Annotated in this window: 47 protein-coding genes, 1 tRNA gene, 3 pseudogenes and 1 riboswitch (2 of these 52 only partly in view); of the genes and pseudogenes, 23 read left to right on the top strand and 28 right to left on the bottom strand. The window is 62.0% G+C overall.

All coding sequences use genetic code 11. The annotated features are described in order from the left end of the window. The 6 genes and pseudogenes from AB5Y94_RS20370 to AB5Y94_RS20345 all read left to right on the top strand — a co-directional run. A protein-coding gene (locus AB5Y94_RS20370) for a lipocalin-like domain-containing protein (RefSeq protein ID WP_368206433.1) crosses the window boundary here: on the top strand, positions 1–898 show its 3' portion. It extends 155 nt beyond the left edge of the window; only the last 898 of its 1,053 coding nucleotides appear in the window; its start codon lies off the left edge, out of view; the stop codon is at positions 896–898. A 189-nt stretch (positions 899–1,087) separates the two neighbouring features. Further along, positions 1,088–1,228 (top strand): annotated as a pseudogene (locus AB5Y94_RS20365) (IS630 family transposase); the annotation flags it as partial. 347 nt (positions 1,229–1,575) lie between these two features. Then, the gene (locus tag AB5Y94_RS20360) at positions 1,576–3,081 is read left to right on the top strand and encodes a hypothetical protein (RefSeq protein WP_368206432.1); all 1,506 of its coding nucleotides are present in this window, start codon (positions 1,576–1,578) and stop codon (positions 3,079–3,081) included. 158 nt (positions 3,082–3,239) lie between these two features. Further along, positions 3,240–3,920, top strand: a pseudogene (locus AB5Y94_RS20355) (lipocalin family protein); the annotation flags it as partial. 1,054 nt (positions 3,921–4,974) lie between these two features. Next, positions 4,975–5,907, top strand: a complete 933-nt coding sequence (locus AB5Y94_RS20350; protein WP_126882626.1) for a Kiwa anti-phage protein KwaB-like domain-containing protein — start codon at positions 4,975–4,977, stop codon at positions 5,905–5,907. Between the two features lie 227 nt (positions 5,908–6,134). Beyond that, positions 6,135–6,383: a hypothetical protein gene (locus tag AB5Y94_RS20345; RefSeq protein WP_329268441.1), complete on the top strand. Its 249-nt coding sequence runs from the start codon at positions 6,135–6,137 to the stop codon at positions 6,381–6,383. Positions 6,384–6,497: 114 nt separating this feature from the next. Here the strand turns inward: AB5Y94_RS20345 and AB5Y94_RS20340 are convergent. The 6 genes and pseudogenes from AB5Y94_RS20340 to AB5Y94_RS20315 all read right to left on the bottom strand — a co-directional run. Next, positions 6,498–6,915 (bottom strand): annotated as a pseudogene (locus AB5Y94_RS20340) (alpha/beta fold hydrolase); the annotation flags it as partial. A gap of 129 nt (positions 6,916–7,044) precedes the next feature. Continuing rightward, positions 7,045–9,837 carry an FAD-binding and (Fe-S)-binding domain-containing protein gene (locus AB5Y94_RS20335; RefSeq protein ID WP_368206431.1) on the bottom strand — a complete coding sequence of 931 codons (2,793 nt, stop codon included), beginning with the start codon at positions 9,835–9,837 and terminating at the stop codon, positions 7,045–7,047. Continuing rightward, entirely contained in the window at positions 9,837–10,481 is a 645-nt protein-coding gene (locus AB5Y94_RS20330; RefSeq protein WP_368206430.1) for a lactate utilization protein C, read from the bottom strand. Before AB5Y94_RS20330 ends, AB5Y94_RS20335 begins: the two co-directional genes overlap by 1 nt. A gap of 1 nt (position 10,482) precedes the next feature. Further along, entirely contained in the window at positions 10,483–11,919 is a 1,437-nt protein-coding gene (locus AB5Y94_RS20325) for a LutB/LldF family L-lactate oxidation iron-sulfur protein (protein ID WP_368206429.1), read from the bottom strand. Continuing rightward, positions 11,912–12,703 (bottom strand): (Fe-S)-binding protein, encoded by a 792-nt coding sequence (locus tag AB5Y94_RS20320; RefSeq protein WP_368206701.1) that lies wholly within the window; start codon positions 12,701–12,703, stop codon positions 11,912–11,914. Before AB5Y94_RS20320 ends, AB5Y94_RS20325 begins: the two co-directional genes overlap by 8 nt. A gap of 13 nt (positions 12,704–12,716) precedes the next feature. Next, a complete protein-coding gene (locus AB5Y94_RS20315; protein WP_368206428.1) occupies positions 12,717–14,414 on the bottom strand; it encodes an L-lactate permease in 1,698 nt (565 codons plus the stop codon). Between the two features lie 60 nt (positions 14,415–14,474). On the opposite strand from AB5Y94_RS20315, the gene AB5Y94_RS20310 reads away from it, so the two are divergent. Continuing rightward, positions 14,475–15,452, top strand: a complete 978-nt coding sequence (locus AB5Y94_RS20310) for a LysR family transcriptional regulator (RefSeq protein ID WP_080689290.1) — start codon at positions 14,475–14,477, stop codon at positions 15,450–15,452. Between the two features lie 133 nt (positions 15,453–15,585). Here AB5Y94_RS20310 and AB5Y94_RS20305 read toward each other — a convergent pair whose 3' ends face one another. Continuing rightward, complete coding sequence (locus tag AB5Y94_RS20305) at positions 15,586–16,368, bottom strand: alpha/beta fold hydrolase (protein ID WP_065018009.1); 783 nt, start codon at positions 16,366–16,368, stop codon at positions 15,586–15,588. Between the two features lie 106 nt (positions 16,369–16,474). Here AB5Y94_RS20305 and AB5Y94_RS20300 point away from each other — a divergent pair, with 106 nt between their 5' ends. Genes AB5Y94_RS20300 through AB5Y94_RS20290 form a run of 3 tightly spaced genes read left to right on the top strand, consistent with a single transcriptional unit; the run spans position 16,475 to position 17,707 of the window. Next, positions 16,475–16,831, top strand: a complete 357-nt coding sequence (locus AB5Y94_RS20300; protein ID WP_016351046.1) for an MmcQ/YjbR family DNA-binding protein — start codon at positions 16,475–16,477, stop codon at positions 16,829–16,831. Continuing rightward, entirely contained in the window at positions 16,828–17,316 is a 489-nt protein-coding gene (locus tag AB5Y94_RS20295) for a GNAT family N-acetyltransferase (protein WP_368206427.1), read from the top strand. The genes AB5Y94_RS20300 and AB5Y94_RS20295 overlap by 4 nt, the downstream gene beginning before the upstream one ends. 55 nt (positions 17,317–17,371) lie before the next feature. Beyond that, entirely contained in the window at positions 17,372–17,707 is a 336-nt protein-coding gene (locus tag AB5Y94_RS20290; protein WP_005302076.1) for a DUF3802 family protein, read from the top strand. Between the two features lie 337 nt (positions 17,708–18,044). Here AB5Y94_RS20290 and msrA read toward each other — a convergent pair whose 3' ends face one another. Beyond that, positions 18,045–18,677 (bottom strand): peptide-methionine (S)-S-oxide reductase MsrA, encoded by a 633-nt coding sequence (gene msrA / locus AB5Y94_RS20285; RefSeq protein WP_368206426.1) that lies wholly within the window; start codon positions 18,675–18,677, stop codon positions 18,045–18,047. Positions 18,678–18,936: 259 nt separating this feature from the next. On the opposite strand from msrA, the gene argA reads away from it, so the two are divergent. Both argA and lysC read left to right on the top strand, forming a co-directional pair. Next, complete coding sequence (gene argA, locus AB5Y94_RS20280) at positions 18,937–20,265, top strand: amino-acid N-acetyltransferase (protein WP_010633683.1); 1,329 nt, start codon at positions 18,937–18,939, stop codon at positions 20,263–20,265. Between the two features lie 107 nt (positions 20,266–20,372). Continuing rightward, a riboswitch (Lysine riboswitch) is annotated at positions 20,373–20,597 on the top strand. An 89-nt stretch (positions 20,598–20,686) separates the two neighbouring features. Beyond that, entirely contained in the window at positions 20,687–22,039 is a 1,353-nt protein-coding gene (gene lysC / locus AB5Y94_RS20275; protein ID WP_005302086.1) for a lysine-sensitive aspartokinase 3, read from the top strand. Positions 22,040–22,128: 89 nt separating this feature from the next. On the opposite strand, the gene AB5Y94_RS20270 is transcribed toward lysC, so the two are convergent. Beyond that, positions 22,129–23,217, bottom strand: a complete 1,089-nt coding sequence (locus AB5Y94_RS20270) for a hypothetical protein (protein WP_368206425.1) — start codon at positions 23,215–23,217, stop codon at positions 22,129–22,131. A 254-nt stretch (positions 23,218–23,471) separates the two neighbouring features. On the opposite strand from AB5Y94_RS20270, the gene AB5Y94_RS20265 reads away from it, so the two are divergent. After that, complete coding sequence (locus tag AB5Y94_RS20265) at positions 23,472–25,733, top strand: sulfatase-like hydrolase/transferase (protein ID WP_368206424.1); 2,262 nt, start codon at positions 23,472–23,474, stop codon at positions 25,731–25,733. A gap of 88 nt (positions 25,734–25,821) precedes the next feature. Here the strand turns inward: AB5Y94_RS20265 and AB5Y94_RS20260 are convergent, their stop codons facing one another. The 3 genes from AB5Y94_RS20260 to AB5Y94_RS20250 all read right to left on the bottom strand — a co-directional run bounded on the left by AB5Y94_RS20260 (position 25,822) and on the right by AB5Y94_RS20250 (position 28,257). After that, positions 25,822–26,835 (bottom strand): S66 peptidase family protein, encoded by a 1,014-nt coding sequence (locus AB5Y94_RS20260; protein ID WP_368206423.1) that lies wholly within the window; start codon positions 26,833–26,835, stop codon positions 25,822–25,824. Positions 26,836–27,010: 175 nt separating this feature from the next. Next, positions 27,011–27,772 carry an ABC transporter substrate-binding protein gene (locus AB5Y94_RS20255; protein ID WP_258117151.1) on the bottom strand — a complete coding sequence of 254 codons (762 nt, stop codon included), beginning with the start codon at positions 27,770–27,772 and terminating at the stop codon, positions 27,011–27,013. Between the two features lie 167 nt (positions 27,773–27,939). Beyond that, a complete protein-coding gene (locus AB5Y94_RS20250) occupies positions 27,940–28,257 on the bottom strand; it encodes a heavy metal-binding domain-containing protein (RefSeq protein WP_005302101.1) in 318 nt (105 codons plus the stop codon). Positions 28,258–28,692: 435 nt separating this feature from the next. On the opposite strand from AB5Y94_RS20250, the gene AB5Y94_RS20245 reads away from it, so the two are divergent. From AB5Y94_RS20245 to AB5Y94_RS20235, 3 genes are read left to right on the top strand one after another with little or no spacing between them, the layout of a single operon-like run. Continuing rightward, entirely contained in the window at positions 28,693–29,811 is a 1,119-nt protein-coding gene (locus tag AB5Y94_RS20245) for a hypothetical protein (RefSeq protein WP_368206422.1), read from the top strand. Between the two features lie 24 nt (positions 29,812–29,835). Continuing rightward, complete coding sequence (locus tag AB5Y94_RS20240) at positions 29,836–30,915, top strand: HBL/NHE enterotoxin family protein (protein ID WP_005302109.1); 1,080 nt, start codon at positions 29,836–29,838, stop codon at positions 30,913–30,915. A 45-nt stretch (positions 30,916–30,960) separates the two neighbouring features. Next, positions 30,961–31,761 (top strand): hypothetical protein, encoded by an 801-nt coding sequence (locus AB5Y94_RS20235; RefSeq protein WP_017764244.1) that lies wholly within the window; start codon positions 30,961–30,963, stop codon positions 31,759–31,761. A gap of 91 nt (positions 31,762–31,852) precedes the next feature. Here AB5Y94_RS20235 and AB5Y94_RS20230 read toward each other — a convergent pair whose 3' ends face one another. Further along, entirely contained in the window at positions 31,853–33,145 is a 1,293-nt protein-coding gene (locus AB5Y94_RS20230; RefSeq protein WP_010633673.1) for an NAD(P)/FAD-dependent oxidoreductase, read from the bottom strand. 78 nt (positions 33,146–33,223) lie between these two features. After that, on the bottom strand, positions 33,224–33,763 hold the full coding sequence (gene ycfP, locus AB5Y94_RS20225; RefSeq protein WP_005302119.1) for an alpha/beta hydrolase YcfP: 540 nt from the start codon (positions 33,761–33,763) through the stop codon (positions 33,224–33,226). A 469-nt stretch (positions 33,764–34,232) separates the two neighbouring features. Between ycfP and AB5Y94_RS20220 the strand changes: the two genes are divergently transcribed. Continuing rightward, entirely contained in the window at positions 34,233–35,648 is a 1,416-nt protein-coding gene (locus AB5Y94_RS20220) for a nucleobase:cation symporter-2 family protein (RefSeq protein WP_368206421.1), read from the top strand. Between the two features lie 52 nt (positions 35,649–35,700). On the opposite strand, the gene AB5Y94_RS20215 is transcribed toward AB5Y94_RS20220, so the two are convergent. From AB5Y94_RS20215 to AB5Y94_RS20205, 3 genes are all read right to left on the bottom strand, one after another. After that, positions 35,701–37,509: a M3 family oligoendopeptidase gene (locus AB5Y94_RS20215; protein ID WP_368206420.1), complete on the bottom strand. Its 1,809-nt coding sequence runs from the start codon at positions 37,507–37,509 to the stop codon at positions 35,701–35,703. 92 nt (positions 37,510–37,601) lie between these two features. Beyond that, positions 37,602–39,380, bottom strand: coding sequence for a M3 family oligoendopeptidase (locus tag AB5Y94_RS20210; RefSeq protein WP_368206419.1), 1,779 nt, complete (start codon positions 39,378–39,380; stop codon positions 37,602–37,604). A gap of 181 nt (positions 39,381–39,561) precedes the next feature. Next, the gene (locus AB5Y94_RS20205) at positions 39,562–40,479 is read right to left on the bottom strand and encodes a DUF808 domain-containing protein (protein ID WP_017786777.1); all 918 of its coding nucleotides are present in this window, start codon (positions 40,477–40,479) and stop codon (positions 39,562–39,564) included. A 204-nt stretch (positions 40,480–40,683) separates the two neighbouring features. Here AB5Y94_RS20205 and AB5Y94_RS20200 point away from each other — a divergent pair, with 204 nt between their 5' ends. Beyond that, the gene (locus AB5Y94_RS20200) at positions 40,684–41,286 is read left to right on the top strand and encodes a DUF924 family protein (RefSeq protein WP_329268378.1); all 603 of its coding nucleotides are present in this window, start codon (positions 40,684–40,686) and stop codon (positions 41,284–41,286) included. A gap of 49 nt (positions 41,287–41,335) precedes the next feature. Here the strand turns inward: AB5Y94_RS20200 and AB5Y94_RS20195 are convergent, their stop codons facing one another. From AB5Y94_RS20195 to hinT, 10 genes are all read right to left on the bottom strand, one after another. Then, entirely contained in the window at positions 41,336–42,955 is a 1,620-nt protein-coding gene (locus tag AB5Y94_RS20195; RefSeq protein ID WP_017784064.1) for a methyl-accepting chemotaxis protein, read from the bottom strand. A 307-nt stretch (positions 42,956–43,262) separates the two neighbouring features. After that, complete coding sequence (gene secF / locus AB5Y94_RS20190) at positions 43,263–44,177, bottom strand: protein translocase subunit SecF (RefSeq protein WP_005302136.1); 915 nt, start codon at positions 44,175–44,177, stop codon at positions 43,263–43,265. A gap of 112 nt (positions 44,178–44,289) precedes the next feature. Continuing rightward, a complete protein-coding gene (gene secD / locus AB5Y94_RS20185) occupies positions 44,290–46,092 on the bottom strand; it encodes a protein translocase subunit SecD (protein WP_368206418.1) in 1,803 nt (600 codons plus the stop codon). A 147-nt stretch (positions 46,093–46,239) separates the two neighbouring features. Beyond that, positions 46,240–46,746 (bottom strand): hypothetical protein, encoded by a 507-nt coding sequence (locus AB5Y94_RS20180; protein WP_368206417.1) that lies wholly within the window; start codon positions 46,744–46,746, stop codon positions 46,240–46,242. A gap of 67 nt (positions 46,747–46,813) precedes the next feature. Further along, positions 46,814–47,671 (bottom strand): DUF6279 family lipoprotein, encoded by an 858-nt coding sequence (locus tag AB5Y94_RS20175; RefSeq protein WP_017764232.1) that lies wholly within the window; start codon positions 47,669–47,671, stop codon positions 46,814–46,816. Positions 47,672–47,733: 62 nt separating this feature from the next. Further along, the gene (locus tag AB5Y94_RS20170) at positions 47,734–48,588 is read right to left on the bottom strand and encodes a phosphotransferase (RefSeq protein WP_368206416.1); all 855 of its coding nucleotides are present in this window, start codon (positions 48,586–48,588) and stop codon (positions 47,734–47,736) included. Then, positions 48,578–49,174, bottom strand: coding sequence for a penicillin-binding protein activator LpoB (lpoB, locus tag AB5Y94_RS20165; protein ID WP_005302153.1), 597 nt, complete (start codon positions 49,172–49,174; stop codon positions 48,578–48,580). Before lpoB ends, AB5Y94_RS20170 begins: the two co-directional genes overlap by 11 nt. After that, entirely contained in the window at positions 49,174–49,572 is a 399-nt protein-coding gene (locus tag AB5Y94_RS20160; protein WP_017764229.1) for a YcfL family protein, read from the bottom strand. Before AB5Y94_RS20160 ends, lpoB begins: the two co-directional genes overlap by 1 nt. 68 nt (positions 49,573–49,640) lie before the next feature. Then, positions 49,641–51,074 carry a COG3014 family protein gene (locus tag AB5Y94_RS20155; RefSeq protein WP_368206415.1) on the bottom strand — a complete coding sequence of 478 codons (1,434 nt, stop codon included), beginning with the start codon at positions 51,072–51,074 and terminating at the stop codon, positions 49,641–49,643. Continuing rightward, a complete protein-coding gene (gene hinT, locus AB5Y94_RS20150) occupies positions 51,074–51,424 on the bottom strand; it encodes a purine nucleoside phosphoramidase (protein WP_010633658.1) in 351 nt (116 codons plus the stop codon). Before hinT ends, AB5Y94_RS20155 begins: the two co-directional genes overlap by 1 nt. Before the next feature lie 262 nt (positions 51,425–51,686). On the opposite strand from hinT, the gene AB5Y94_RS20145 reads away from it, so the two are divergent. Then, positions 51,687–53,687: a methyl-accepting chemotaxis protein gene (locus AB5Y94_RS20145; RefSeq protein ID WP_026141251.1), complete on the top strand. Its 2,001-nt coding sequence runs from the start codon at positions 51,687–51,689 to the stop codon at positions 53,685–53,687. Positions 53,688–53,763: 76 nt separating this feature from the next. On the opposite strand, the gene AB5Y94_RS20140 is transcribed toward AB5Y94_RS20145, so the two are convergent. Further along, on the bottom strand, positions 53,764–54,648 hold the full coding sequence (locus AB5Y94_RS20140; protein WP_054544684.1) for a 6-carboxytetrahydropterin synthase: 885 nt from the start codon (positions 54,646–54,648) through the stop codon (positions 53,764–53,766). Positions 54,649–54,727: 79 nt separating this feature from the next. Here AB5Y94_RS20140 and AB5Y94_RS20135 point away from each other — a divergent pair, with 79 nt between their 5' ends. The 4 genes from AB5Y94_RS20135 to AB5Y94_RS20120 form a co-directional block, all read left to right on the top strand. After that, a complete protein-coding gene (locus tag AB5Y94_RS20135; protein ID WP_368206414.1) occupies positions 54,728–56,071 on the top strand; it encodes a dihydroorotase in 1,344 nt (447 codons plus the stop codon). A 226-nt stretch (positions 56,072–56,297) separates the two neighbouring features. Beyond that, a tRNA-Pro gene (locus tag AB5Y94_RS20130) sits at positions 56,298–56,374 on the top strand. 138 nt (positions 56,375–56,512) lie between these two features. Continuing rightward, positions 56,513–56,989 carry a hypothetical protein gene (locus tag AB5Y94_RS20125; protein ID WP_368206700.1) on the top strand — a complete coding sequence of 159 codons (477 nt, stop codon included), beginning with the start codon at positions 56,513–56,515 and terminating at the stop codon, positions 56,987–56,989. 205 nt (positions 56,990–57,194) lie between these two features. Further along, positions 57,195–57,671: the start of a dicarboxylate/amino acid:cation symporter gene (locus tag AB5Y94_RS20120; RefSeq protein ID WP_368206413.1), read on the top strand. 783 nt of this gene lie beyond the right edge of the window; 477 of the gene's 1,260 nt are visible here — the first part of the coding sequence; it begins with the start codon at positions 57,195–57,197; the stop codon falls past the right edge of the window.

The following is a 57,671-nucleotide window of genomic DNA, read 5'->3' as shown; positions in this document are numbered from 1 at the left end:
GTGGTATCTCACCGGCAACCTGAAAGACGAGCAGGGGCGCGGCTACGGCATGCAGTGGACCCTGTTTCGCCAAGGCATCGAGCAGGAGATAACATCCGACAACCCCTGGCTCACCCCCCAGCTCTGGCTGGCCCAGTTCGCCATCACGGATGTGAGCAAAGGCAGCCACCAGCAGGACGAGCGCACCAGCCGCCAGGGGCCAGGGCTCGCCGGTGCCAGCGGCGGCCAGTATTGGCTCAAAGAGTGGGTGCTGGCTTCTCAAGGGGAATCACTTTTTCCCGCCACCCTCAAGGTGCAGAGCAAGGCGGGGGATCTTGATTTGAAAGTAAGCGCCGCCAAGCCGGCGGTGCTGCAGGGCAAAGCGGGTTACAGCGAGAAGAGCCCGGGCAACGCCTCCTTCTACTACTCCTACCCGCGCCTGACCATCAGCGGCACCCTGACCCTGGATGGCGAGACCCACAACGTCAGCGGAGAGGGCTGGTTTGATCACGAGTGGAGCAGCTCGGTATTGGCCGAGTGGCAATCGGGCTGGGACTGGTTTTCGCTGCAATTTGACGATGGCCGCGAGCTGATGCTGTTTCGCCTGCGCACCAAGGCAGGGCGCGCCAATTCCGAAAACAAGCCAGAAAACCGCTACGGCATCCTGATTGAGCGGGACGGCAGCAGCCGGGTGCTGAGCCCAGATCACATCCGCCTTACCCCCGGCAAGACCTGGCGCGGCCCCAAGGGGCAAGCCTACCCCATCGAGTGGCAACTGGCAGCCGCCGATTTGAACCTGATGATCCGTGCCCGCCAAGCCAATCAGGCCATGACGGGGCGCTTTGACTACTGGGAAGGGGCGGTGTCCGTCTCGGGAGATGCCAAGGGCGTCGGCTATCTGGAGATGACTGGCTACTAAGCTGGCGACGTTGCCGACACCTGCGCCCGGCTAAATAACCGTTCAGAACAGTAGATCACTTGTCTGGGGAAGAAGGGTGCCCGGCGTCGTTTGTGCGATCTGATCAATTGCCAAACCAACCAAACGACAAACGAGCCGAGCCCGACATGATGCTATCACTCCCCCAACCGAGCTGAGCGACGCCGGACCATCTGTTTGATACACAGGGCCAAAGACAAGGAACACTACCGGCGACTCAGCGCCATCTTGCTACTAGCCGATGGGCACAGTATTTCGGCTGTTTCTCGACTCACCGCAGCAGCCCGTTCATCACTCTATCGCTTGGTGAACTGATACACCCTGTGCGGGCTGGAAGGCCTTGAAAATTAGGATCAGCTATTTAGTTTTCATTGGCGGTGAATTCGTGGAATTCGAATCGCCTGTGCACCAAGGTTACGCGGTCACCCTTGATGAAATCCAAGGGGAACTCTATATTTCGCACATTGACTTACAAGGAAATCATTAACTTACGAGCACGGAGGGCTTTTTTAGTAAGTCGTACAGAAGAAACTTGGATTGACTCATTTTTTGTCAAAAAAGACCATTTATGGAAATGAAATGGCCATATCAATCCTTCCTTGCCGATGCAATATCTTTACAACGACCGGCAAAACATGGAAGAACGAGGAGGAAACTGAATGTCTTTATCACCCGCTTTTTTAGGACGGATCCATCGCCTGTACACAGGGTTGACGAATGTCGCCCATTCATCGAAACCGGCAGACGTGGTGCTCTTCATCACGCTGGCCTGCTTCATGGGCGTACTGCAGGGCTGTTACGGAAGTAACGAAAGTGACGCAAGTGACAACGCTCCGACTGCGCAACTGACGGCAATGGAATCGCCTAACGTGCCCGGCCGAATGGAACTCGATGGAACTCTTTCCGTTGCAAGCGGTGAGAGAAAACTGGTTTCTCACACCTACACGGTAAAAAACCTGGATACGGACGAAACCGTCTATGGGCCGGTTACCATTCAGGACTGGCTGGACCAGGGGCCGCTCAAAATTCATCCCTACGCCGATACCGCCTCAACCAACGGTGTCAAGGACGTTTCGGGGAACTACCAGGCGACGCTGACCGTCACGGATGATGCAGGCCAGACGCACACCGCAATGAAAAATTTCGCCCTGGGCGGAACGGTTGCGTACGCTATCGACACCTGCGATGCAACCTGTTCCATGGCATCCGGCAATTCAAGCCAGGTGATGTGCACCCTGAACACCAGCTGCAATCAAGCGATTCTCTGGACCAACATCATCACCCAGGCAAGCGCCCTCAACAGCGCCGTAGACGAGAATACGACCCTGTGGATACAGGCTATCGGTGCCGCAGGAGGTAACGGCACTAACAATTCATTTGGCGGAGGGTCGGGAGCCGGCGGCAAAGGAGGCTTTGCCCAGACGGTCACCACCGGCACCGAGTATGCAAATATTTTCGGAAACGCGATTTTCTACTACTACCTGGGGCAAGCGGGAAGTCACGATAGCAGCGGAGGGGCCGGTGGTGCCTCCACGATCGTGGCAAGCGTTGAGCCGGACGGTGCCCTGCCACACAGCGAGATTGTTCTGATCGGCGGTGGTGGCGGCGGTGGCGGCGAGGGTAGCTCTATCTTCAGCGGTTCCATGCAAGGCGGCGGTGGTGGCAACGGTGGCTTCGCGTATTCAAGCCAGGTTGGCAAGTCGGCAACCGGCGTAGGCACAGACGCGTTTTTTGATGGTTTGGATAATTCAGTGAACGGTCTGGGCGGTGGCGGAACTGGCTGTGCGGAGGGGGTGGCCTGCGGCGGCGGCGGTTATCACGCTGGATATCAGGGTTTCGGCGGCGCGTCGGGAGGGTCAGGCTCCGAAGGTTCAAAGGGCTGGATCAATGGTGGACCCGATCTGGCGGTCAATGCCGGGAAAGGTGGTGAGGGCGGTAACCCGGCCAGCTGCGGCGGTGGCGGCGGTGGCGGTGGCTACGGCGGCGGCGGCAGTGGAACCATAGATGGCATGTACTCTAAGGACGCTTACCGATGCTACGGGGGGGGTGGAGGCGGCAGTTATGCGATGCCTTCAACCACGACGGACAGCAACGCCCCGACTTCCTATGCCGGAAATTCCGGAAACGGTGAAGTCCTTTTCATCTTCAACATCGATCCCTCATAGAACGAGCCTGATACGTGCGGGGAAGCTCCCTCTCGGATGAGAGGGAGCTTCCCCTACCCTTTCCCTTTGTCAAACGCGCGACAGTTCTCCCGGTTTCGAACGCATCACATCATGCCCGGCATTGCTCTCTTCCATTTCTCCACCCAGTTTTCCCACAAAGCGGCGGCGAGTATTGGCTCAAAAAGTGGGTGCTGGCCTCTCAAAGGGAATCGCTTTTTCCTGCCACCCTCAAGGTGCAGAGCAAGGCAGGGGATCTTGATTTGCAGGTGAGCGCCGCCAAGCCGGTGGTGCTGCAGGGCAAACAGGGCTACAGCGAGAAGAGCCCGGGCAACGCCTCCTTCTACTACTCCTACCCGCGCCTGACCATCAGCGGCACGCTGACCCTGGATGGGGAGACCCGCAACGTCAGCGGTGAGGGCTGGTTTGATCATGAGTGGAGCAGCTCGGTATTGGCCCAGTGGCAATCGGGCTGGGACTGGTTTTCGCTGCAATTTGAAGATGGCCGCGAGCTGATGCTGTTTCGCCTGCGCACCAAGGCTGACCGCGCCAATCCAGAAAACAAGCCGGAGAACCGCTACGGCATCCTGATTGAACGGGACGGCAGCAGCCGGGTGCTGGGTCCTGCGCAGATCCGCCTCACCCCCGGCAAAACCTGGCGCGGCCCCAAAGGGCAACCCTACCCCGTCGAGTGGCAGCTGGCAGCCGGCGATATGAGGCTCACCATCCGAGCCCGCCAGCCCGATCAGGCCATGACGGGGCGCTTTGACTACTGGGAGGGGGCGGTGTCCGTTTCGGGAGATGCCAAGGGCGTTGGCTATCTGGAGATGACCGGCTACTGAGCCCCCTCGACAAACGTGGCCGGTCTGCTCGATGACCCGAAACCCATAGCCCTTATAACAGGGCATAACCGTGATATTGCCCAGCCATTTCTGTCACTTGGCGCCAGTCGTCAAGGATGCCTTATCTGTTTATTTATTGAACTCCCCTTACCCACTCAACCCGCTGCCAACTTGGTTCAAGTCTGATCCTCGTCAAAAAACCTTTCAAAATCCGAGCGATAACTAACTTTTTGCTCACTTTAATTGGTCGGTGTTTGATACCTTACTCATCCGGCCCTCACAGTCCCAAAAGCAGCCGAGGTCAGCCCATGATTTACCCATTTTCAATCTGGTTAAAAGCAGCACTCGGGGAGCTGTAACCCCGTGCGGTAGCTATCTTTTTTAAAGAAATATATACACAAATAAACTAGGTTTATAAATAGCCTATATATTATCCACATATTGTAACTAACGTGATAATACTATGGAACTAAGACTAATCCCTGCAAGTATAATATTCACTGGTTCATATTTACCTTTGAGCATGATTCTTTTATCTCAAGATTTTAAATATGATATGATGAAAACCAACTTTTGTTCGCAACCCATCACTCAGATTAGCAAGTGTGAAATCCCATTTTCTAACCCAACTTTATCAATCGGTTTTTTCCTCATTTGTTTAATTTGCTTTATCATAACGGTTATCACGTTAAAGATTAAAACTCCATCACAAAAAATTCTAATTAAAGAAGTAAAACACATACCAACTGATCTAATGAACTATGTATTACCGTACATCGTCTCTTTCATGAGCATTCAATATTCAGAGACAAGTAAGTTTATTGGATTTCTTATATTCCTTATCTGGCTTTTCTGGTTATCATACAAGTCAGGCCAAATAATACTCAACCCAATACTGATTGCACTTGGATGGAAGCTATACGAAGTAAAATACAGCTTCATAGGTAGTTCTAACGACTTAGTAGGTAAGGCCCTGGGGTGTGTAGAATTTGAAACAAATAAGATCAGTGAAATAGAAACAATTCAAGACATAATTATCAAAAAGGTATAGCCCGTGGCAAATATTAATGATTTTCATAGTTTTGACATTCAAAACTCTCAAGTCAATTTATGGGTTTTCAAAAAATCAACTACTGGACAGCCCCCTCAAATAAAACTCAGTAGTTACTGGGTTAGTTTAAGCGACAATGTTATCACCAAATTAAAAGATACAGCTATTATTTGTCGCCAGGCCATCACTGAAACTATAGAATATAGCTTGCTGGCTCAAAACAATGAGGGCAGCGCTTTACGAATTCCGACTATCGAAACACATGCGGATATAATTATCTCAGAGTCGTTAGATCAAACACCAGCAAAGCAAGTTACAAACATTAAAAAAATGCAAAATGCAGCTTTTTATGCAGTAAAGTTTTCTTGTCCGACTGGCAATCTCTACTGTGTAAAGAAATCTGATGACAGCTGGAAAACAAAGAAACGCAGTGGAGCAATTAACACCCTTTTCAGGTCTAATATTTTAGAAATTGATGATTCGCCAACTTTTAACTTGGCAAAAAACTTTGACTTTTTCATTTGTAACGACCATCTCTTTATCTCTAATAAACGTCATTTTGAGTCTATAGTTAATTACAAGGCTGCGCATACAGCTGATTTTTCAGACCTACTTTCAGAGTCGACATTTAGTGATATTTTCACTAGCGTGGATATATTAAGAACATACGTCGGAAATAATGCTATTCAACTTCGCCGGGCATCTGCAATTCGACAAAAACAAAACTATTTAGACCCTGTTTTTATGGATAATCTAAGGGCTGAATATTCAAACTTCGGATTGAACATAAATATTGATAGTAACGGCAAAATTACACCGACTATCGAAACATGCCCCGATATATTTAAAGCCTTACTCGACCACAGATTAAAATCTCACTTTTCAGGTAGAATTTACGATGTCCAGAGCACGGAAAGCATAACTACATCTCCCTAGAAAAGTAATCGTTATTAAATTGATAAGTTATTACTGATGACAAGTGAAATTTCAACATTTTTGTAAGTATATGATAAAGGCATCATAAACCAATTACTGTCATCATTGGAATGATGTATACATTGGCTAACATCTAGCTTAGAAACAGTGTATACCCACCTATTTATTATCAAAGACTGAACAATCACTTACCCATTTATATATCACATAACAACATTTGGAAAAATATGTCCACTACTACATTTTTTGAAGATGATTTTTATCCTGCTAATGACGACGGCCGAGCAGATAAATCCAAACCACAAACAAGTCTAGAACTATTTCGTACAAATTACTTTGGTGACGATCAAATATTTCTAAGAATAGAACTCCAAGAAGGTCATAAAAATACAATTCATTTAACTAAACAACAAGCCAAAGAATTGGCTGAAGCATTATTGAATGTAGTTTCATATATTGGTTATGATAATCGATAGTTAGATAAAAAAACAAATAGCACCTTGATTTTTTATCATAAAATAAGTCCCCAGTACAATTCACACCTTTGGGGACTTATTTAGTCTGCCCCCCCAAGAAATCATAGAAATGGATTATTTCTTCACACCAAGCGATTGAATAAACGCCAGCGTACGACGATTAAACAGCTCCGGCTGCTCCACATTGCAGACATGGCCACACTGTTCAATAACCGCCAGCGAGGAGCTGGCATCGCGGGCCACCTGTTCGCGCACCGGTGCCAGAAACATATGATCCTCCTCCCCCATCACATAGAGGGTGGGAATGGGCAGGGAGCGTTCGCGAAAATAACGCATCAGCGGGTTGACCTCGGTGGCGAGGCGGAACCAGCGTTTGAACTCTTTCTGGCAGAGCTTGCGGGCCTCGCGCACAAAGAGGTTGCGCGACTCCTGATGGTGCTGGCGCGGCATGATGATGAAGGCACACAGCCGATAGAGCCACATACTAGGGCAGGATATGCTGGCCGAGTCGGCCCAGCTGCATCAGCACCCGCGGTAACTGCTCACCGGCAGGGGCTTGACGCACACAATTATGACGCGCAGCAACTCCTTGGAGTAACGCCCCAGGCGTTTAACGTCTCCAACAACGGCAGGATTTTTTTATCCTGCCGTTGTTGTTTTCTTATTTCGCCGCCTGATCGACCAGATAGAGGATGCTGTGATAGGGAATGCCAGCGTGCTGGCTGAGCCCCATTTCACAGGTGCGGCTGTTGCTGAATCCCTGACGGCAATCCCTGGGCACTTGAGCAGGCAGGCTGGCGAGCGCGACGGCGTTGAGCTCCGGGGTCATCAGCCCCTTGTCGCCGGCAAAGCCGCAGCACTGGATATGCTCTGGCACGATCACCTCGCGGGCACAGGCGCGGGCCACCGCCAGCATGGTCTCCCCCAGCCCCATGCGCCGGCTGCTGCAGGTGATATGGAGCATGACGGTCTCGTCGATGGGGGTCAGCTCAAGATGGGGTAGCAGGTGTTCCAGCACAAAGGCGGAGGGCTCGAACACCCGCAGCCCCTTGCCGAGTGCCCCCGAGAGCAGTCGCTGCACGCAGGGGCTGGTGTCGAGCAGCACGGGCCAGCGCCCCTGTTCGCTTGCCTGCCACAACTCCTCAGCCAGCTCACTGCGCTTGGCGGCAGCCACCTCGACCATCCCCTTGCTGTCATAGGGCATGCCGCAGCAGAGCCCCTCAATGCCTTGCGGCACTATCACCCGGCAGCCCGCCTTCTTGAGCAGAGATAACACCACGTCCGGCAGTGACGGAGCTTCCTCCTGCTGGCCGAATACCCGGCTGGCACACGACGGCAGATAAACCAGGGCGCGCTCACCGGATCCGTCATGGCTCCCCTCCCCTGGCGACCATTGGTAGCGACTTGGCCCCGGCAGGGTCGGCAGCCAGGCGGGTGTGCGCTGGCCGCTCAGATGGCGAACCCCGTTCACCAATCCTGCCAGAGCCTTGTCTCCCAACAGCTTACCGGCAATCCTTTTGAGGCCGAGGGCCCCGCGGGCCGTGCGGGTGACACCGGCGAAGTGATCGGCGCTCCAGCGGGCGATGGGCACGAAGCGCCGGTACTTGTCAGCGCGCAACTTCTTGATCAGGCTGCCAGTGTTGATTCCCACCGGACAGCGATCGGCGCAGAGCCCGGTGGCGGCGCAGGTGTCGATACCCTGATAGTCAAACAGGCGGGCCAGCTGGTTGGAGGGCTCATCGGCACGATTGCGGCGGGCCAGTTCGCGATAGAGCACGATGCGCTGACGCGGCGAGAGGGACAGGGTGCGCGAGGGGCAGACCGCCTCACAAAAGCCGCATTCGATGCACGGATCCACGATGGCATCGCTCGCCGGCATGGGCTTGAGGTGGGCCAGGTGAGCCTTGGGGTCATCGTTGATGATGACGCCGGGATTGAGCAGGCCGTCGGGGTCGAGCAGCGCCTTGATGCGGCGCATCAGCGCCATCCCCTCCGGCCCCCATTCCAGCTCCACATAGGGGGCCATGTTGCGGCCGGTGCCGTGTTCGGCCTTGAGCGACCCGCCAAAGCGCACGGCGACCAGCTCGGCCACTGCATCCATAAATGCGCCGTAGCGGGCCACCTGCGCCGGATCGTCAAATCCCTGGGTAAAGACGAAGTGCAGGTTCCCCTCCAGCGCATGGCCGAAGATGATGGCCTCACCGTATTCGAAGCGATCGAACAGTTGCTGCAGCCCCGCCACCCCCTCCGCCAGACGCTCGATGGGAAAGGCGACATCCTCGATGATGACGGTGGTGCCGGTGGTGCGCACCGCCCCCACCGCCGGGAAGAGCCCCTTGCGAATGGCCCAGAGCCCGGCACTGTCGCCGGTAAAGGGCACAGAGGCGACCTGGGCGAATTCGGCGGCCATGGCCGTCACCTGCTCGCAGCGATCGACCAGCGCCTCTTTCGATTCCCCATGCACCTCGACAAGCAGGGCGCAGGCAGCCAGATCCAGCGTCTTGATAAAGTCCGGCAGGCCGGGCTTGCCCGCCACCGAGCGAAGGGAGCGTCCATCCATCAGCTCCACCGCCGCCACCGGCGCACTTTTCAGGCGCGAGGTGGCCAGACACGCCTGCTCGGCGTCCCGGAACACCAGCAGGGCCGAGGCCTTGTGGGAGTATTCGGGCACGGTATCGAGCACCACCTCGGCGATAAAGCCGAGGGTCCCCTCCGAACCGATCATCAGGTGGGTGAGGATATCGACGGGGTCCTCATGGTCGAGCAGGGCATTGATGGCGTAGCCGGTGGTGTTCTTGAGCCGGTACTTGTGGCGAATTTTGGCGGCAAGCTCAGCGTTCGCCAGCACCTCGGCGCGCAGGTCGGCGAGCCCAGCAAGCAGCTCCGGGCGCCTGGCCGCAAAGGCGGCGCGGCTGTGGGGATCGCCACTCTCCAGCACGGTGCCATCGGCCAGCAGCAGGGTCATGGCGTGCAGAGTGTGATAGCTGTTGTGGGCGGTGCCGCAGCACATGCCGCTCGCGTTGTTGGCGGCGATGCCACCCAGCTTGCAGGCATTGATGGAGGCGGGATCCGGCCCAATCTTGCGGCCCAAGGGGGCCAGATAGCGGTTGGCATCGGCGCCGATCACCCCGGGTTGCAGGGCGATGCGCTCGCCCTCGTCCAGAATGCGATGGCCGCGCCAGCTGTCGGTCAGGGTGATGAGCACCGAATCACTCAGGGCCTGGCCCGAGAGGCTGGTGCCGGCGGCGCGAAAGGTGCACGGCAGGTTCAATTCGCGGCACACCGCCAGCACGAAGCGCACCTCATCGAGGGAGTCGAGGCGCACGATGCGCTCGGGCACCAGCCGGTAGAAGCTGGCGTCCGTGCCGTGGGCGAGGCGCAAATCCGGATCGCTCACCAGCCGCTCCGGCGGAATGCGCTCAAGCACGGCGGCATCAAATTCATTCCAGCGCATCAGCAATCCTCCACCAGCACCACCAAGAGGCGACTCGGGCCGTGGGCGCCGTAGGCCAGAGTCTGCTGGATGTCGGCGGTCTTGGAGGGGCCGGAGACCAGCAACAGATTGGTGGGCATGGCCTGCTGCCAGCGCCCGGCCTCCACCAGCCCCGCCAGGTTGTCGGCGATGGTGGAGGCCGCCAGCAGGGCGATATGGCAGGGTGGCACCAGGGATAGGGTGCGCGGCTCACCGCTATCCGGCAGCAACACCAGCGTCCCGGTATCGGCGATGGCCCCCGCGCAGTGGGTGATGCCAGCCTGACAGACGTCAAACAGCTCGTCTTTCCAGCCGGCGAACTCCCCCGCCGGGGTCAACACAGAGCGCCCGGCGTTGGCGGCCGCGACCGCCGCCTGCCAGCGGCCGCCCTGGCCACAGGCCAGATGCGTCACTCCCTCTTCATCCAGCCAGGCGGCCAGATCCTGGGCCAGGGTCGCCTCCTTGACGGTGAGGATCTCGGCGTGGCTGGCGGTGATCATGCCAAGAAAGCGCTCACGCCGCGCGTTGTCATCTTCCCCGCGCCAGGGCTGCCAGCCATGGGGGGCGTGGGCAATGGGGGTGGCGGCGCCGCACAGGCGGCTTAATATGGCCTCTTTGCTCGACATCTCAGGACTCCTTCTTCTTCTGGCGCAGCAGGGCGTGCAGGCTCTGGGGGGCGGGTTTGGGAGCTTCGCGGCACTGGGTCCAGGGGCCCAGATGTTTGGGCATCAGCCCCCGCAGGCGACCGGCCACACCGGTCGCGGCGTGATAGAGGCGCGGGTGGGTGGCGGCAAAGGCAAAGCCCTGCATGGCGAGGGTCTCGAGCCGGCTCCTGGCCGCCCCCTGCCCCGCCAGCGGTTCGTGACCGGGCTGTGCGTCGTGCTTGGCCTCCCGGCGCAGGCGCAGCAACATGTCGGGAATGGGGATGCGCACCGGGCACACCTCGCCGCAGGCACCGCACAGGCTGGAGGCGGTCACCAGATCGCTCGTGCTTTCCAGCCCCAGCAGATGGGGGGAGATGATTTTGCCGATGGGGCCCGGGTAGATGGTGCCGTAGGCGTGGCCGCCGATGCGGGTGTAGACCGGGCAGTGGTTCATGCAGGCGCCGCAGCGGATGCACTGCAAGGTCTTGCGCAGCTCTTCGTCCCGGTAAGCCTGGCTGCGGCCGTTGTCGAGCAGCACCAGGTGCACCTCGTCCGGGCCGTCCAGCTCCCCTGCCCGGCGCGGGCCGCTGATGACGTTGAAATAGGTGGTGATGGCCTGGCCGGTGGCCGAGCGGGTCAGGGCGCTGTAAAGGGGCGGCACGTCGCTTAAAAATTCCACCACCTTCTCGATGCCGGTGATGGCCACGTGCACTTTCGGCACAGTAGTGCACATGCGCCCGTTGCCCTCGTTCTCGACGAGACACAGGCTGCCGGTTTCGGCCACCGCGAAGTTGACGCCGGAGAGCCCCATGCCGGCGCGGCGAAACTCTTCGCGCAGGGCCCGCCGCCCGGTCTGGATCAGCTCGTCCACGTCAGTGGTGGGGGTGAAATCCGCCAGATTGCCGGCGAAGGTGTCGCTCACCTCCTGCTTGTTCTTGTGGATGGCGGGCATGATGATGTGGGACGGGGTGTCGCCGTCGAGCTGGACGATAAACTCCCCCATGTCGCTCTCAAGGCAGCGGATGCCGTGGCGCGCCATCTCGTGGTTGAAGCCCACCTCCTCGCTCACCATGGACTTGCCTTTGACGATGCTGCTCACCCCATGTTGCTGGGCGATGCCGAGGATGATGGCGTTGGCCTCGGCCGGCGTCTGGGCCCAGTGCACCCGGATGCCGTTACGCTCGCAGTTGGCCTCAAGCTGTTCCAGCAGCGCCGGCAGGCGCGAGAGACAGCGCTGGCGGATCTGCTCCGCCGCATCGCGCACCGCCGCTTCTTCCTGCGGATCGGCGAAGGCGTCCCGCCGCTTGCCGCGCAGGTAATCCATGGCGCCGCGAAAGTTCTGGCGCAGCACGGGGTCGGCCAGGGCCGCCTCGGCCTGGGGATGGAAGCGGCGCGGCGAATACTTGGCGTGATCACTCATGATTAGCCCCCTGTTTTTGCGCTTGTAAGCCCTGAGCCACCGGCTCGCTATGGGCGAGCAGGAAGCTGGCCAGATGGGTGGCGGGAAGCCGCTTGCCCTGATAGGCCAGGGATCCCTTGATGTTCAAGAGGCACCCCCAGTCGGCGCTCACCAGGGTGTCCGCGCCGGTGGCCAGCAGGTGGCGAGTCTTGTCCTCCACCATGGCCTGGCTGATGTGGGGGTAGCGCACCGAGAAGGTGCCGCCAAAGCCGCAGCACTCGCTCTCGTAGGCCTGCTCATGCAAGGTGACCCCATCGAGTTGCCCCAGCAGGCTGCTGGCCGTGGTGTGCACCTGCATCTCGCGCCGGGCCGAGCAGGAGGTGTGCATGACGATGCTCGCCTTCCCCACTGCGCGCCAGCGCACCCGGCAGACCCGGGCCAGAAACTCGGTGAGCTCGAACACCCGCTCGCAAAACGCCGCCACCTCGGAGCTGTCCGGGAAGAGGCGAGCATAGTGGTGGTGCATCATGCCGCCGCAGGAGCCCGACAGCACCACCACGGGCCAGGGCTCGGGGAATAGCGCCATCTGGCTTTTCGCCACCTGGCGCGCCTCCTCCTCGTGACCCGAGGTGTAGGCCGGCTGACCGCAGCAGGTCTGCTTCTCGACAAAGTGCACCCTTATCCCTTCCCGCTCGATCAGGGCGATGGCATCGAGCCCCGCCACCGGGTCGAACAGGTCCACCAGACAGGTGGCGTAGAGATAGACATCGGCCGGCTTGGCCGGATAGACCCGCATTACCTTCATCACTTGCTCTCCTTTACTTGAGCTGCAGCAGTGCGTCCGAGATGTGGAAGCTGTACATGAGCGCCAGCCCGATAAGGCCGGTGGCCAGCAGGTAGTAGAGGGTCGGCAGCGCGGTCTTGCGCAGCGTCGCCCCCTCACGGCCGAGCAGCCCCACAGTGGCCGAGGCCGCCACCACGTTGTGAATGGCGATCATGTTGCCGGCCGCCGCGCCCACGGCCTGCAGCGCCAGCATGGCGGCGGTGGAGACCCCCAGGGTCTGCGCCACCTCGAACTGGAACTGGCTGAACATCATGTTCGACACCGTGTTGGAGCCGGCGATAAAGGCCCCCAGCGCGCCTATGGTGGCACTCAGGGCCGGGAAGAACTCCCCGACGAGCCCCGCAGCAAAATTCGCCGTGGTCACCGGCATGCTGGCGAGATCCGCCCCGTTGACGCCGGAGTTGATGAAGATGCGCACCATGGGCACGGTGAAGATCAGCACAAAGCCGGCGCCAATCAGGGTGCGGCTCGACTCGCTCACGGCGCGGCCGAGAGGGGCCAGGGCGCGGGCCTGAATGAGGGTGGCGAGCAGGGCGCAGAGCACCAGCAGGCCCCCCGGCAGGTAGAGCGGTTCAATGGAGGCGCTGATTCCCTTCTCCCCCAAGAGGTCTGTGAAGGCGAGGCTCACCGACAACAGGCTGGCCTTGAACTCCGGGCTCACCCGGCTCGCCACCAGCAAGAGGGCCAGCGCCACATAGGGGAGCCAGGCCAGCAGCAGGGACATGGGGCGGCCGACGGCCTCTTTGAGATCGAGCTTGAGAGATCCCAGCCACTCGGCGGGCCACTCGTTCTCGGGGGCGAAATCCCAGCTGGTCTTGGGCACCAGAAAACTGTGGCGCGCCGCCGTTACCACCAGGGCCAGCCCCACCAGGCCGCCGATAAGGGACGGGAACTCGGGGCCAAGCAGCATGCCGGTGAGGGCATAGGGCACGGTGAAGGCGAGCCCGGCGAAAATCGCAAACGGCAGGATGGAGAGCCCCTCGGTCCAGCTGCGATTGCGGCCGAAGAAGCGGGTCAGCATCATCACCATCAGCACCGGCATCAGGGTGCCGACGGCGGCGTGAATGAGGGCCACGTTGGTGGTCACCTGTTGCAGGTAGATGTCCCAGCTGCTGCCGCCGGCGCTCAGGGTGTGGCCGATGGCCTGGTTATCCAGCCCCTTGTTGATGCCCACCAGGATGGGGGTGCCCACCGCGCCGAACGACACCGGGGTGGACTGGATCATCATGCCGAGCAGCACGGCGGCCAGCGCCGGAAAGCCGATGGCCACCAGCAGCGGGGCGGCGATGGCGGCGGGGGTGCCAAAGCCCGAGGCCCCTTCGATAAAGGCGCCGAAACACCAGGCGATGATGATGGCCTGGATGCGCCGGTCCGGCGAGATGTTGGTAAAGCCGCTGCGAATGGCGCTGATGGCGCCGGTGTGCTTGAGGGTGTTGAGCATCAGGATGGCGCCGAACACGATCCAGAGCACGGTCACCGTGATGATGAGCCCTTGCAGGCTGGAGGCGAGCACCCGGGTCGGGCTCATCTGCCAGCCCCAGAGGGCGATGAATACGGTCAGGATAAAGGCGATGGGCATGGCGCGCTTGGCGGGCCAATTAAGGCCGACCAGCAGCACGGCGGCCACCACGATCGGCGAGAAGGCCACCAGGGCCAACAGGGTGTCTGTCATCATTGCGTCCTTGTCCGAGCGGTGCAGAGGCGCACCTTGTTGTTGTTTTGTTAAGCGGACGTGACCTTACCCTGTTCTTTTTTCGCGATATATGGAAATAATGAACAACATTCGTTCCAAAAATCGATAAATATGGCCAGTACCGACGACCTCATTCTCTTCGCCCAGGTGGTGGAAGCAGGCTCCTTCAGCAAGGTGGCCGAGCAAAATTCCCTGACAAATTCAGTGGTTAGCAAACGGATCGGGCGCCTGGAGGAAGAGCTTGGGGTGCAGCTGCTCTATCGCACCACCCGCCGGCTCACCCTGAGCGAGGCGGGCAAGGAGCTCTATCAGGGTGCCAAAAATGTGAAGGCCGCCGCACTGGACGCCTTCGATGCGGTGGCGGGATTTGGTGAAAAGGTGAGCGGTCATGTGCGGATGTCGGTGCCCACCATCTCCGGCGAGCTGCTGCTGGCCGACGCCGTGGCCGATTTTTGCCAGCAACACCCGGGGCTCACGGTGGAGATGTCGCTGGACAACCGCTTCGTCAACCTGGTGGAAGAGGGGTTCGACTTGGTCATTCGCACCGGCTATCTGGATGATTCGAGCCTGATTGCCCGCCACATCCTCGACTCCCAGTGGGTGATCTGCGCCGCCCCCGCCTACGTGCGCCGCTTCGGGGCGCCGCGCGAGCCGTCGGATTTGCTCACCCACAACTGCCTGCGCTACGCCTATCAGAGCACGGGGGCCTCGGAGTGGGCCTTCAAGGGGGAAGAGGGCAACTATCTGCTGTCGGTGTCGGGCAGTTTTTGCACCGACAACGCGGGGGCCCTGCGCAAGGCGGCGCTGGGGGGGCGCGGCATCGTCTATGTGCCGCGCTGCCTGGTCTATCACGATCTGATGAATGGCGAGCTGGTGGATCTCTTCCCCGATCAGGTAGGCAAGAAGCTCGGCATCTACGCGGTCTACCCCTTTACCCGCCAGCCGCCACGCAAGATCCGGCTGCTCATCGAGCACATCCGCCAGCGCTACCTCGATATCGCCCACTACTTCGGCTAGCGGGGATGGCGGTCATCCTAGGTCCAAACGGGGGGCTTTTGTACCCGAGCGGCCGCGTTACCTAACATGGCCTCCCCTTCAGCGCGCTGGCTCAAGCCAACAAGACCGCCTCAAGCAGGCGGTTGGCGCCGGCTCAGCCGGGTTGGGCAGTGAGGAAGGCCAGCGACTGGCGGTTGAAGTGCTCGGGCCGCTCCACGTTGCAGACATGGCCGCAGCCGTCGATGATCTCGAGCCGGCTGTAAGGGTCGCGCGCCACCTGCTCGCGCACCGGCGCCAGGAACATGTGATCCTCCTCCCCCATCACATAGAGGGTGGGAATGGGCAGGGCCCGCTCACGGAAGTAGCGCATCAGGGGGTTCACCTCGGTGGCGAGGCGAAACCAGCGCTTGAACTCTTGTTGGCACAATTTGCGCGCCTCGCGCACGAACAGGTTGCGTGACTCCTGATGGTGCTGGCGCGGCATGATGATGAAGGCAAACAGCCGGTAGAGCCACATGTAGGGCAGGATGTGCTGGCCGAGGCGACCGAGCTGCACCAGCACCCGCGAGCGGATGTCGAGGCGCAGGATGGCGCCGCCCAGCACCATGCTCTTGACCCGCTCGGGGCAGAGCTCCGCCAGATGGCGAATGAGGATGGTGCCAAGGGAGATGCCGACAAAGTGGGCGCGGCGAATGTTGAGGTGATCGAGCAGTTGCAAGATATCCTCGGTCACCGCCCGAAAGCTGTAGTGGCCCTTGATCACCTGCTGCAGCTTGTGGGACTGGCCATGACCGCGCAAGTCCAGCAGCAGCACGTTGAAGTGCTCGCGATAGGCGCGCAGCTGCTTGAACCAGATCGAGGAGCTGCCGCCCGCCCCGTGCACGAAGACTACCCAATCCCGCTCGGGACCCAGCTCGAAGGTCTTGTGATACAGCATCTTGCGACTCCCTCATCGACGGCATTGGGGTATAGTAGGCGCGCATCTTAGCAGATTTTTTCACCCGACTAATACGTTTGCACCGCAAGCAGCCAGGAGCATGACCATGGAGTTGACCCGTTTGAGATCCTTTCTGCTGACCCTGCCGGGCGCTCAGGAGGATACCCCCTTCGGCCCTGAGATCCTGGTCTATCGCATCGCCGGCAAGATGTTTGCCCTGCTGGACTGGCAGGCCGAGCCGCTGCGGCTGAACCTCAAGTGCGAACCCGAGCTGGCCCTGCTGCTGCGCGAACTGCACCCCGAGGTCAAACCGGGCTGGCACATGAACAAGCAGCACTGGAACACGGTCACCTTCAGCGACGGCCTGGCCGACGATCTCTGGCAGGGCTGGGTGCATCACTCCTACGAGCGGGTGGTGGCCGGTCTGCCCAAGGCCAAGCGCCCGCAGGCACCCCAGCGATGAGCCCCGCCATGGCGGCAGCGCCCAGGCTCGTCCGGCTGAACGAGCAGCACATCCCCGCCCTTTGCACTCTGTTCGAGCAGTCGGTGCGAAGGATAGGCCCGCAGCACTACAGCCCGGAGCAGGTGGAGCAGTGGGCCCTCGGCGCCCGTCATCCCGGCTTTGTCGGCCAGCTGCGCGAGCACCACGGCTGGGTGCTGGAGCAAAACGGTGAGCCGCTCGGTTTCGTCACCCTGAGCCAGGATGGTCACCTCAGCCTGCTCTATGTGAGCGCCGATCACCCGCGCCTTGGCTATGGCGGCCTGCTGCTGGCCGCGGCCCTCGCCGAGGCGCAACGACTCGGACTCAAACAGCTGACGACGGAGGCCAGCGCCTTCAGCTATGGGCTATTTTTACGGTATGGCTTTAAGCTGACCGGATTGGAGAGCGTGGAGCGCGGCGGCGTCGGTTTTATCCGTTATCGCCTGCACTGTCGCTTGCCAAGCTAGGTCCAGCCACTAAAATACGCACAGTTTTTCCGTATTGTTGAGGATTGAGGCCGCCATGGTTGTAGAAAGCGAAGGCTATATCGCCCTGATTGAGTATCTGGTGGAGAGTCTGGGACTGTTTGAAACCCAGCAACAGAGCAGTGGTGAACAGACCATCGAAGATCTGGTGAGCAGCCGGGTGGCCGGCAACCTGATGGCCATCTGCGAGCAGAATCCGCAGCTCGATCCCAAGTTGCGCTTCGTGATCATGCAGGAAGCCGATGCGGTGGTGGCCGATCTGGAAGAGGTGCTCTCCGCCGTCTGGCTGCGCGCCCCGACCCCGGAGCAGAAAGCCTTCCTCGAAGAGTTCATCGATCTCATCAAGAACCTGTTTGACGGCGCCATCAGCTGAGCGCCGTGGCGAACGCCGGCGTCGTCACTCCCCCACCATTTTTCGCACCGCAGAAATGAAAAGGGCCGCCTTCATTGGCAGCCCTGCTTGCTAGCATTTCAACTCATCAAGTTTTTCAATGACTTTTATGAATTTCGAGGCAAGAAATGTGTCTGGTCTTGGCCGCCGTCCATGGTGGCTACCAAGTTGGGCAAGCCTGGTTCGAATAAGTTCCTCTCCATGACACATTTTTTTATGATTTTTTTCACTCTCCTGACAAAGCCCGATAAAAAGGCCGCAAAAGCGGCCTTTTTCTTTTCACCATCAATGACGAGTCACAGATACCCGTCATCTTGCCCTAACGGTTGAGGCTCGGCGGCAGGCAGACGCCGATGCCACCCAGGCCGCAATACCCGTCCGGATTCTTCTCCAGATATTGCTGATGGTAATCCTCGGCGTAATAGAAGGGGGCCAGCGGCAGAATGCGGGTGGTGATGGCGCGGCCGTCGCCGCTGGCCAGCATCGCCTGCTGATAGGCGGCCAGACTCTGCTGGGCAATCGCCTCCTGGGTGTCGTCCCCGAAGAAGATGACGGAGCGGTACTGGGTGCCAATGTCGCCACCCTGGCGCATGCCTTGGGCCGGATCGTGCTGCTCCCAGAACAGCTTGAGCAGATCGCCATAGCTGATCACCTTGGGATCAAACACCACCTGCACCGTCTCGGCATGGCCGGTCAATCCGCTGCACACCTCCTTGTAGGTGGGATTCTGGGTCACCCCGCCCTGATAGCCGGCGGCGGTGGAGTAGACCCCTAGCTGCTGCCAGAACAGGCGCTCCACACCCCAGAAGCAGCCCATGCCAAACCAGGCCACCGCCATCCCTTCAGGCCAGGGGCCCTGAGTCGGGTGACCATTGACCGCATGCTGCTGGCCAATCACCATCGCCTCGCGGCGTCCCGGCAGCGCGTCTGCCGGCGAAATAATCTGTTCCATGCACCCTGTCCTTGTATAAAAACCTGTGCAACCGCACAGCTGACGAAAAGGAATATCGAAGATAACAGTTTATGGGCCGGGATCAACCTGAGGCGCACCGCCACACCGCTGGCGCCCCTGCCCCGCCTGGCATCGCCACCGTTCGTCCTGCCTGACCACCGCGATGACAAAATCACGCCAAATCAATATTTAGTCTTGATTTGTGAATTTATTTTCATATATTGAGCCCATTGCTGTTTTTTTATGGAAGATGCCTCAAGTGCGTGAACGCGAACCCAGCTTGGTCTATGCCTTTCGGCAGTCAACCCCCTACGTCAATGTGCACAGAGGTGCCACCTTCGTGCTGATGATGGGGGGTGAAGCCCTCTGCCACCCCAATTTTGCCAACATCGTCAGCGACATCGCCCTGCTGCAGACCTTGGGCATTCGCCTGGTACTGGTTTTCGGCTCCCGCCCGCAAAACGACGAGGCGCTGGCCCGCGCCGGCATCGAGGCCCAGTACCACAAGCGGATCCGGGTCACCGATGACGCGAGCTTCGCCATCATCAAGCAGGTGTGTGGTGGCTTGCAGTACGACATCACGGCCCAGCTCTCCATGGGGCTCGCCAACACACCGATGCAGGGTGCCCGCATCAGCGTGGTGAGCGGCAACTTCGTCACCGCCCAGCCGCTCGGGGTGGATGACGGCATCGATTTTTGCCACAGCGGCCGGGTGCGCCGCATCGACGTGGAGGGGATCACCCGCCAGCTGGATCAGAAGAGCCTGGTGCTCATCTCCCCCATCGGCTGCTCGGTCACCGGCGAGAGCTTCAACCTGAGCTCGGAAGAGGTGGCCCGCCGGGTGGCGGTGGATTTGAAAGCGGACAAACTTATCTGTTTCAGCAGCACCCAGGGGGTGATGGACCGCCACGGCGAAGCCATCTCCGAGCTCTTCCCCGAACAGGCCGAAGAGTTGCTGGTGGAGCTGGAGCAGGCGGGGGAAGAGATGTCCGGCACCGCCCGCTACCTGCGCGCGGCCATCGCCTCCTGCCGCGGCGGCGTGCCCCGCTCCCACCTGGTGAGCTATCAGGATGACGGCGCCATGCTGCAGGAGCTGTTCAGCCGTGACGGCCTCGGCACCCAGATCGTACGGGAAAGCGCCGAGCAGGCGCGCGCCGCCACCATCGAGGACATCGGCGGCATCCTGGATCTCATCCGCCCGCTGGAGGAGGAAGGGATCCTGGTGCGCCGCTCCCGCGAGCAGCTGGAGATGGAAATAGACAAGTTCACCATCATAGAGCGCGACGGCCTCATCATCGGCTGCGCGGCGCTCTACTGCTTCATGGAAGAGGCGATGGCGGAGATGGCCTGCGTCGCCATCCACCCCGACTACCGCAACTCCAACCGGGGGGATCAGCTGGTGGCCAAGGTGGCCGAGCGGGCCAGGCGGCTCGGCATCCGTCGCCTGTTCGTGCTCACCACCCGCTCCATCCACTGGTTCCGGGAGCGGGGCTTCGATCCGCTGGAGGTGGAAGATCTGCCGGTTGAACGCCAGCGCCTCTACAACTGGCAGCGTCGCTCCAAGGTTTTGTCAAAGACCATTGTGTAACTCATTGATTCTGTGTTGAGTTGGCTGACTTTTTGAACTTTTTCACAAACTCGATTGACAGTGCAATCCAACGCAAGGTATTTCTAAATGCACTCCACCGCCCTGGTGGAGCCAGAAGAGGAGCGCTGCCCAGGCAGCCCGAGGGAGGACACCAGTGTCCGGTGAACTTGGGTCAGGGGGAGCAGCGCCGAGACATCTGAGGCAACTGGATACCTCAGTGTCGGCTGCGGGGGCTGAATCCCCCGGGTTGTCATCGGTAGTGGTCATCCCCCACCGCGCCCCGTCAGGGGCGGGTACGGGATGGGCTCTGCGGGTGGAGTGCTTCTGGCCGGGATAGTTTCGATCATTCCTGCCATTTTCAGCCTCCTCCTCTCTTTTTGCCCGATGGAACCGGATTTTCATATTAAGACAGGAGTAAGCAATGAGCCCGATCAATGTCGCCAAGTTTGGCGGAACCAGCGTCGCCAACGCGGCAGCCATGAACAACTGTGCCGACGTAGTGCTGGCCAACCCGGCCACCCGGGTGGTGGTGCTGAGCGCCAGCGCCGGCGTCACCAACCTGCTGGTGGCACTGGCCCAAGGCGATCTGGACGAGGCGGGCCAGGAGGCGCAGCTGACCAGACTGGCCGAGATCCAGCAGGCCATTCTGGCCGACCTTGGCCACCCGGGCGACGTGAGTGCCCAGATCCACGACCAGCTCGACGAGATCCGTACCATGGCGCGCCAGGCCCATCTGCGTACCGATGCCGAGCTGGCTGACAGGCTCATCGCCTGCGGCGAGCTGATGTCTACCCGCCTCTTTACCGAGCTGCTGCGCCAGCGCGGCGTCAAGGCCCGCTGGCAGGATGTGCGCCAGCTGCTGCGCACCGACAGCCGTTTTGGCAAGGCCAGCGTGGATCTGGCCGCCACCCGTGACCTCTGCCAGCAGACGCTGGGCCCCCAGCTTGGCGACAGCCTCATCATCACCCAGGGCTTCATCGGTGCCGACGGCGATGGCCGCACCACCACCCTGGGCCGCGGCGGCTCCGACTACAGCGCGGCCCTCCTGGCCGAAGCGCTCGATGCCGGCTCCATCGAGATCTGGACCGACGTGCCCGGCATCTACACCACGGATCCGCGCCTGGTTACCCGCGCCCGCCCCATCCCCGAAATCAGCTTCGTGGAGGCGGCCGAGATGGCCACCTTCGGCGCCAAGGTGCTGCACCCGGCCACCTTGCAGCCGGCGGTACGCCGCGACATCCCGGTGTTTGTCGGCTCTGCCAAGGATCCGGCCGCCGGCGGCACCTGGATCCGCGCCAGCACCCGCACCAATCCGCTGTTTCGCGCCGTGGCCCTGCGCCGCAACCAGGTGCTGGTGACCCTGCACAGCCTCAACATGTTCCACGCCTACGGTTTCCTGGCCGAGGTGTTTGGCATCCTGGCCCGCCATCGCATCTCGGTGGATCTCATCACCACCTCCGAGGTGAGCGTGTCGCTGACCCTGGATCACACCGGCAGCCAGAGCAACGGCGAACCCATCCTCAATGACAAGGTGCTGGCGGAGCTCGGCCAGCTGTGCAAGGTGCAGGTGGAGACAGGGCTGGCGCTGGTGGCGCTCATCGGCAACCGGATGAGCGAGGCGGTCGGGGTGGGCAGTCAGGTCTTTGACGCCATTCGCGAACACAACATTCGCATGATCTGTTACGGCGCCAGCGCCCACAACCTCTGCTTTTTGGTCAAGGAGGACGAGGCGGGCCACATCGTCAACCGCCTCCATCAGGAGCTGCTCGACTAAGGGGCAGACAGCTAGCCAGGATCAACAGAGGGGCCGCCGGGCCCCTCTTTCTATATAGGGTGATTTTGGGATAAAAGAGTTGAGCGCCCCTAACCCGCCGTAGTCAGCGCCGGCAGCAGGTTGGCCCGGATCTCCTCGCGCAGCCCTTCCAGCCGGCGCAGCAGCGCCCCCTGATCCAGCCCCGCTTCATCGGGGCCCAGGTTGTCCGCCAGTTCGGCGTAATGTTCGGTCACCGCCAGCTCCAGCCAGTCGAGCCGGCGCAGGGTGAGCGGGCCACAGCTCTTGCCGCTGAGATCGTCGGCAATGTCGAGCCGGTGGCTGCGATACATGTCGCGCCACCAGTTGGCGGCGAGCGCCTCTTCGCTGGCGAGCGCCGAGCGCCACTCCCCCAGCAGGCTCTGCAAACGGGCCAGCACCGGCGCACTCGCCCCCTCCCGAGTCAGGTGCTGCAGCTCCCGCTGCGCCCAATTGACGCACAGGCCGCGCCAGTAGCGAAACTGCGGCAGCGGATCCGGCTCGTCTAGCCACAGACCCGAGAGGGTGCGGGTCTCCAACCGTTCCGGTACGTGAAAACCGGGATCGGTGAGGCCGTTGGAGTTGAATTCATGGCGAGGATCGAAGGGCCACATGTAGCCAAAGTCGAACACGCTGATCTGCTGACCGTCGTCCAGCAGGTTGCCGGGGCTCGGATCCCAGTCAAACCAGCCCCAGTGGGCCAGCTCCGCCTGCACCGCCAGCATCTGCGCCAGGATGCGCTCGTTGAGATCATGCACCGGCACGCCTCGCAGCCAGGGGGAGACCAGCACCCCGGCCCGGGCCGAGCCAAAGCTGGTGCAGACCACATTGGCCAGGATGGTGGGGTGCAACTCCCGCAGGGCCTCTATCTCCCGGCGGCGCTCCAGCTCGGTCAGGAAGGCGGTTCTGCCGTCCACGTTGGCCACCAGAGAGTCGTGCCGGCGCCGCTTCAGGCACCAGTGATGTCCCTCCACCTTGAGGTGGAACACCTCGGCGGTGAGGCCGTGACGATAGACCTTGAGCACGGCCGGATGATCCTCCTTGAGACGCACCAGCTGGGCCACCGAGAGGGGACAGTCCTGCTCGCGCCCGATCCGGATCTCCTCCTTGCTCTCCAGCATGCGGAGCAACCTTGCCTGACGTGCCGCTACTTTGGGATTCATACATGTACCTCCATCCATATTGAGAGACTAAGCAGCAAGGCTGGAGCAGACCAGCGGCAAAGCGTCATGATGACGCTTTCATCACAGAATGAGTGTGCCCCCCGGATCGGGATCACAGTTTGCATGGATCCACTGTCACGCAACCTTCATTATTTGGTCATTAAATTGACAACAAGGAACAAGCCCATCACCATCTGGTCAAATTAAATGCAGCAGCCATGCATCACCGTCACTCGCTCAAAGGATGAGCCCATATGAAAGCCCCCACTTCAGCGCGCTTGCCAGCCAGGGTCTCCGGTCTCCCCGCCCTGCTGCTGGGCATGCTAGCCGCGCTGCTGTTGCTGACCCTGTTGCTGCCGCAGATCAATCCCGCCAGCTGGCTCGGCCGGGCCCAGCCGCTGGTGCTGGGGCCAGCGGACAACCCCATCGCCACCCTCACCCGCCATGCCCTGCTCTACAAGAGCGACAGCCGCGGTCTCTATCTGGTGGTTCGCAGCCAGTGGCAGCTGCGGGGGCCGCTGCAGGAGGGTGACAAGGTCAGGGTGGAGCTGCTCAACGACAGGGGTGAGCGCATCGATCAGCTGAGCCAGCCGGTGGACAAGCGCCAACAGTGCCGCAAGGGGCGCTGCACCCTGGATCTCAACAGCACCCTGCGCGCCCCCGACGACGCCCTGGCCAGCCGCTATCAGCTGCGGATCGGCCTGCTGCTCAAGGAGAGGCCCGAGAGCGGCGAGTTCAGCCAGATCTTGCAGACCCTGCCGGAGCGGGGTTTCAACCTCACCTATCTCTGTACCAGTCTGCTGCTGGTGCTGGCCCTGAGTGCCGCCGTGCTGAAGGTGGTGCTGCCCACCCTCAGGCGCAATCTGCGCTGGCGCATCGCCGGCAGTCTGCTGCTCGGCAACCTCACCTTCGTGCTGCTGCATGGCTTCGTGGTGTTCAAGCTGGGGGAGTTTCTGCTCTGGTCAGGCTTTCGTCCCGAGCACTACTACCTCGCCTGGGGCAGCATGGTGCTGGGCTGGAGCCTCTGCGCGCTGGCGGGGTTCAACCTCTATATGGGGCTGGTGTTTACCGCCCTCTCCGGCATCGGCCTCTTGGCGAATTTCATGAAGATCGCCATCTACGGGGTACCGCTCGGGGGGGACGATCTCGGCAACCTGATGGCGCTGCTGCGCATCCTGCTGGAGCAGCACCCTGTGCTGCCGCTGCTGGGCGGTGCGATCGCCCTCTTTCTCTGCTGGCGCTTCGCCCTGTCGCGCTGGGTGCTGCGTACCGCCGCCGCCACCGCCGCCTTCTTTGCGCTGTGCGTGTTTGCCACCCAGACCGGCAACAAGCTGCTGGGGCCCAACATTCGCTACGTGGACAGGGCGGTCAACTACCACAGGGACATCATCCGCTCGGGGCCCGGCCTCTATCTGTTCAACCTGGTGGACGAGATGCTGCAAAGCGGCAGCGTGTTTCGTTATCCCTTGCAGATCAACGAGTTCACCCCCCAGCTCAGCCATGTCAGCCTGAACCAGACGCCCCGCTTCGATCTGGTGATCGTGCTGCAATATGAATCCCTCTGGCTCGGCTGGCAGGGCAAGATCTGCGCGCCCCCGCCCACCCTGAGCCTGCCGGCCAGCGTGCAGCAGTGGCACAAGACCATCCACTCCCCCACCACCGGCGGCATGACGGTGCTGGCGGAGTTCGAGATGAACACCGGCCTGCCAGTGGGGCTGCTCAAGCAGGGGGTGGTGCCCTACTACTACCTCTCGGAGCAGGTGCCGGGTCTGGCGCAGAGTGCCAAACAAAGTGGCTACCGGACCCTGTTTGCCCACCCCTATGTGGAAAAGTTCTGGGGCCGCGCCAAGGCGATCCCGGCCCTTGGCTATGAGGAGCGCTGGTTCGACAACCGTTTCACCACGCTCGAACATAAGGGGCTCTATATCTCGGATGATGCCCTCATCGACCACCTGCTCAAGCGCAGCGAGCAGGATGAGCAGCCGCTGTTCGCCTACGCGGTCACCATGCAGGGGCACGGCCCCTTCGACGGGGATCGCTACCAGGCCCAGCAGCTCGACAAGGCCTGCCCGGATCAGAGCGACGCCGACCGCCAGCTGCTCAACACCTACTACACCGGCGTGGTGGATGCCATGGCATCGCTTGAGCACCTGCTGACCAGCCTGGATCGCTCAGGCAAACGCTACCTGGTGGTGGCTTTTGGCGATCACCAACCGTTCCTGATGTCGGCCGGCAAGGGCATCCACGGTGACAAGCCGCCCCGCGATGCCAGCTACCAAATCCCCATGATGGCCTTTGCCCGCGCCGATGACGCCCTCAATCTGGCAACCCAGTTCGACCCGGTGCGCCAGCTCTATCAGATGGGCCAGGCCACTCGTCAGCTGCTGGCGGGTGACATGACCCCTCTCCCGGATCAGGCCCTGCTTCATCCGGTGCTGGGAGAGGAGAAGGGATTCGACGTCTCACCCCTGGTGCCGCAGATCCGCGCCAGCTTCCGGCCCGATGCCCTGCCCTGATATCCGCAGCATGGGATGGATGACAAAGAGGTCGCCCGGGCGACCTCTTTGTCTATGTGCCGATGCGACTATGGCAGCCGGAGAGGGCTCACTCGCCGAGCCAGGACTGGCACAGGGTGAGACGCTGGGCATCGAGATCCAGTTCGGCCTCGATGCCAAGGGGCAGGGTCAGCATGGGGTGGGTGTGGGCGCAGTCATACTCCGCCAGAATGGGGAAGGTCGGCTCCCCCACCACCTCCAGCAGGATGTCGAGCGGCCGCCGGCCGCTGCCCTGACTGTCGAACAGCTCGTGTTTGCCGAGCACCAGGGCACCGATGCGATCAAACACCCCGCACAGCTTGAGGTGGGCAAACGAGCGCTCCACCGTCTCTGCCAGATGAAGGCTGTCTTCCAGCAGCAGAATGTCACCTCGCTCGATGGCCGGCATATAGGGGGAGCCCCAGATCCCCGCCAGGGTGTTGAGGTTGCCGCCGATAAGCCGGCCCCGCACCCGACCTGTGCCCACCGAGATCAGCCGGTTTGGCCGGCACTGCTTGGCCCGACTCTGCTGCTCCCAGTCAAGCCGCTCCTCGGTCCATTGCGCCGGGGTCGGCACTGTGTGAGGCACGGCGGCGCCACCGGCCTGGCAGATCTGGCGAAAACCCGCCAGGGTCTCGTCCACCAGCGGCGAGAGCTCGCCAAAAGAGGCCACCAGCGCCGGTCCGTAGAAGGTGACCAGGCCGGTGCGGGCATGAATGCCGAGCAGCAGGGCCGTCACGTCGGAGTAGCCAATGATGATTTTGGGGTCGCGCATGAGCGCATCAAAATCGAGATAGGGCAGCAGGGAGTTGGAGTTGCTGCCGCCAATCACCGACATGATGCAGCGCACCTCTGGATCGCGAATGAGGGCATTGAGCTCGGCAGCCCGGGCGGCGATGGAGCCGGAGCGCCAGTGATCGCGCTGGCCGGTGAGGCTGCCCGCCTTGAGTCTGAAGCCCTGCCCTTCCAGAAACGCCCCGGCACGGGCAAAGCGGTTTGGCGCCCAGGCGGTGGCCGCACTGGAGGGGGAGAAAAAGCCGATGGTATCGCCGGGCTTGAGCCCCGGCGGCTTGAGTATTGTCATCGCAAACGGTCCTGTTCCAGATTTGGCCATCCAGGGCATGGCAGCCACAAGAAAGGACTCATAATAGCCATGACATGGCCATCAAGGCACCAAGAAAAGATGGCTGATCAGGTAATAACCGACGCCACCCGGCTGGTGATCACGAAGTCGAGACCCGCATGGGAGATAGCGCGGCTCACTTGCCTGCCGGCTGAACCCAGAAGCGACGCCCCCATGCCTGGCTTATCTCGTCAAAGGAGCCATCGCGGTGCATCTGCTCCAGCGCCGCCTGCAGGCCTTCGATAATGACGGCATCCGTGTTGCGGCTGAAGGCAAAATAGAACGACTTGGTCTCCTGAAACTCAAACATGGGGACAAACTCCGAGTAGTGATGGCCCAAGGTCTCTATGTGGTAGGCGGCCCCCATCTGCATGGCTGGCGCGACGTCGGCCCTGCCATGCAGCAGCATGCGAAACTTGTCGTCCTCGTCGTGCACCAGCACCAGATTGAGCCCTTTCTCCGCCAGTTCGATGGCCAGCGCCGAGTCGCGTACCACCGCGATCCGCCAGGGGGCCAGGTCAGCCAGCTGATGGCCCACCACATCGTCGCGTTTTGCCAGGCGATACACCCAGGTGACGCGAGGCCCGATAGGGCCGACCCAATGAAAGAGCGCCTCGCGCTCGGGCAGCCTTATCATGCTGAAGATGACGGTATTGGGGTCATATTGCGCCATCTGATAGGCCCGCGCCCAGGGCAGGAGCTGGATGCCCTTGCGGTCGAGCCCGATGCCGCTGACCTCCAGCATTCGCTTGAGCAGATCCACCGACAGCCCCGTCACCTGGCCGTCCTTGTCCCGATAGTTGTATGGGGGGAGCTCCTCCGTCACCGCCTGAATGGTGGCCCCCATGGCGCTCCCCAGCCAGCACCACAGCAATACCCAGCGCAGAATATGGAGCATGATTGCACCCTCGAGCTGACTCTCTTGCCATGAGTATGATGGACGCGAACAACACAATACAGGCAGGCGGACAGGTGCATGTCAGGGCGCTGGCATCCCCCATCCGCTGGGAAGAGCGCAATAAAAAACCGGCAGCAGGTTGCCGGTTTTTTCATGGCATCAAGGCGTCAGACCAACACGGCGGTCCCGCTGATGCTGACCATCAGCATGCTGCCGCTTTGCCCCACCACCTCGTAGTCGATGTCGATGCCGACCACCGCATTGGCACCCAGCGCCGCGGCGCGCTCCCTGAGCTCGTCGAAGGCGATTTCCCGGGCCCGGGCCAGCTCTTTCTCATAGGCGCCGGCGCGGCCACCGATGATGTCGCGGATCCCGGCAAACAGATCCTTGAACACGTTGGCGCCGAGAATGGCTTCGCCCACCACGATGCCGCGGTACTCGCGAATGGTTTTGCCTTCCAGGGTGGGGGTAGTTGAGAGGATCATCTGGGTTTCCTTGTGGATTGAACTGGGGGACAGCCTAAAGCAGCGAAGGGGGCGCAGGCAAGCAGGGAGACCCGGTTCGCCCCTGGCGGAGCATGGCGGCGCGGGCCTGCCAGCACGGATCCCGTGCGCGTCGACGGCGTGGCACCTGTCCATATTCAACGACGAAAGGCGACATCGAGCAGTCGCATGGCCTGCTCCGACAGCCCCTTTCATTAGCCGATCCGGCTCAAACATCAAGTGATAAAAGTGTCAGTTGTGGCCCATTTTGCCTTTCCCTAGGGTGAGTCTGTCCCGGCCATGGACCGGAGACAGACCCACTTCTCACGAGGAGAGCAGCATGATGCAGCAGGATACCCGACTACCTCACCCCACCCTCGCACCGGGGGTATGTTCCCCCGCCAGCCAGCTCGCCGACACCGCTATGGAGACCAAGTCATGACCACGATCGCCACCCTGGATCTGGGGGATCAGGGTCTGCTGGCAGCCTACCTGTCGGCGACCTCGCCCGCCCTGCTCAACCAGACCTATGCGAACTTGTTGTTGATGCAGCAGTCATTGGCCAACAGCGAGATCGACTCCACCCTCGCGGTCAAAATCGAGGCCTACCAGGCCCAGATGATGAGTCAGGCACGCTACTACCAGCAGACCAACCTGTCCGGCCTTATCCACCTGCTGAGCAACGGCTCCAACTTCTACGCCCTGGTCGCCGCGTTCAATCGCCTGCTTGGCCAGGAAGAAGACGCCGCCGTGCTCGCGGGGCGCGCCCGGCTGGCCGAGCAGCTGACGTCCCTCGCCGATCAGGCCCTGAGCTATCGGCTCAATGCCCAGGCACTCAATACCCGCGTGCAGGTGGCCTGGGGATCCCTGCGCCCCCTGATGGAGCAGTTCAATGGCGTCATCACCCAGCTCGAGCAGGATCTGATGGCCGACGCCAAGCGCCAGACCGAGATCATTGATGCCCTCAACCAGGCGATTGCCGCCAATATCCAGGCCATCGTCGATGAGGGTGGCAAGGCCGGTGAAGGGGTCAACCAGCTGGGGCGGGCCATCGTCACCTCGCTGACGCTGGAACAGAAACCGGCCGACAAGGAGGCCAAACCCGCCACGTCGCAGGAGATAGCCAAACAGACAGACCAGCAGACCCAGTACATGGTCTCCGGTCTCAAGGCGATCTCATCGGGCATTGCCGGCTCCAGCCTGGCGGCCCGCGAGCTCAAGACCAACACCGACAAACTGGCCGAGGCCTACCAGGCGCTGGCCGCCACCAACACCCTGCTGACCGTAGCCAAGTCGGTGCAGGCGCAAAACCAGCTGTTTGTCGACACCTACAGCCGGGTTGCCGATGCCGTCACCCAGCTGCCTGCTGGCTGGCAGAAGGTGGCCGATGCCTACCAAGGGGCTGTGTCCGTGGTAGCCGACCTCAACAGCCCCGACGATGTGCGTCAGCTGCGACGCACCGTGGCGCTCAACACCCAGTCCTGGCTGCTGCTCGCGGGCCAGGTTGACGACATCAAGGCAGCCTACGCCGGCAACGGCATCCTGCCCGACGCTTAATCCCACCACGCAAGGACAAGCAAAATGACCAACGCAACAACCATCACCATGGACCAGGGTATGGCCAACCAGGCTTCCCAGGCCCTGCAGATCCAGACCTACTGCAACAGCGTCAAGCAGCAGGTGCCGGTGGACTTCAGCCAGTTCCCGAACCTCAAGGACAACCAGACCCAGATCAACCAGGGGCTCGATCTGGCGAAGGGGCACGCCGACCTCTATCTCAATACCGTCCAGCCGCAGATCATCACCAACATCAGCAACATCTCCAACTACTTTGCCCTGCAAAACGCCATTCCGGCCGTGCTGCCGCCCGGCTCCACCAAGGCGCAATGGCTCAGGCAGCTGAGCGTCATCAAGGAGCAGGCCACCGAGTATCAACGGCTCTCCGCCGACACCCGGCTGGTGATCGTCAATCTCAACAACAACCTCATCACCGACTCCAGCAACTTCCAGGGCATAGTGGTGAACCTCAACAGCAAGGTGCAGGGGGACAACGGGGTGCTCGCCCAGCTCAACGGTGACATCGACAAGGTGAACGCAGCCATCGACGGCGCCATCGCCGGCATCGTCGCCGGGGGGCTGCTGGTGATTGGCGGCGCCTTCGTCACCGCCATCGGCGCCGTGGCGGACTTTGTCACCGCCGGCACCTCGACCCCGGTGGTCATCGGCGGGGTCGCCATGATGGTGGCCGGGGCTGGCGGCATCACGGCTGGCGCCATCGTGCTGCACAACTCACTCGGCACCCGCCAGGATCTGTACCAGAAACGCAGCAACCTCAACAGCGAGGTACTGATCGCCACCCAGATCGGCAACGGCTACAAGGGGCTGCAGGTGCAGGCGCAAAACGCCGTCACCGCGGCCACCCAGATGAGCAACGCCTGGGACGCCCTCACCTCCGATCTGGGCAGCCTGATCACCGATCTGGACAAGGGGATCACCAGCGGCGACGACATCCGCCAGCTCTGGCTGACCGCCGCCGACACCACGGTCAAGACGGTGCTCACCGACGTGACCACCATCAAGGCCCAGATGGCCGGCGTGAGCCCGCTGCAAGTGCCGCAGACCGACACCATCGCCAACTTCGTGGCGCGCCTGGCCGCCTAACCCCCGGGAGGGCGGCCTGGCCGCCCTCTTTCACAAGGAGACCCCATGAGCAACGGCATTCTTTCCCAATCCATTGCCAACATGCAGCAGGCCGAAGCGACCATTCAGTCCTTCAGCGGGCTGCCGCAAAACGCCGTCAACATCCAGCAGAACGTCGGTGAGGTGGTCGCGGCCCTGCTGCCCCAGGTGCAAACCATGCAGCAGCAGGTGCTGGCGTTTGCTGGCCGCCTGGAGACGCAACTGACCCAGCAGCTGGCCAATAGCGGCCCCTTCAACCCCGACGCCCTCAAGGCGTTTGTCGATCAGGTCCAGCAGGAGATCGCCCCCATCCAGACCCTGACCGCCCAGACCCTGACTGCCAGCCAAGCGGCCAACGATCGCATCACGCAGGACAACATAGCGTTGCAGCGGATCGGCGTGGAGCTGCAAGCCACCATCGCCGGGCTGCAGTCCAACCTGGCCGGCGCCCGGCAGGAGCTGGACTCCCTCAACAAGAAGAAGCTCTACCTGCTGGGGCTGGGACTGCTGGGGCTGCCTGGCCTCATCGCCCTGGCCGTCACCCTGACGCAGACCCAGAACAAGGTGAGCAGTCTGGAGGGACAGGTGAACCAGATTGAGGGGCAGATCCAGCGCCAGCAGGGCTTCCTCGGCCAGACGACGGCCTTCTCCCAGCAGTTCGGCTCCCTCATCGATCGAGTAAGCAAGGTGGGCAACACCATCACCCTGCTCGGCGGCGACATTGCCAACGTCGCCCGCGATGCCGGGCAAGGGGATCCGGAGCTGGCGCGGCTCTTCTTCACCGCCGCCCTCACCGAGGTGCGCACCCTGCAGGTGGACGCCTCTTGATACGACCGCAATAAAAAAGGAGAGGCCAAGGCCTCTCCTTTTTCATGGTGCGCGGGACCATTGTCGCCCCGCCACATTTGCCCCAGGCGGCTTAGTGCAGCTTCAGGGTCGGGCGCAGCACCCGGTTGATGCGGCCCACCAGCATGATGAGGCCGGTCTTGATGTAGCCGTGCAGGGCGATCTGGTGCATCCGGTAGAGCGAGATGTAGACCAGACGGGCGATGTAGCCCTCTACCATCATGGAACCGCGCATCAGGTTCCCCATCAGGCTGCCCACGGTAGAGAAGCGGCTCAGGGACACCAGCGAACCGTGGTCGTGGTAGAGGTAGGGCTTGAGCTCGCCGCCGTTCATCTTGGCCAGGATGTTCTTGAACGCCTGGGTCGCCATCTGGTGGGCGGACTGGGCGCGCGGCGGCACGAACTTGCCGTCCGGCTGCGGGCAGGCGGCGCAGTCACCGATGACGAAGATGTTCTCGTCGCGGGTGGTCTGCAGGGTCTCTTTCACCACCAGCTGGTTGATGCGGTTGGTCTCAAGACCGGCGATATCCTTCATGAAGTCCGGCGCCTTGATACCAGCCGCCCACACCATCAGGTCCGCTTCAATCAGCTCGCCATCCTTGGTGTGCAGACCATCGGCGGTCGCTTCGGTGATCATGGTGGCGGTACGCACGTCCACGCCGAGCTTGACCAGCTCCTGATGGGCGGCGCCACTGATGCGCTCCGGCAGCGCCGGCAGGATGCGGGGGCCCGCTTCCACCAGGGTCACCTTGAGGCTGTCGGTGGTCAGGTTCTTGAAGCCGTAGGCGTAGAGCTGCTCCACCGCATTGTAGAGCTCGGCAGAGAGCTCGACGCCGGTGGCGCCGCCGCCGACGATGGCAATCTTCACCTTGTCGCCCGGCTGGTATTCGGTGGCGAACTGCAGGAAGCGGTTCATCATGCTGTTGTGGAAGCGGTGCGCCTGGGAAGGGCTGTCCAGGAAGATGCAGTGATCCTTGATGCCCTTGGTGTTGAAGTCGTTGGAGACGGAACCGATGGCCATCACCAGGTAGTCGTAGGGCAGCTCGCGCTCGTTGACCACGATGTCGCCGTTCTCGTCGACGATCTTCGCCAGCACGATGCGTTTCTCGTCGCGCTTGATGTCGGTGAGGGTACCCAGCTGGAAGTCGAAACCGTGGTTCTTGGCGTGGGACTGGTAGCTCAGGGCGTCGATGCCCGCGTCCATGGAGCCGGTGGCCACTTCGTGCAACAGGGGTTTCCACAGGTGGGTGCGGTTGCGATCAACCAGGGTGATCTTGGCCTTGTTCTTCTTGCCCAGCTTGCGGCCCAGGCTGGTAGCCAGCTCCAGACCGCCGGCACCGCCGCCGACGACAACAATATTGGTCATGGTTAATTACCTCGGTTCCATTAAAGCGAAGGGAGCCATCGGCTCCCTTGATAGTTGAATCCATGACGTGACGATCAATCAGGCTTCTTTGAAAGCCTTCATCTGCTGCAGGTGATGAGAGATGTTCTTGAACTTGTGCGTCTCTCGTTCATCCCACACGATGTTGTAATAATTCTTCAATTCACGCTCAGTTTCGCCATTATCGCGCACTTCATCCTGAACGGAAAGGATGCAGAGGCAATTTCCTGAATTTTTACTACGAAACTCAGACACACATTTGGTACCGATATCTTCGTACTCTTCCGGCCGGTCGATCTTGCCCTGCATGTTGATCTCGGGGTGCAGGTTGGGGTTGAAGATCACCTGCTTGATGCCGCACAGAAAGCCGATGCGCTCGCTCCAGTAGCCACCCAGTCCCACCCCGCAGATGAGGGGCTTGGGATCGGTACTCATGTCGAGCTGCTTCTTCACTTCCTTGAGCAGGTGGCTCATGTCATGACGGGGGTGAACCGTGCTGTAGTGCACGAAACGTACATCATCATCGATAAACTGCAACTGCAGCACTTTCTCGTGATTGCCGGGGCTGGTGGCATCGAAGCCATGCAGATAGATGATCATGGATAAGACCTCAGGATCTGTGTCGGTTTTATCGAAACTACCCCAGCGGCAGGGCCCTGCGCCACCAAAACATCCAACTTTCTTGCTTTGGATCACGCCCTCTGTTGCTGATGAAACCAGAGCGGCTGGGCCGGCACAGCGCCGGCTATCAATCTGAGAGCCAGACCGACCGAAATGATAACCGGGCTACCAATCTGACAGCCCTCCCCTGCCGGTAGGAAAACGATTGGCAGCCATCGATGCTGTCAAGCGTGATCCCGCCTGCAAAAATGCGCATGAACAGGGCCAACAGGCCCCCATTCATGCCGACCGAGCACGGTTCCTGCACTCCCCCAGTGATGCAGCGCGAAGGCGACCTTCGTCTGCGTGGCCGGATCCTGGGCGACCCGGCCCCTATCCATGAACGGGACAGCCAGCCTGCCCCATCTTGCCCGGCCCTTGCCGCCGGGTCGCAAGGAGTGATCTGTTCATGCACCAGACCCAGCCCCCCGGGGCGGCCAAGGGCCGCGCCATCGACGAAGTGGAGCGCCTGCTCCCCCCCGGCCAGCTCTTTACCCTCGGCCTGCAGCATGTGCTGGTGATGTATGCTGGCGCCGTGGCGGTGCCGCTGGTCATCGGCGGCAGCCTGGAACTGCCCAAGGATCAAATCTCGTATCTCATCAGTTCGGATCTCTTCTGCTGCGGTATCGTCACCCTGCTGCAGTGCCTTGGCATCGGCCGTTTTGCCGGGATCCGCCTGCCGGTCATCATGTCGGTCACCTTCGCCGCCGTCATGCCGATGCTGGCCATCGGCGCCAACCCGGCGCTGGGGCTGACCGGCATCTTTGGCGCCACCATCGCCGCCGGCATCCTCTCCACCCTGCTGGTGCCGCTCATCGGCCGCTTGATGCCACTCTTCCCCACCGTGGTGACCGGGGTGGTGATCACCTCCATCGGCATCAGCATCATGCAGGTGGGCATCGACTGGATGGCGGGGGGCAAGGGCAACCCCGAGTACGGCAGCCTGCGCTACATCGGCACCAGCTTTCTGGTGCTGGCCTTCATCCTGCTGGTGACCCGCTTCACCAAGGGCTTTTTCAGCAACATCTCGGTACTGCTCGGCATCCTGTTCGGCTTCGGGGTGGCCATCGCCATGGGGGAAGTGAGCCTGGACGGGCTTGGCGAGGCGGCCTGGTTCGCTCCCATAGTGCCGTTCGCCTTCGGCTGGCCCACCTTCGATCCCATCTCCATCGCCACCCTCACCGTCATCATGCTGATCACCTTCATCGAGTCGATGGGGATGTTTCTGGCGCTCGGCGACATCGTCGGCCACCCGGCCAGCCGGGGCGACATAGTGCGTGGCCTGCGGGTGGACGGCATCGGCACCATCATAGGCGGCATCTTCAACAGCTTCCCTCACACCTCCTTCTCCCAGAACATCGGGCTGGTGAGCGTGACCGGGGTGTCGAGCCGCTGGGTCTGCGTCATGTCGGGGGGGATCCTGCTCGCCTTCGGCCTGGTGCCCAAGATGTCGGTGCTGGTCGCCTCCATTCCCCCCTTCGTGCTCGGCGGCGCCGGCATAGTCATGTTCGGCATGGTGCTGGCCACCGGCATCCGCATCCTGGCCAGGGCCGACTACAACAGCAATCGCCACAACCTCTACATCGTCGCCATCAGCTTAGGGATAGGCATGATCCCCACCGTCTCCGGCGCCTTCTTCCAACACTTCCCCGCTGCCCTGCAGCCGTTGTTTCATAGCGGCATCCTCTTGGCCACCCTCAGCTCGGTGCTGCTCAACCTCTTTTTCAACGGCTACCAGCCGGACCTGCGCCACCAGCCGAGGCCCCTGCTGGTAGGGCCGGTGCGCCCGCCCGCTCAGCCGCAACCAGGCAAACCCGCCCCATAAAAAAACCGCCGGACAGCATGGCTGCCCGGCGGTTCCATTCAGCAAGCCAGTGTTAACCGCGGGTCTGGGCGAAGCGCTCCACCGCCGCTTCCACCAGCGCCAGGCTCCCCTGCCAGAAGGCGGGCTCGCGAATGTCCTCCCCCAGGTGCTTGGCCACCAGCTCTTCTGCGCTCATGCGGCCGGTATCGCGCAGCAGGTCGCGGTAGGCCTGGGCCACATTCTGTTCTCCCGCCTTCTGGCGATACATCAGCTGCTGATAGACGCCGAGGCTGAACAGATAGCCGAACAGGTAGGGGTAGTTGTAAAAGCCAAACCCGGCGATGGAGAAGTGCGCCTTGGCCGCCCAGAACAGGGGGTGATAGCGGCACAGACTCTGCTCGTACCAGCGGCCCCAGGCCTCGTCGGTCAGCGCCTTGAGCCGGGCCGGCGAGACATAGCCAGACGCCCGTTCCGCCACCAGGGCGCGCTCGAAATCGAAGCGGGCCGGGATGTTGACCAGGAAGGTGGCGGCGCCATCGGCTTCCGCCCAGGCGATGGCCTGCTGCTCTTCCGAGCTTTGCGCCTGCTCGAACAGGGCGCTGCGCACCAAGGTTTCGGCGAAGATGGAGGCGGTCTCCGCCAGCGTCATGGGGTAACGACGCTGGCTCATGGGCAGATCGCGAATGAGCCAGTTGTGCCAGGCGTGGCCCAGCTCGTGGGCGAGCGTGATGACGTTGTCCATGGTGCCGGCATAGGTGATGAAGACCCGCGGCTCCACCGGCTCGGCAAACTTGGTGCAGTAGGCACCGGTGCGCCGGTTGGGGGTGGGCGCAGCATCGATCCACCCCTTTTCGGCCATCATTCGGGCAAATTCCCCCATCTCGGGATCAAAACAAGAGAACGCATCGGCGATGATCTCGATCGCCTCCTCGAACGGGATCTCGCGGCTCACCGCGGCCGGCGGCGGGGCAAACAAATCCTCCGGCCCCAGCTCCTCGATGCCGAGGCGCTCGGCCATCAGCCCCAGCGCCCGCTGACCCAGCCCGCGTGCGCGCCAGGTCTCCTGCATCAGGGTATCCAGGGTCGCCCGCTCGATGTGGCTCTGGTGACAGGAGAGGTCGAGCGCATCGAGCTGGCGGCTGCGGCCGCGCTGGCGCGAAAGCTCAAGCCGCCAGCCATTGAGGGCGTTCAAGATGGCGGCCACCGTCTCCTGCTCCCCCTCCCAGCCGGCACTGATGGCATCGAACGCTTCCCGGCGCAGGGCCCGCAGCGGGCTGGAGAGCAGATTGCTCGCCTCGGCCAGTCCCATCTCGCGGCCATCGATCAGCAGCCGGATCTTGCCCACCAGATCGTTGTAGAGATTGCCCCAGGCGTGCAAGCCGTCGGTGCCAAGGCCGATCACCAGCTGCTCCGCCTCCACCGGCAGGCGCTGATCCTGCAAGAGGCGCTCGTGGCGCAGCCGGTACGCCTCCTCCCCCAGCAGGGAGTCAGCCATCAGCTGTTCAAATTCGGGTTCCGGCAGGGCCAGCATCAGATCCTCGACCGGCGCCAGGGTCTTGAACAGATCGGCATTGAGGGCGCGGGCACGGGAGGCCAGCTGCTTGGCCAGCTCGTCGCGGGCATCCTGACTGCCACGGCAGGCCGCCAGCACGGCCAGGTTCCAGCCAATGTTGTGAATGTCCCGAGTCCGCAGCCGCACCTCGCGCAGGAAATCCTGCAGCGCCTGCGCATTGGCCCGGGCGGCGCCAAGCCCCTCGATAAACTGGCCGAGCTCGTCCAGACTGGCGCGCGCCAGGGCGAGATCCGCGCTCACCTGCGGGCAGTCGAGGGCGGGATAGATATGCTGGTTTTGCCACTGTTGTGGGTAGATTCGTTGCTGCATCAAACGCTCGTCATCAGGTTGCGGGGCCGGGCCCCGTTGAATGTGCGTGGCGAGCCACAGGCCCGCCACCAGGATAAAAACGGCCGGGCTACCTACACCAGCCGCTCGAGGCGGGCGACCGCCTCTTCCACATAATCGAGGCTCTCCTGCCAGAAGGCGGGCTCACGAATGTCGACCCCCAGGTGCTTCTCCACCAGCTCTTCTGCACTCATACGGCCGGTGTCGCGCAGCAGCTCCCGATAGGCGTGGACGAACTCGCGCCCCGCCCGCGCCTGCTGGGCATAGAGCCCCAGGCTGAACAGGTAGCCAAACAGATAGGGGTAGTTGTAGAACCCGAGCTCGGCGATGGAGAAGTGGCCCTTGCTGGCCCAGAACAGCTCGTCATATTGACTCAGGGTGTCACCATACCACTGCTGCTGCGCCGATTTCATCATCTGCCGCAGCTGGCCGGCCCCCACGTAGCCCTCCTCCCGCGCCGCCACCAGGGTCCGCTCGAAGGTAAAGCGGGCCGGCACGTCGAGCAGCAGGCTGGCGGCCCGCTCCCCGTCCAGCCAGGCGATGGCCCGGCGCTGCTCCATGTTGTCGGTGGCCGCCAGCAGGGCATCGCGCACCAGCGCCTCGGCAAACAGGGAAGCTGTCTCCGCCAGCGTCTTGGGGTAGTCACGCTGCTCCAACGGCAACTCCCGCATCAGCCAGCTGTGCCAGGCGTGCCCCAACTCATGAGCGAGCGTGATGACGTTGTCCAGGGTCCCCTCGAAGGTGAGAAACACCCGCGGCTCGGGCGGCTCGGCATACTCGGTGCTGTAGGCGCCGCTGCGCCTCTGTTCGCTCGGGGCAGCGTCAATCCAGCCATTGGCCGCCATCATGCGGGCAAACGCCCCCATCTCGGGATCAAACCCGGCGAAGGCATCGGCCACCAGGGTCAGCGCCTGCTCGAAGCTGATGAGGCTGCTCGCCCCGACAGGCGCCGGGGCATAGAGATCCCAGGGGGCGAAGTCGTTGATCTGCTGGGCGCAGGCCATGGCGCGCAGGGCGCGCCGCCCCAGCTCCTTGTGCTCGCCGGCCGCCGTCATCAGGGTCTCCAGGGTGGCCCGCTCCAGGTGCCCCTGATGGCAGGAGAGATCGAGCGCATCCCACTTGCGTTCCTTGCCGCGCTGGCGAGCCAGCTCGTTGCGCCAGCCGTTGATGGCGTTGAGGATGGCGGCCACCGTCTCCTGCTCCGCCCCCCAGGCCGCCTGGATGGCGTGCCAGGCCGCGGCGCGCCGAGACCGCTGCGGGTGGGCCAGCAGGTTGTCCGCCTGGGCCAGCCCCATGGGCTGCCCCTCCACCACCGGCCTGAGCCTTCCTACCAGGCCACCGTAGAGATCCCCCCACCCCTGCAGGCCATCCACGCTCAGCCCCGCGATCAGCTGCTCGCTCTCGAGCGACAACCACTGATCCCGCTGGCGCCGGTCGTGGCGAATGGCGTAGGCGAGCTCGAACAGCTCGGGATCCTGCAGCAGGGCGCGTACCTGCTCCTCGGGGGCACGCACCCAGAACAGGGCCACCGGTTTGCAGAGCTGGGCCAGGCTTGCCTGCAACTGCTGGCCGCGGGAGAGCAGCAGCCGGGCCGCCTCGTCGCGCCCGTCCCGGCTGAGCCGGTTGTAGCCGTAGGTCTGCCAGTTCCACTCCAGCAGGCGTACCTCGCGCCAGCAGGCCCGGATGGCCCGCAGCAGATGGCGCAAGGCATTGGTGTCGTTGGTCTTGGGCAGTTCATCCAGCAGGGGTCGCAGGCGCTTCATGGCCTCGCGGGCACGCTGGAAGTCGGCGTCGATCGCCGGGCAGTCGGGGGTGGCATAGATGTGATCATCCTGCCAAACGGGTGGTTTCATGACGTTCCTTGTCTGTTTGCATCCATGTGGGTTGACCCCGCCTCTGTGAGCGGGTGTCAACCGGATAGTACGAAAGGAGGCCGGCCCTTGCCTAGCCCCCATCCGAGGCAACAGACGAGACAGTATCTGACGGGATGACCCGCTATCGCGGAAATGCCTACCGACAGTCAGGCCACTCGCACTATTTGGCTGGCTTGAGCTTGCTCACCAGGGTCATAGCCAGCACCAGCACCAGCCCGGCCACCACGCCGGCCACGGCGTTGAGCAGGGTCGGCGTCACCAGTGCGAGGGCAGCGCCGACCGCAGGCAGGGTGGCCACGGCAGCGGCAGCCCCTTCAATCAGGTGGTGCACGAAAGGCCAACCATGCACCAGGATGCCGCCCCCCACCATGAACATGGCGATGGTGCCGACCAGCGCCAGCAGGTGCATCAGCCGTGGCGCCGTCACCAGCAGCCCCTGCCCCACCGCCCGGCGCAGGGCGCCACCATCGGGCTTTTGCAGCAGGTGCAGGCCGATGTCGTCGAGCTTGACGATGAGCCCCACCAGGCCGTAGACCCCCACTGTCATCAATACGGCAATGCCCGCCACCACCGACAGTTGCAGTGCCAGGCTGGCTCCCTGCACGGTGCCGAGGGCGATGACGATGATCTCGGCCGAGAGGATAAAATCGGTGCGAATGGCCCCCTTCACCTTCTGCTGCTCGAAGGCGACCAAATCATCGGGAATGGATGCGGTATGCGCCTCCCCCTCGCTCGCCTCATGGGGCAGAAACTTGTGGGCCAGCTTCTCGGCCCCCTCGAAACAGAGGTAGGCGCCCCCCAGCATCAGGAGCGGGGTGATGAGCCAGGGCACCAGGGCGCTGATGGCGATGGCGGCAGGCACCAGAATAAGCTTGTTGCGAAACGACCCCTTGGCCACCGCCCACACCACCGGCAGCTCCCGCTCGGCGCGCACCCCGGAAACCTGCTCGGCGTTGAGGGCCAGATCGTCCCCCAGCACCCCGGCGGTCTTCTTCGCCGCCACCTTGGTCATCAACGCCACATCGTCGAGTACGCTGGCAATATCGTCAATCAGGGCCAACAAACTGGTTCCGGCCATATCAGAAAATCCTCATCAGGGTAGTCAGGGTCCCACGGTTCACCGGCGGCAACTGCCGATGTCGAGAGCGATGCCGGCCGAAGGGGGATCCCTATTGCGGGAAAAGATGGCACAGTGTAACCAGAAGCCGCCCGTTCGGCAGCAACCACATCAGGGTCATTTGGCCTTGATTCATCCGGTGCCCGCAGGCCCAAGGAGTGTTCCATGCAACCCTGGCAACCGCTGCTCACATTCTGGTTTGGCGAAGAGAGTGACGACGTCACCCGCGCCAAACGCCAAGCGCCCCTCTGGTGGGGCAAAAACAGCGACACCGACGCCCTGCTCGCCAGTCGCTTCGGTGACCAGGCCTCAGCAGCCGCCGCCGGCGAGCTCGCCCACTGGGCCGAGGCGGCCGAGGGCCGGCTGGCCCTGATCCTGCTGCTGGACCAGCTGCCGCGCAACATCCATCGGGGCACTCCGGCCGCCTTTGCCCAGGATGCCAAGGCGCGGGATCTCTGCCTCAAGGGGCTCTCGCTGGGAGCGGATCTGGCGCTGCCACCGCTGGAACGGGTCTTTTTCTACCTGCCGCTGGAGCACGCCGAATCCCGCGAGCAGCAGGCCAGAAGCGTGACCCTGTTCGAGGGACTGGCAGCCGAACAGGCTGACGGCCCGGCGCAGGAGACCTTCGCCGGCTTTGCCGACTTTGCCCGCCGCCATCAGGTGATCGTCGAGCGTTTTGGCCGCTTCCCCCATCGCAACGCCATCCTGGGCCGCGCGAGCACAGCGGAAGAGACCGACTTCCTGCTGCAACCGGGGTCAGGTTTCTGACCCATAAAAAAATCCCCGCCATGTGGCGGGGAGCTGGCACCCATAGTGATCACTGAATGCGATAACGAGAGATCTGCTGGTGAATATTCTCGGTGGTCACATTCAACTCTTCCGCCGCAGCCGATGTCTCTTCCGCCGTGCTGCTGGTCTGTTGGACCACCTGGGCAATCTGCTCCACCTGATGGGCAATGGACTCCGCCGCCGAGCTTTGTTCGCGAATCGCGATGGTGATCTCACCGACCTGATCCATGACGCGATGGGAAGCATGACGGATCTGGGTAATGATCTCCCCGCTTTCAGTGGCCATGGCCACCCCCTGCGCCACTTTCTCTTCCACCTGAACCATCTTGGTCACCGTGAGCTGGGAGCCCTGTTGAATCGCCTCCACCGTCTCCGAGATCTCCCTGGTCGATTGGGCCGTCCGCTCCGCCAGTTTACGCACCTCGTCAGCCACCACGGCAAAACCTCGACCCTGTTCACCCGCTCGCGCGGCTTCAATGGCCGCATTCAACGCCAACAAGTTGGTCTGCCCCGCCACATCGCTGATCACGTTCACCACGCCACCGATCCGGGAAATGCCATCACCCAATGCCGACACTTCGCTGGAAGCCTGACGAATGGCCTCTGCGATCTCGTTGATGGCTTTCACCGTTCTGTCTATCGTGGTCCCCCCATCGCTGGCGAGCTTGCCGGATTCATTGGTGATGCGGCTGGCCTCCTGGGTTCGCTGGGAAATATCCGTGATGCTCACCGTCATCTCCTCCACCCCGGCGGCAATGAGACTGGTGGCATCGTTGGCCTGGCTCGCCGACGAGGCAAGGTGATGAGCCGCCTGGGAGAGCGACTCGGCCGTGCTTTTTATCTGCAGGCTGCCCACTGAAAACTCGGTAAAGGTTTGCTGCAAGGTGTCCAGCAGACGGTTGACGGCCGAGAGGGTCAGGCCAATCTCATCTTGCTGGGCCACCTTGGCCCGCAAGGTAAAGTTCAAATTGTGCTGAATATCGGAGAGCGTCGCCATTGCCAGTCGCAGTGGATTGGCGACCTGTCTGAACAACCAGATAAACAGCACCAGGGTCAATATTCCGGTACCGCACGAAATAAACAGCATGGTCTGGAGGCTATTGTCGTAGTTCTTTTCACCCTGCAGTTTGACTGCAGCCCCCAAATCAATATTGAATTTCACATGTTTATCTATGGCCTTGGAAAACTGCTCGAACAGTGGCATGACATTGCTGGCGATAAAGTCTCTGGCCTCGGTGTTTTTATTATCGCGAGACAATATCAGGACCTTTTCTATCTCCTGATAATATTGCTCGATGATGCGCTGATCATCCGTCGTCAGTTGCCGATCCTCTTCATTGGAGAGCATCTCTGCTTGGTATTTTTGCAACAGAGAGCGGATTTCAGTACGCAGATCTGCAATGCCCGTCTCAATCTGATTCATCTTGCTGTTGTCGGTATTGAGCACATGGGTCTGGATCAAGGCGTGCAATGCGTAAAAATCGGCTTGTACCTGTTTGATGAGGGAGATGCTGGGCACCGTATTGTCGGTGACATAACCGAGATCAGTGTCGGCAGCAGAGAGTCGGTTGATGCTAAACCAGCTGAGAAAGGTCAGGGCCAGCATAACCAGCAGGGCAATGAGTTGAAGCCGGCGAGCAATGTTCATAAAGGCATACTCCGTTAATAAACTCCATTGCAGTGTAGACGATGGGCAACCTCCGGATGGCCCGTAAAATGTGCGCTTCCTTGCACATCTGTCACTGCTGTCAGCCCTCGCGTTTCACCCGCTGCCGATGGTCAGATCCAGGCCCGAAAATAACCTCGCAGGCTGAATGTGAATGCGAAAAAGACCCGGTTACGACTGCGCCGGCCAGCCAATAAAAAAGAAGGAAGACATGTCGTCTTCCTTCTCGCTATTTATCTTCGCTCGGGATGACCCGGCAGGCCCGCAGTGTGACGGCCGTCGATGAAGGTCACGCCGCCTCCGCCAGCTCCTCTTCTTTTTTCTGGTAAGCCTGCGGCGTGAGCCCCAGCAGCTCCTGCACGGTGGAGGCCACCGTAATGGAGGAGATGGTGCCCACCAGGATGCCGGCGAACAGGGTGAAGGAGAAACCGTAGAGGGCGTCACCGCCGAACAGCAGCAGGGCCCCCACCGTGAACAAGGTGGTGCCCGAGGTGATCATGGTGCGGCTGAAGGTGGCCTTGATGGCCACGTCGGAGCAGTCGTGGATCCCCATCTGGGTGCGCGAGCTGAGCAGGTCCCGCAAGCGGTCGGAGATGACGATGCTGTCGTTGAGCGAGTATCCGATCACCGCCATCAGGCCGGCGATGACGTTGAGATCGAACTCGATGTTGAACAGCGCCAGCAGCCCCAGCGCCACCAGGCCGTCGTGCAGCACCGACACCAGGATGCCGATGGCTTGGCGCCACTCGAAGCGCACCGCCAGGTAGGCGGAGATGGCCAAGGAGGCCACCAGCACCGCCAGCATCCCCTGCTGGAACAGCTCGGCGCCCACCTGGGGGCCAACGATGGTGGTGCGCAGCAGCTCCACCGGCAGGTTGAGCTGCTGACCCAGCATCACCGCCAGCTCTTCGGCCGGCCAGGGCAGCTCGTGGGGCGGCAGCTTGATCAGCCACTCGCCGGGCACGCCGGCGCCATGCAGCTCGACTACGCCCGCCAGGGGGGCCGTCAACAGGGCGTTGAGCTCATGGGCCTCCTTCAGGGTCTGGATGCGAAACTCCAGCAGGATGCCGCCGGTGAAGTCGAGACCGAGGGAGAGGCCGTTGATGGCAAGCACCGCGATGCTCGCCACGGTCAGCAGCACGGAGGCCCACAGGCCGATGTAACGCCAGCGGGTCAACCCCATGGCAATGATCATTCTCAGCATTCTTCTTCCCTCGACAGCAGATGGCTCTGGCTTCCCGCAGGGAAGCGCGTGACGCGGGCGCGGAGCAGGCTCGAACGCGCGGCGCGATGACACAGGTGGTGATCCGTCATGGTCACACCCTCAGCAGCTTGGCGCTGCTCTTGCCCCACAGGGGGTTGATGATGGCGCGCGTGCCCCAGATGCCGGTCACCATGCTGGAGATGAGACCCAGGATCAGGGTGATGGAGAAGCCCTGCAGCGGCCCGGAGCCAATGGCATAGAGCACCACGGCGCAGATCAGGGTAGTGATGTTGGCATCGAAAATGGTGCGAAACGCGGAGCGATAACCAAAATCGATGGCGTTGGCCAGCGAGCCCCCTTCCCGCAACCGGTCCTTAATCCGCTCAAAAATGAGCACATGAGTATCCACCGCCATGCCGACGGTGAGCACCAGGCCGGCGATCCCCGGCAGGGTCAGCACGGCCCCCGGCAGCACTGCCAGCATCCCAACCTGCATCAAGAGGTTGGCGATGAGCGCCGTGATGGCGACCCAGCCGAACTTGCGATACCAGGCCATCATGAACAGCATCATGCCCGCCATGCCGAACGCCAGCGCGGTGAAGCCCGCCTCGATGTTCTGCAGACCCAGGGTCGGGCCTATGCTGCGCTCTTCCAGGATCTTGAGGGGCGCGGTGAGGGCGCCGGCCCGCAGCAGCATGGCCAGCTCCTGAGCTTCCGGTACGCTGCCAATCCCGGTGATGCGGAACTGGTTGCCAAGGGCGGTCTGGATGGTGGCGACGTTGATCACCTCGCTCTGGGCCCGCAGCTTGCCCTGGGCGTTGGTCTTGTACTCGGTGAAGACGGTGGCCATCGGCTTGCCCACGTGCTGGCGGCTGAACTGGTTCATCTTGCTGCCACCCAGGCCGTCGAGCACGATGTTGACCTGGGGTTGCCCCATCTCGCCCATGTTGGCGCGGGCATCGACGATGTGCTCACCGGTCAGCACCGGCTTGCGAGCCAAGCCAATCGCCTGGCCGCTGCGATCCGCCATGAAGAAGCGGCTGTCGGCCTGGGCTTCGTAGAAGGCCAGCGAGGCGGTGGCCCCGATCACCTCTTTCGCCTGCTTGGGATTGTGCACCCCCGGCAGTTCGATGCGGATGCCGTCCTGCCCCTGGCGCTGGACCGAGGCCTCGACGATGCCAAGCTCGTTGATCCGCTTTTTCAGGATCGACAGGTTCTGGGTCACCGCGTTGTTGGCCAGCAGGGTACGCTCGGCCTCGCTCATCACCAGCCGCAGCTCGTTGCCGCTGCGCTTGAGGGTCCACTGATCCTGGCGGGTGCCGGCGGAATCCTTGATGATGGTGAGCCAGGGCGCCTGATCGGCCACCTCAGGCAGAGTTACCCTCACCTCCCCTTCGCTCACCCTGGCCACGTTGGCGCCGCGCAGGCGCGCCTCGCGAAACTGGGTGCGCAGCATGTCCACCAGGTTCTTGGTCTGGTTGTCGATAACGAAGCTCAGATCGACCCCGATCAGCAGCTGGGAGCCACCGCGCAGATCCAGCCCGAGCTTGATGGGGGCGGCGCCGAGCTGGCTGATCCAGCCCGGGGCGTTGGAGTAGAACTCCAGGGTCAGCGCCGAGCTGTCATAGCCCTGCTGCTCCAGCAGCTGCTTGGCGCGCTGCTGCTCGGCCTGGCTGGCAAACACCAGCTCGACCCGCTCGCCCTGCTGCACCTGCTTCTGCGGCTCGATGCGGTTGTCGGCCAGCAGGGTACGCTGCGCCTCGGTCAGGCTGGTCTGGCCGTGCAGACCGAGGGAGGGCTGCTCACCGAAGAAGGTGGGCAGGGAGTAAAAGGTAAAGGTGAGCAGCATGAGCAGCAGCAGGGCGTACTGCCACATATTCATACGGTTCAAGGTGATACGACTCTTTTTTCTCATGAAATCAGCCTCTGTCAGGAGAAGGCGGCGCACTCGCCACGCTGGCGGTACGCAAAAAAACAGGAATGAGACAGTGGCCCGTTCACGCGCGGTGATCAGGCATCAGGCGGCGATGAGGTGGTACGAAAGGACCTGACCCCATCGGGATCAGGCGAGGTAACTCTGACAGAAACGGTATTGCAGGTGCTGGCGTTGCAACCGGTGCCGATGGATGGTGGCGAACCGATCGCGGAAACTGTGTTTGCGATAGAAGAGGGCGGCATAGAACAGCAGGCCGCACAGCAGCAGCAGGATCGCCTGCTGGGACCAGCTGGTGACAAGCTCGTACACCACGCTGCCGGGCTGGTTATCGCTGCGCAGGGAGTGTTCGAGCCGCAGCAGATGATTCTGGTGGGAGCTGACGAACTTGACGATGCCGTCGTCGCTGTCGCTGGCACTGTGGATCACCTGGCCGCCATCGGACGGCGCCGCGGCGTCATCCATCAACTGGCCATGCTGGGCGTGATGCTGGGATACGGGCAGGGAAAACCCCTCCACCGAGAGGGTGGAGAACAACAGAGCGAGGGTGATTAGCAGGCTCATCAGCGCCAGTTTCACTTTGTCGGTCAGGTTCAAAAAGTTAATTCCCGCATAATAGAAAGGGCAAACTACCACAGGGGGCCCGTTGGAACAAGGATGAAGGGGGTCGCCAACCCCCTTCCCCACAGGCTGACCGCAACCATCATCCCTCAGACATCTGCCTGAAATCGCGGGCATATCCCTTGAGCAGGCTGTAGAGATGGGCCCGCTGGGAGATGTCCAGCGACTGGCTGAGATCGCTCAGCCAGTTGACGGTGCGCTGGCGCGACTGGTCGGTATAGCCGGTGAAGCGGCCATCCATCAGACCGTCTCCCTGTTGCAGCAGGGCGGTGAGCTGGGCGCCGAAGTCCTGGCTCTGGCGCTGCTTCATCAGCCGATCCAGCTCCTTGGTCCAGGCGGTCTGAAACTCAAGCCAGGGGGCCTGCAGTTCGTACTGCCACTGGGCCCACTGGGCCACCAGCGGAGCCTGGGCCGGTTTCACCTCGCCAATCCAGAACACCAGCCGCTCGTTCATCTTGTCGCGAAACTCCTTGAGCATCTCCTCCCTGGGCTTGTCGGCAAACTCCTTTTCCCGCTCTGCCTGACGGGTCAGCCTGTCCTTCATGAACATGGCCACCTGCGCCTCGGTCAGGGTGCGCGCCAGCCGCACGGCCCGCGGCACAGTGTCCTCCAGGGTACGGGTCAGGCTCTGCTGGGCCGCATCCAGATGGCGGGAGACCTGGGCCGGGGTCATGGGGCTCGCCACCGCCTTGGCCAGCGCATCGAGATCCTTGGCGTAGCGCGGCACCTCATACTGGCGGTGCCAAGCCATCAACCCCTTCACTTCGTTGTCCAACAGCCGCTTCTGGCTGCGATCCAGCGAGAAGTAGTCGTCCAGCTGCCAGACGATGGCCACGTCGAGCCAGTAATAGACGACCCGGGTGGAGCAGCCGGCCAGCAGCAGACAGAGCAGCAGCAGACTCCAGCTACTGGGCTTGCGCCAGGAAAAGGTGGTCACCATGCAGGGCTCCAATGTTGATGAAACAGGGTTGTCGATACGGATGATTCACAATGCCTGACCCTCTACTCCAGCCGCTGCCGGTTGAGATCGATCAGCGCCTGGTAGTCAGGCCCCGGCTGCTGCTCGGCCATCAGCAGCGCCCACAGCAGCCCTATGTAGTCGACCCAGGGCAAAAAGGCCCGGCTCTGAAAGCCGCGCGGGCCGACCTGCGCCCCAGCCCGCTCGCAGTAGGCCTGCTCCAGTGCCTCGCGCTGGGCCTCCTGCCAGTTGTGGGTGCGCTGGATGCTGGCCACCTCGAAACCGGGATGCCCGGCGGCGCCATACTCCCAGTCGATGACCCAGGGCCGGCTCCCCAACAAATTAGCCGGATTGAGATCATGATGGCAAGGGAGCCAGCAATCGGCAGGCTCGCGGCTGGCCAGCAGCCCCCGCTCCAGCGCCGGCAACCAGGGCGGCACCCGGGCCAGCCGGCCACGATAGCCGGCGCTGTGAGCCCGCACCGCCATCACCACGCTCGGCACCGGCAACCGGTGCAGCCGCGTCAGCACCCCGGCCAGCAGCGCTGGCTGCACCTCGGCCGGGGGCGGCGCCGCCAGCCAGTTCGGCTCGTCGCACCAGTCCAGCAGCATCAGGCCAGTGGCGGGATCGCTGTGATGGCAGGGCAAGGCCAGCCCCTGCCCCACGGCCCCCTGATAGAGCTGCCATTCGGTGGCCCGGTCGATGCCAAGGCGCACCGGATCGGGGTGGCCCTGGCGCAAAAAGTGGCTGCGCCCCGAGGGGAGGCGCAGTCGATAGTTGCAGTTGGTCAGGCCGCTGGCCAATGGCTCCAGCCGACCCGAGCGCCAGGGTGGCGGCAGGCGGGACAGCAGGGCGCGCTCGGCGGCCGCCAGAGAGCCCTCGCTCGACTTACCAGCCAAAGGTGGACTTCTTGGCCTGCTTGCGGATCTCCTTCTGATCGGCCCACAGCAGCTCGCCGTTTTGCAGATCCATCAGGTTCATGGTCATCTGGTAGTAGACATCCTTCACCTTGCCGTTGTCCTTGACGATGCTGGCGAGGTTGCCATAGACCATGTAGCGGGCGCCAGTCTGCTTGCCCAGGCGCACCATGGAGGCAGGATCCACCATGCCGCTGCTCTGCTGGTATTCGAGCTGCTGCTTGACCGCCGCCACCTTGCTCATGTCGACGAAGCGGAACTTGCCGGCGCGCAGCAGCTTGGTGCGGATGGTGTCGGTGATGGCCTCGGTGTCGATATGCTCGGAGGTCTTGTTGCGGATGGAGTCCATGAACATCACCGGACGGCCGCCGGCGGTGATCTCGCTGGTGGCCGGCGACGCCAGCATGGAATCCGCCATCTTGTCGGCGATGGCCTGCAGATCGCTGGAACCGTAATCGACGGTCACCGTCTCGGTTTCGGTCGGATCGCCATAGCTGACGGTGGTGCTGGAGCAGCCGCCCAGCAGCAGGGCGCCAGTCAGGATCAGCAGGGCATGATTCATTTTCATCAGTAGGATTCCTCAATCACTTCGCGTACGTAAATCCGGTAGCCCCGGGCGGCCGGGCTCGGCGCCAGGGCAGACAGGGTGCGGGTCTGATAGCCGTGCAGCTTGAGCGGCGTCCAGCCGCGGCCATCGCTGGCCACCTCCTGCCCCGCCTCATCATACCAATAGAACAGGTACTGCAGCTTGTTGTCACCGCGCTGGGTGCTGGCCGCCGCCACATTGACCTGCAGCAGGCCGTTTTGTTCGCGCCGGCTGAGCTCGGTCAGGGTGACATTGACGTTTTGATGCTGCTCCGCCACTGGCGCGGCGCCCGGTGCCCCATAGAGCGCCACGCCGGAGGTATTGGTGGCGCAGCCCGCCAGCAGCAGAACCAGGCCCAGAGCCAACCCGTGTGCTTTCATCTTGCTCTCCTTGCCGGCGACCCCGATGGGCCCGACCGGTCACTCATGTGTATTGCCATCGTTCGCCGTTACAGCGGCATCACCCGCGTCGTCAGCCCGGCACCGAGCCGCTGCACCCACACCAGGGTGGTGCGTCCCTGGTGAATGGTGAGCGGCAATTGCCGCTGGGCTGCCCCCGCCCCCAAGGTGAGCTTCACCTCGCCCGCCGGCAGCATCCCCTGCCAGCTCGCTGCCTGGGCCGGCAGCGTCAGCCAGCTGCGGGTGTCAGCCCGCTCCGAGAGGGTATTGAAGATGCCGACCAGAATGTTGCCCACATCGCCCCCCTCCTTGGCGGCGGTGCGCCGCACCTGCTCCTTGGCCACCAGCCGCAGCGCCTGGCGGGTCAGCATGCCGGGCAGCCGCTCCTGCAGATCTTTGGCCGCCAGCGCCTCCAGCCTGACCAGCTCGCTGGTCTGCTCGACCCGCTTGCCCACCGAGACCGTGAGCGGCCCTGTGTCGGTGGCCCGATTATCGTAATAGGGGATGGCGACGGTAAAGGTGCGAAAATCGCCGCCTGAGGTGGCGATGGGCAGCGGCAGGAACAGCTCGCGCCGTGCCGGGATCAACCCATCTTCAAACAGCACCACCAGCTGGCCCTGATCCTTGGCCAGGGGCGGTGCCTTGCGGCCCACCTTTTTCTCGGTCTCGCGGATCTCGTCCGCGGCGCCCCGCAGCACAGCCAGGCGCAGCAAGGCATCCTGCAGGCTCCGGTTGTCCGGCGCTATCTGGTAACCACGCTGATAGTCGACCCAGGCATCGTTGAGATCGCCGGCCGCCTCATAGAGCACGCCGGAGAAATAGAAGGTGTAGGCGTTCTGAAAACCGTTCTTGACCCGCCCGATCAGCCGGTCGAGCTCGGGGGCGCCGCGCGACATCAGCTGGCGCATCTCCCCTTCAGTTGCGGTATCCGCCTCGGCCTCTTCGCTCTCATTCTTTGCCTTGCGCACCTCGTCGGCGCGCCGTTTGAGGGCCTGCTCCTGCACCTGGTTGGCGCGGCGCACCTCCACCAGAGCGCCCTCGGCATCCCCGCGCTGCAGGTAGTTGAGAGCCAGATAGTGGTGCAGCATGGTGCGCTCGTAGTCCGGCGCCCGGTAGGCCATGGTCTGGTCATTGGTGAGCAGGCTGCCCGCCTGGGCCAGCCCCTGGCTGACCCGGTACTCGGCCTGATTGTCTTCCCACGCCAGCCGGCTGTCGGCGGCGGCAAAGGCCTGCTTGCTGGCGACATCCTGACTCGCCAGCCAGGCGATGCGCCCCTGCTCCAGCCGGTCCAGCACATAGGTATCGTCCCCCGGCGTGGAGTCGCGCACCTCGGGCAGCGCCTCGGCGGCATGACCCAGCAGCAGCTGGTTGCGCAGCGGCACCATCTGATCGGAATAGGAGACGAACATGTCTTGCCAGTGGGAGGCGCAGCCCCCCAGCAGGGAACCGGCCAGCAGCAGACCGGCCAGTGGCAGGCGCGGCATCACAGGCTGAGCAGGGGTCCCAGCGGCTGGCCGCCGACCAGATGCAGGTGGATGTGGTAGACCTCCTGCCCGCCGTGGCGGTTGCAGTTCATGATGAGGCGGTAGCCATCCTCGGCAATGCCCGCCTCGCTGGCCAGCTTGCGGGCCACGGTGAACATCCGGCCCAGCGCCAGCTCGTGATCCGGCTCCACGTCGTTGACGGTGGGGATCAGCACGTTGGGGATGATCAGGATATGGGTCTTGGCCTTGGGCTGGATGTCGCGAAAGGCGGTCACCAGGTCGTCTTGATAAAGGATGTCGGCGGGGATCTCTTTGCGGATGATTTTGCTGAAAATGGTTTCTTGCGCCATGGATAACTCCTTTATATGAAAAAGAAAATTCAATGCCTGTCTCAAGCGGTTCCAACGCCCGTCATCAAGGCCCGGCAAGTGTGACACAAGCCGACATTTGACACAGCCGTTGTCCCATTCTCTTCAGTTATTGTTAAAAATACCGATAGCCGGAAGACGTCTGCCGACGTTGCTCGCCCACAGTGGTAGCAGGGTATCAAATGGACGGGGTATTCAGGCAAGGGACTTTTGCATATACAGCGGGACAAGAATGAAACAAACAATGTCAGACCTCTCCATCTTGCAGAGGGTCTATCTTGGCTTTGCCATCCTGGTGGCCGTGATGGCGGCCACCTCGGTACTCACCTTCCGCAGCCAGAGCGAGCTCAATCAGGCGCTGGATCAGGTCACCCGGCAGACCATGCCGCTGGTGATCGCCAGCAGCCAGACCCAGATCAGCCTGCTCAGCGCCAACAAGTGGCTCACCGACGTGCTGACCGAGCAGGATCTCAAGCAGATCCCGGCCGAAGTGGCCGAGCTGCAGCAGGCCAAGGCGCAGGTCGACCAGACTCTCGCCACCCTCGCCCAACAGGCGGCGGAACATCCGGAGCTGCAGAGTGAGCTCGGCGCGCTCAACCAGCTGGTCAAGGACTACCTGCAGCTGACCGAGACCCTGCCCACCGAACACCAGGCCCTGCTCAGCCGGCTCTACAAGGTGAACCAGGCCAAGGGCCAGTTCCAGGTCAGCCTGCCCCAGTTCAAGAAGAACCTCGGCGACATGATGATCACCATCGACGACAGCTTCATCAAGATGCTCTCCGAGACCCTGACCACCAAACTCTCCGCCATTGAACTCTCCACCATGGATGCCCTCAACCAGAGCATCCCCGCCCCCATCGAGGCGGCGCTCAAGCGCAACAAGATGCAGATCGAGGGCTTCAACAGCACCATCAAGGATCTGCAGGGGGAGCTCAAGGAGTTCGACAACAACATGGGCCACTACGTGCACGGCTTCGTGCGCGACACCACCGCCAGCGACGGCGTGCTGGCCCAGTACCTGGCGCTGATGCAGCAGCAGGAGCGGATGCGCGAGCAGAGCAAGCAGGCCGGCAAGCTCATCGTCAACATCCAGAGCAAGCTCGAGCAGATCACCGCCCAGAGCCAGCAGCTGATGAACAACAGCATCCGCGCCTCCGGCAAGGTGCAGACCCAGAGCACCCTCACCCAGGGGGTGGCGCTGGTCATCGCCATCACCATCGCCATCCTGGTGGCCTACACCCTCGGCAAGGCCATTCGCCGTCCGCTCAAGGAGCTGCTGCGGGTGCTGACCGAGGTGACCCAGGGCGACATGACCCAGCGCATCGGTTTTCGCAGCAACAACGAATTTGGCCGGCTCGGCAGCCAGGTCAACCTGCTGATCGAGCAGATGGGCGAGGTGCTGAGCCAGCTCTCCCAGGCCTCCAACCAGCTCAACAACGCCGCCCATGACAACCGCCACACCACCGAATCGGTGCGGGCGGATCTGGAGAAACAGCGCCAGGAGACCGCCTCGGTCGCCGCCGCCATGACCCAGATGGAGGCCTCGGTACGCGAGGTGGCCCAGGCCGCCAACCAGACCCTGGAGCGGGTGATGGACGTGGAGAAAGCCTCCGAGACCGGCCGCAAGGTGATGGCCGGCAACATCACCACCACCCATCAGCTGGCGGGCAAGCTGCAGCAGACCGGCAAGGTGATTGGCGACGTAAGTGCCATGAGCGGCCAGATCGGCAACATCCTCGATGTCATTCGCGGTATCGCCGAGCAGACCAACCTGCTGGCCCTCAATGCCGCCATCGAAGCGGCCCGGGCCGGCGAGCAGGGGCGCGGCTTTGCGGTAGTGGCCGACGAGGTGCGCAGCCTGGCCGGGCGCACCGCCCAGTCCACCAGCGAAATCCAGACCATGATCGAGAACCTGCAGCAGGGGGTCGCCAAGGCGGTGACCGTGATGCAGGAGTGCTCCCGCGAGATGGACAGCTGCATGGATCAGAGCTCCCACGCCAACAACGCCATGGAGGAGGTGCAGGGCATAGTGGTGCTCATCAGCGACATGTCGAGCCAGATTGCCTCCGCCGCCGAGCAGCAGCAGGCCACCAGCGCCGACATCGCCACCAACCTCAACCGCATCTCCGACATCTCGGATCTCAACTACCAGGGGATCGAGCGGGTGGCCGAGACCAGCCAGCAGCTCGACTCGCTGGCCGAGCAGCAGGAGAGCCTGGTCAAGCGCTTCCGGCTCAGCGCCTGACGCCCACGCCAGCCCCGGCAACGACAAGGCCCCGCAGATGCGGGGCCTTGTTTTTTTACTGGCAAGCGGCGCGGGATCAGGCGTAGGCGATGGCGCCTTTGCCCACCCCTTCATAAGCCACGATCTTGACGAACTTGTCGCCCACGCTCTTCTTCACCTCGCGGGCGATGTAGTGGGCCAGCAGCTCGATGGTGGTGTCGGTGTCGATCATCTCCACCTCCGCCGCCGGCATGGCCAGCTGGAACAACCCTTGCGGCGCCACATACTTGAAGCCGACGTAGTGCTCGCCGGCCTCTTGCAGGATGGCCTTGGCCTGCTCGCTCAACGCGAGATCGCCGAGGGCCACCCGATCCTCGTCGGTCCCCAGGTAGATGTCGGCCCAGCGCTCGGCCCAGTTCAGCTCAAGCTCCTGGTCGCGCTCGCCGTCCACGTGGATCTCGATGGGAGAGCGGTGGCCGTGGGCGATGCGCTGGCAGTTGCCATCGTGCTTCTTGAGGCCGTGGCTGTAGTGATAGAAGGCGCCGTCGATGGCCTCCTGGCGCAGGGTCAGCGACAGATCCTTGATGTTGCCCGGCAGCCGCTTGGCCAGCACCGCCAGCAGATAGCGGGTGACGGACTCCTTGTCCACCTGGGGCGCCGGAATGAAGGCGAAGCCCTGGCTCGGGCAGCGCAGGTGGATGGAGCGACCCGGGCGCAGCAGATCGACGGTGCTCTCGTCACCGTCCAGCTGGGCCACCTGCACCAGGGGGCACTCGGTCGGCACCAGCAGCTTGTGATCCACCTCGTCGTCGATGATCGACTTGATCAGCTTCTTGACCCGGCCGAAGTCCAGCAACATGCTCATCTCGTTGAGCTCGCCGCTCATTTCGATGTCCACCAGCCAGCTCTCCCCCACCATACCGCGGCGTTCGCACAGGTAGCTGGAGTCGATCACGGTCAAATCTTTTACAAATAACTTCATCAGTCAGGCCTTGCTACAGAGAAAGGGCGGTTTGCGCTATTATGACCCGCGATTATCGGCAAAGGAACTGGAACCCCCCATGAACAAATTGCTTATCAAGAATGCCACCCTGGTCAACGAAGGCCGCATCTATGCCTCCGACGTGCTGATCGAGGGGGAACGGATCGCCCGCATCGCCCCGGATATCAGCGCCCCCGATGCAGTGGTGATCGATGCCGCGGGCCGTCACCTCATCCCAGGAATGATCGATGATCAGGTCCATTTCCGGGAGCCGGGGCTGACCCACAAGGGGACCATCGCCAGTGAATCCCGGGCCGCCGTGGCCGGTGGCACCACCAGCTTCATGGAAATGCCCAACGTCAATCCCCAGACCACCACCCTCGATGCCCTCGAAGCCAAATACCAGATAGCCGCCAACTCCTCCGCCGCCAACTACAGCTTCTACCTCGGCGCCACCAACGACAACCTGGAAGAGATCAAGAAGCTCGATCCGAAACAGTCCTGCGGCATCAAGATCTTCATGGGTGCCTCTACCGGCAACATGCTGGTGGACAACCAGGAGACCCTGGCCGCCATCTTCCGCGAGAGCCCGGTGATGATCGTCACCCACTGCGAGGACACCCCCACCATCAAGGTGCTGGAAGACGAAGCCCGCGCCAAATGGGGCGAAGATGTGCCGATGCGCGAGCATGGCCGCATCCGCAGCGCCGATGCCTGCTACAAATCCTCCAGCCTGGCGGTCTCCCTGGCCAAGCAGTACGGCGCCAAGCTGCACGTGCTGCACCTGACCACGGCGAAAGAGCTGTCGCTCTTTACCGCCACCCAGGATCTGAAGGATCTCAAGGACAAGAACATCACCGCCGAGGTGTGCGTTCACCATCTGTTCTTCAACGAGGCGGACTACGACACCCTGGGCAGCCAGATCAAGTGCAACCCGGCGGTGAAGAGCGCCGCCGACCAGCACGCCCTGCTGGATGCGGTGCGCAATGACGTGCTCGACATCATCGCCACCGACCACGCCCCCCACACCTGGGAAGAGAAGCAGAACAGCTACTTCAAGGCGCCGTCCGGCGTGCCGCTGGTGCAGCACTCCCTGCTGGCCCTGCTGGAGCTCTATCACAACGGGGTATTCTCGCTGGAGACCATCGTCAAGAAGACCTCCCACGCGGTGGCCGAGCGCTTCCAGGTGCAGGATCGTGGCTACATCCGCGAGGGTTACTTCGCCGACCTGGTGCTGCTGGATCTGGGCAAGCCCTACGTGGTCAACGACAGCAACCTGCTCTACCTGTGCGGCTGGTCGCCCTTCAACGGCTACCGTTTCCACAGCACGGTGGAGATGACCCTGGTCAACGGCCAGATCGCCTGGCAAAACGGTCAGGTCACCAACGAGGTGCTGGGCAAGCGGCTCACCTTCACCCGCTGATCCCTCTCAATCGGTGCCACCGTCACCATCACAGGCCGCCCACCCGGGCGGCCTGCTTGTTTTAAGGGGGTCTCAACCCCGCGATGGGCGGTTTTTGGGCAAGTGGCGGCACTTTAAGCGCCGATTGTTCGCAAAGCAGGCGAACGCACCGCCGCCGCGGTTTCCTTGTTGACAGGTCGGGTCCATCTCCATAAACTCAGCCCCCGTCAGCTCAGACTGACTTCGTCGGCGTGTAGCGCAGCCAGGTAGCGCACTGTCATGGGGTGTCAGGGGTCGGAGGTTCAAATCCTCTCACGCCGACCATCATTCCCCGAGAAAGGCCTTGTCAAACGACAAGGCCTTTTTTCTTTCAGGCGCGCCACCGCAGGAAACGACCAACCGTTTGTGCCCTCCATGGCTTTGTGCTGTAGTGAAGCCCTCTGCTGCCAACCGGTGATCGAGATGCCCTCTCCCCGTCCCTCCGTGCCCGTCCTGCTGCTGATCTGCCTCTGCACTGCCCTGCTGGTTGGCTGTGCCACCCCCTATCACAGCGAACCCTCGTTCTGGAATGGCCAGACCGGCTTCTCCCAGACTCGGCTCGGGCCGGACAAGTGGCAGCTGGAGTTTGTCGGCAACGATCTGGTGAGCCGGGAAACCGCCCGCAAGTATGTGCTGAAACGGGCGGGCGAAATGGCGCAAGCCGAAGGTTATCAGTGGCTTGAGGTCAACGAGTTGACCCTGCAACGAGATGCGGTCAGAGTGACCCCGAGCCGCCCCCTGTTCGGGTTCGATGATGACGAGCCGGACCCCTTTCTGGATCAGCGCACCGTGGAACACCGCATCTCGGCGCTGCTGGTCTTCACCCTTGCCAAACGGGCAAGAAACGACCAAAGCCTGAAAGCTGATTATCTCGCGAAAATTAAAATAAACAGCGATTAATACAGGCAAATTGCAAGATCTATATCACATACACCTAATCGCAACATAAAATTCTGCTACAAGGCGCTGGATTTACCCCCCCGGATTAGGCATGCTGCCAGCACACCGGCTGTCAGGAATCTACGGCTCGGATCACAAAAACGGACTGAAGTGGCGCCCTTGCCACTTGAAATGCTTTGCACTCATCAAAACTGGGACCCACCCCATGAAAATGAACAAATTGACGGCTGCCATCCTCATCGCAATGCTGGTTGGCATCCTTACCGGTCAGGGCTATCGCATGTTTGCTCCTGACCAGGCCGCCGGCTTTGCCAGCGACATCACACTGCTGACCGACATCTTCCTGCGCCTCATCAAGATGATCATCGCCCCTCTGGTATTCACCACCCTGGTGGTCGGCATTGCCAAGATGGGCGACACCCGCACCGTGGGTCGCATCGGCGTCAAGACCCTGGGCTGGTTCATGCTCGCCTCCCTGCTGTCGCTGACGCTGGGGTTGATCATGGTCCACCTGATGCAGCCAGGGGTGGGGCTCTCCCTCTCCCTGCCCGATGACACTGCCAGCTCCGGCGTGGTCGCCGGCGCCATCTCCCTCAAGGACTTCGTCACCCACGCCATCCCGAAAAGCGTGGTCGAGGCGATGGCCACCAACGAGATCCTGCAGATCGTGGTGTTCTCCCTC

This window comes from Aeromonas sp. s5 (assembly GCF_040907865.1).
GTDB lineage: Bacteria > Pseudomonadota > Gammaproteobacteria > Enterobacterales > Aeromonadaceae > Aeromonas > Aeromonas dhakensis.
Note: the sequence above shows the minus strand (reverse complement) of the source record. Positions and strands in the feature narration are given on the sequence as shown.

Bases quoted from the DNA above. Each gene is read 5' to 3' on its own strand.
- AB5Y94_RS20360 (WP_368206432.1), top strand. From the start codon at position 1,576: ATGTCTTTATCACCCGCTTTTTTAGGACGGATCCATCGCCTGTACACA.
- AB5Y94_RS20345 (WP_329268441.1), top strand. From the start codon at position 6,135: ATGTCCACTACTACATTTTTTGAAGATGATTTTTATCCTGCTAATGAC.
- AB5Y94_RS20335 (WP_368206431.1), bottom strand. From the start codon at position 9,837: ATGCGCTGGAATGAATTTGATGCCGCCGTGCTTGAGCGCATTCCGCCG.
- AB5Y94_RS20330 (WP_368206430.1), bottom strand. From the start codon at position 10,481: ATGTCGAGCAAAGAGGCCATATTAAGCCGCCTGTGCGGCGCCGCCACC.
- AB5Y94_RS20325 (WP_368206429.1), bottom strand. From the start codon at position 11,919: ATGAGTGATCACGCCAAGTATTCGCCGCGCCGCTTCCATCCCCAGGCC.
- AB5Y94_RS20320 (WP_368206701.1), bottom strand. From the start codon at position 12,703: ATGAAGGTAATGCGGGTCTATCCGGCCAAGCCGGCCGATGTCTATCTC.
- AB5Y94_RS20315 (WP_368206428.1), bottom strand. From the start codon at position 14,414: ATGACAGACACCCTGTTGGCCCTGGTGGCCTTCTCGCCGATCGTGGTG.
- AB5Y94_RS20305 (WP_065018009.1), bottom strand. From the start codon at position 16,368: ATGCTGTATCACAAGACCTTCGAGCTGGGTCCCGAGCGGGATTGGGTA.
- AB5Y94_RS20300 (WP_016351046.1), top strand. From the start codon at position 16,475: ATGGAGTTGACCCGTTTGAGATCCTTTCTGCTGACCCTGCCGGGCGCT.
- AB5Y94_RS20295 (WP_368206427.1), top strand. From the start codon at position 16,828: ATGAGCCCCGCCATGGCGGCAGCGCCCAGGCTCGTCCGGCTGAACGAG.
- AB5Y94_RS20290 (WP_005302076.1), top strand. From the start codon at position 17,372: ATGGTTGTAGAAAGCGAAGGCTATATCGCCCTGATTGAGTATCTGGTG.
- msrA (WP_368206426.1), bottom strand. From the start codon at position 18,677: ATGGAACAGATTATTTCGCCGGCAGACGCGCTGCCGGGACGCCGCGAG.
- lysC (WP_005302086.1), top strand. From the start codon at position 20,687: ATGAGCCCGATCAATGTCGCCAAGTTTGGCGGAACCAGCGTCGCCAAC.
- AB5Y94_RS20270 (WP_368206425.1), bottom strand. From the start codon at position 23,217: ATGAATCCCAAAGTAGCGGCACGTCAGGCAAGGTTGCTCCGCATGCTG.
- AB5Y94_RS20265 (WP_368206424.1), top strand. From the start codon at position 23,472: ATGAAAGCCCCCACTTCAGCGCGCTTGCCAGCCAGGGTCTCCGGTCTC.
- AB5Y94_RS20260 (WP_368206423.1), bottom strand. From the start codon at position 26,835: ATGACAATACTCAAGCCGCCGGGGCTCAAGCCCGGCGATACCATCGGC.
- AB5Y94_RS20255 (WP_258117151.1), bottom strand. From the start codon at position 27,772: ATGCTCCATATTCTGCGCTGGGTATTGCTGTGGTGCTGGCTGGGGAGC.
- AB5Y94_RS20250 (WP_005302101.1), bottom strand. From the start codon at position 28,257: ATGATCCTCTCAACTACCCCCACCCTGGAAGGCAAAACCATTCGCGAG.
- AB5Y94_RS20245 (WP_368206422.1), top strand. From the start codon at position 28,693: ATGACCACGATCGCCACCCTGGATCTGGGGGATCAGGGTCTGCTGGCA.
- AB5Y94_RS20240 (WP_005302109.1), top strand. From the start codon at position 29,836: ATGACCAACGCAACAACCATCACCATGGACCAGGGTATGGCCAACCAG.
- AB5Y94_RS20235 (WP_017764244.1), top strand. From the start codon at position 30,961: ATGAGCAACGGCATTCTTTCCCAATCCATTGCCAACATGCAGCAGGCC.
- AB5Y94_RS20230 (WP_010633673.1), bottom strand. From the start codon at position 33,145: ATGACCAATATTGTTGTCGTCGGCGGCGGTGCCGGCGGTCTGGAGCTG.
- ycfP (WP_005302119.1), bottom strand. From the start codon at position 33,763: ATGATCATCTATCTGCATGGCTTCGATGCCACCAGCCCCGGCAATCAC.
- AB5Y94_RS20220 (WP_368206421.1), top strand. From the start codon at position 34,233: ATGCACCAGACCCAGCCCCCCGGGGCGGCCAAGGGCCGCGCCATCGAC.
- AB5Y94_RS20215 (WP_368206420.1), bottom strand. From the start codon at position 37,509: ATGCAGCAACGAATCTACCCACAACAGTGGCAAAACCAGCATATCTAT.
- AB5Y94_RS20210 (WP_368206419.1), bottom strand. From the start codon at position 39,380: ATGAAACCACCCGTTTGGCAGGATGATCACATCTATGCCACCCCCGAC.
- AB5Y94_RS20205 (WP_017786777.1), bottom strand. From the start codon at position 40,479: ATGGCCGGAACCAGTTTGTTGGCCCTGATTGACGATATTGCCAGCGTA.
- AB5Y94_RS20200 (WP_329268378.1), top strand. From the start codon at position 40,684: ATGCAACCCTGGCAACCGCTGCTCACATTCTGGTTTGGCGAAGAGAGT.
- AB5Y94_RS20195 (WP_017784064.1), bottom strand. From the start codon at position 42,955: ATGAACATTGCTCGCCGGCTTCAACTCATTGCCCTGCTGGTTATGCTG.
- secF (WP_005302136.1), bottom strand. From the start codon at position 44,177: ATGCTGAGAATGATCATTGCCATGGGGTTGACCCGCTGGCGTTACATC.
- secD (WP_368206418.1), bottom strand. From the start codon at position 46,092: ATGAGAAAAAAGAGTCGTATCACCTTGAACCGTATGAATATGTGGCAG.
- AB5Y94_RS20175 (WP_017764232.1), bottom strand. From the start codon at position 47,671: ATGGTGACCACCTTTTCCTGGCGCAAGCCCAGTAGCTGGAGTCTGCTG.
- lpoB (WP_005302153.1), bottom strand. From the start codon at position 49,174: ATGAAAATGAATCATGCCCTGCTGATCCTGACTGGCGCCCTGCTGCTG.
- AB5Y94_RS20160 (WP_017764229.1), bottom strand. From the start codon at position 49,572: ATGAAAGCACACGGGTTGGCTCTGGGCCTGGTTCTGCTGCTGGCGGGC.
- AB5Y94_RS20155 (WP_368206415.1), bottom strand. From the start codon at position 51,074: ATGCCGCGCCTGCCACTGGCCGGTCTGCTGCTGGCCGGTTCCCTGCTG.
- hinT (WP_010633658.1), bottom strand. From the start codon at position 51,424: ATGGCGCAAGAAACCATTTTCAGCAAAATCATCCGCAAAGAGATCCCC.
- AB5Y94_RS20145 (WP_026141251.1), top strand. From the start codon at position 51,687: ATGTCAGACCTCTCCATCTTGCAGAGGGTCTATCTTGGCTTTGCCATC.
- AB5Y94_RS20140 (WP_054544684.1), bottom strand. From the start codon at position 54,648: ATGAAGTTATTTGTAAAAGATTTGACCGTGATCGACTCCAGCTACCTG.
- AB5Y94_RS20135 (WP_368206414.1), top strand. From the start codon at position 54,728: ATGAACAAATTGCTTATCAAGAATGCCACCCTGGTCAACGAAGGCCGC.
- AB5Y94_RS20125 (WP_368206700.1), top strand. From the start codon at position 56,513: ATGCCCTCTCCCCGTCCCTCCGTGCCCGTCCTGCTGCTGATCTGCCTC.